This window comes from Lysobacterales bacterium (assembly GCA_019634735.1).
In the GTDB taxonomy this organism is placed as follows: domain Bacteria; phylum Pseudomonadota; class Gammaproteobacteria; order Xanthomonadales; family UBA2363; genus Pseudofulvimonas.
In genome coordinates, this window is record JAHCAT010000010.1 from 114732 (window position 1) to 163678 (window position 48947).

46 protein-coding genes, 1 tRNA gene, 1 other RNA gene and 1 pseudogene (1 of these 49 only partly in view) are annotated in these 48947 nt (G+C 71.0%); 37 read left to right on the top strand and 12 right to left on the bottom strand.

The features are described 5' to 3' along the window. The 5 genes from queA to KF823_10915 form a co-directional block, all read left to right on the top strand. Positions 1-334 carry the 3' portion of a tRNA preQ1(34) S-adenosylmethionine ribosyltransferase-isomerase QueA gene (gene queA, locus KF823_10895; protein MBX3726408.1) on the top strand. The gene continues 701 nt to the left of window position 1, outside the view, so 334 of the gene's 1035 nt are visible here — the last part of the coding sequence; its start codon lies off the left edge, out of view; its stop codon occupies positions 332-334. Between the two features lie 7 nt (positions 335-341). Continuing rightward, positions 342-932, top strand: coding sequence for a GNAT family N-acetyltransferase (locus KF823_10900; GenBank protein MBX3726409.1), 591 nt, complete (start codon positions 342-344; stop codon positions 930-932). Positions 933-1045: 113 nt separating this feature from the next. Then, positions 1046-3496: an FAD-dependent oxidoreductase gene (locus tag KF823_10905; GenBank protein MBX3726410.1), complete on the top strand. Its 2451-nt coding sequence runs from the start codon at positions 1046-1048 to the stop codon at positions 3494-3496. Positions 3497-3680: 184 nt separating this feature from the next. After that, positions 3681-4811, top strand: a complete 1131-nt coding sequence (locus KF823_10910) for a glycosyltransferase family 1 protein (protein MBX3726411.1) — start codon at positions 3681-3683, stop codon at positions 4809-4811. Then, a complete protein-coding gene (locus KF823_10915) occupies positions 4808-5368 on the top strand; it encodes a phosphatase PAP2 family protein (GenBank protein ID MBX3726412.1) in 561 nt (186 codons plus the stop codon). The genes KF823_10910 and KF823_10915 overlap by 4 nt, the downstream gene beginning before the upstream one ends. Positions 5369-5509: 141 nt before the next feature. Here the strand turns inward: KF823_10915 and KF823_10920 are convergent, their stop codons facing one another. Then, positions 5510-7030: a Ppx/GppA family phosphatase gene (locus tag KF823_10920; GenBank protein MBX3726413.1), complete on the bottom strand. Its 1521-nt coding sequence runs from the start codon at positions 7028-7030 to the stop codon at positions 5510-5512. 223 nt (positions 7031-7253) lie between these two features. Here KF823_10920 and ligA point away from each other — a divergent pair, with 223 nt between their 5' ends. The 3 genes from ligA to KF823_10935 all read left to right on the top strand — a co-directional run bounded on the left by ligA (position 7254) and on the right by KF823_10935 (position 13181). Further along, a complete protein-coding gene (gene ligA / locus KF823_10925) occupies positions 7254-9650 on the top strand; it encodes an NAD-dependent DNA ligase LigA (GenBank protein ID MBX3726414.1) in 2397 nt (798 codons plus the stop codon). Next, entirely contained in the window at positions 9643-10611 is a 969-nt protein-coding gene (gene genX / locus KF823_10930; protein MBX3726415.1) for an EF-P lysine aminoacylase GenX, read from the top strand. Before ligA ends, genX begins: the two co-directional genes overlap by 8 nt. A 329-nt stretch (positions 10612-10940) precedes the next feature. Continuing rightward, positions 10941-13181, top strand: coding sequence for a S8 family serine peptidase (locus KF823_10935; GenBank protein ID MBX3726416.1), 2241 nt, complete (start codon positions 10941-10943; stop codon positions 13179-13181). A 207-nt stretch (positions 13182-13388) separates the two neighbouring features. Here KF823_10935 and sbcB read toward each other — a convergent pair whose 3' ends face one another. The 10 genes from sbcB to KF823_10985 all read right to left on the bottom strand — a co-directional run bounded on the left by sbcB (position 13389) and on the right by KF823_10985 (position 22074). After that, positions 13389-14837, bottom strand: a complete 1449-nt coding sequence (sbcB, locus tag KF823_10940; GenBank protein ID MBX3726417.1) for an exodeoxyribonuclease I — start codon at positions 14835-14837, stop codon at positions 13389-13391. Between the two features lie 43 nt (positions 14838-14880). Beyond that, positions 14881-15393: a hypothetical protein gene (locus KF823_10945; protein ID MBX3726418.1), complete on the bottom strand. Its 513-nt coding sequence runs from the start codon at positions 15391-15393 to the stop codon at positions 14881-14883. A gap of 114 nt (positions 15394-15507) precedes the next feature. Continuing rightward, complete coding sequence (locus tag KF823_10950) at positions 15508-17181, bottom strand: M56 family metallopeptidase (protein ID MBX3726419.1); 1674 nt, start codon at positions 17179-17181, stop codon at positions 15508-15510. Between the two features lie 15 nt (positions 17182-17196). Beyond that, a complete protein-coding gene (locus tag KF823_10955) occupies positions 17197-17592 on the bottom strand; it encodes a BlaI/MecI/CopY family transcriptional regulator (protein ID MBX3726420.1) in 396 nt (131 codons plus the stop codon). A gap of 264 nt (positions 17593-17856) precedes the next feature. Next, positions 17857-18780, bottom strand: coding sequence for a hydroxymethylglutaryl-CoA lyase (locus KF823_10960; protein MBX3726421.1), 924 nt, complete (start codon positions 18778-18780; stop codon positions 17857-17859). 224 nt (positions 18781-19004) lie between these two features. Next, positions 19005-19358, bottom strand: a transfer-messenger RNA (tmRNA) gene (ssrA, locus tag KF823_10965). Positions 19359-19536: 178 nt separating this feature from the next. Further along, positions 19537-20004 carry a hypothetical protein gene (locus tag KF823_10970; GenBank protein MBX3726422.1) on the bottom strand — a complete coding sequence of 156 codons (468 nt, stop codon included), beginning with the start codon at positions 20002-20004 and terminating at the stop codon, positions 19537-19539. 44 nt (positions 20005-20048) lie between these two features. Then, complete coding sequence (locus KF823_10975) at positions 20049-20438, bottom strand: hypothetical protein (GenBank protein MBX3726423.1); 390 nt, start codon at positions 20436-20438, stop codon at positions 20049-20051. A 42-nt stretch (positions 20439-20480) separates the two neighbouring features. Next, on the bottom strand, positions 20481-20948 hold the full coding sequence (locus tag KF823_10980; protein ID MBX3726424.1) for a hypothetical protein: 468 nt from the start codon (positions 20946-20948) through the stop codon (positions 20481-20483). A gap of 244 nt (positions 20949-21192) precedes the next feature. After that, positions 21193-22074: a folate-binding protein YgfZ gene (locus tag KF823_10985; GenBank protein MBX3726425.1), complete on the bottom strand. Its 882-nt coding sequence runs from the start codon at positions 22072-22074 to the stop codon at positions 21193-21195. A gap of 193 nt (positions 22075-22267) precedes the next feature. On the opposite strand from KF823_10985, the pseudogene KF823_10990 reads away from it, so the two are divergent. The 10 genes and pseudogenes from KF823_10990 (at position 22268) to lolD (ending at position 28810) form a co-directional block, all read left to right on the top strand. Next, positions 22268-22351, top strand: a pseudogene (locus tag KF823_10990) (DUF1674 domain-containing protein). A 62-nt stretch (positions 22352-22413) separates the two neighbouring features. After that, positions 22414-22797 (top strand): succinate dehydrogenase, cytochrome b556 subunit, encoded by a 384-nt coding sequence (gene sdhC, locus KF823_10995; protein MBX3726426.1) that lies wholly within the window; start codon positions 22414-22416, stop codon positions 22795-22797. Continuing rightward, complete coding sequence (gene sdhD / locus KF823_11000; protein ID MBX3726427.1) at positions 22794-23192, top strand: succinate dehydrogenase, hydrophobic membrane anchor protein; 399 nt, start codon at positions 22794-22796, stop codon at positions 23190-23192. Before sdhC ends, sdhD begins: the two co-directional genes overlap by 4 nt. A 4-nt stretch (positions 23193-23196) precedes the next feature. Beyond that, positions 23197-24987, top strand: a complete 1791-nt coding sequence (locus KF823_11005) for a succinate dehydrogenase flavoprotein subunit (protein MBX3726428.1) — start codon at positions 23197-23199, stop codon at positions 24985-24987. A gap of 60 nt (positions 24988-25047) precedes the next feature. Then, on the top strand, positions 25048-25833 hold the full coding sequence (locus tag KF823_11010) for a succinate dehydrogenase iron-sulfur subunit (GenBank protein MBX3726429.1): 786 nt from the start codon (positions 25048-25050) through the stop codon (positions 25831-25833). Continuing rightward, positions 25833-26117 (top strand): hypothetical protein, encoded by a 285-nt coding sequence (locus KF823_11015; protein ID MBX3726430.1) that lies wholly within the window; start codon positions 25833-25835, stop codon positions 26115-26117. Before KF823_11010 ends, KF823_11015 begins: the two co-directional genes overlap by 1 nt. 63 nt (positions 26118-26180) lie before the next feature. Further along, on the top strand, positions 26181-26384 hold the full coding sequence (locus KF823_11020) for a succinate dehydrogenase assembly factor 2 (protein ID MBX3726431.1): 204 nt from the start codon (positions 26181-26183) through the stop codon (positions 26382-26384). Then, complete coding sequence (locus KF823_11025; GenBank protein ID MBX3726432.1) at positions 26356-26787, top strand: hypothetical protein; 432 nt, start codon at positions 26356-26358, stop codon at positions 26785-26787. Before KF823_11020 ends, KF823_11025 begins: the two co-directional genes overlap by 29 nt. Positions 26788-26880: 93 nt before the next feature. Beyond that, positions 26881-28131 (top strand): lipoprotein-releasing ABC transporter permease subunit, encoded by a 1251-nt coding sequence (locus tag KF823_11030; protein MBX3726433.1) that lies wholly within the window; start codon positions 26881-26883, stop codon positions 28129-28131. Beyond that, positions 28124-28810, top strand: a complete 687-nt coding sequence (gene lolD, locus KF823_11035; GenBank protein MBX3726434.1) for a lipoprotein-releasing ABC transporter ATP-binding protein LolD — start codon at positions 28124-28126, stop codon at positions 28808-28810. The genes KF823_11030 and lolD overlap by 8 nt, the downstream gene beginning before the upstream one ends. A gap of 642 nt (positions 28811-29452) precedes the next feature. On the opposite strand, the gene KF823_11040 is transcribed toward lolD, so the two are convergent. Continuing rightward, positions 29453-30259, bottom strand: coding sequence for an SDR family oxidoreductase (locus KF823_11040; GenBank protein ID MBX3726435.1), 807 nt, complete (start codon positions 30257-30259; stop codon positions 29453-29455). A gap of 100 nt (positions 30260-30359) precedes the next feature. Here KF823_11040 and KF823_11045 point away from each other — a divergent pair, with 100 nt between their 5' ends. The 19 genes from KF823_11045 to KF823_11135 all read left to right on the top strand — a co-directional run bounded on the left by KF823_11045 (position 30360) and on the right by KF823_11135 (position 48602). Further along, the gene (locus tag KF823_11045) at positions 30360-30827 is read left to right on the top strand and encodes an acyloxyacyl hydrolase (GenBank protein ID MBX3726436.1); all 468 of its coding nucleotides are present in this window, start codon (positions 30360-30362) and stop codon (positions 30825-30827) included. A 46-nt stretch (positions 30828-30873) separates the two neighbouring features. Then, positions 30874-31638, top strand: coding sequence for a triose-phosphate isomerase (gene tpiA, locus KF823_11050; GenBank protein MBX3726437.1), 765 nt, complete (start codon positions 30874-30876; stop codon positions 31636-31638). 90 nt (positions 31639-31728) lie between these two features. Further along, a complete protein-coding gene (gene secG / locus KF823_11055; protein ID MBX3726438.1) occupies positions 31729-32145 on the top strand; it encodes a preprotein translocase subunit SecG in 417 nt (138 codons plus the stop codon). Positions 32146-32153: 8 nt separating this feature from the next. Next, positions 32154-32238: transfer RNA gene (locus KF823_11060), tRNA-Leu, on the top strand. A gap of 255 nt (positions 32239-32493) precedes the next feature. Then, positions 32494-32850 carry an NADH-quinone oxidoreductase subunit A gene (locus KF823_11065; protein MBX3726439.1) on the top strand — a complete coding sequence of 119 codons (357 nt, stop codon included), beginning with the start codon at positions 32494-32496 and terminating at the stop codon, positions 32848-32850. Further along, entirely contained in the window at positions 32847-33410 is a 564-nt protein-coding gene (locus KF823_11070) for an NADH-quinone oxidoreductase subunit B (protein MBX3726440.1), read from the top strand. Before KF823_11065 ends, KF823_11070 begins: the two co-directional genes overlap by 4 nt. 11 nt (positions 33411-33421) lie before the next feature. Further along, on the top strand, positions 33422-34156 hold the full coding sequence (locus KF823_11075) for an NADH-quinone oxidoreductase subunit C (GenBank protein MBX3726441.1): 735 nt from the start codon (positions 33422-33424) through the stop codon (positions 34154-34156). Positions 34157-34158: 2 nt separating this feature from the next. Next, positions 34159-35409, top strand: a complete 1251-nt coding sequence (locus KF823_11080) for an NADH-quinone oxidoreductase subunit D (protein MBX3726442.1) — start codon at positions 34159-34161, stop codon at positions 35407-35409. A gap of 235 nt (positions 35410-35644) precedes the next feature. Next, positions 35645-36172, top strand: a complete 528-nt coding sequence (gene nuoE / locus KF823_11085) for an NADH-quinone oxidoreductase subunit NuoE (GenBank protein MBX3726443.1) — start codon at positions 35645-35647, stop codon at positions 36170-36172. Between the two features lie 8 nt (positions 36173-36180). Then, positions 36181-37515: an NADH-quinone oxidoreductase subunit NuoF gene (gene nuoF / locus KF823_11090; protein MBX3726444.1), complete on the top strand. Its 1335-nt coding sequence runs from the start codon at positions 36181-36183 to the stop codon at positions 37513-37515. A 220-nt stretch (positions 37516-37735) separates the two neighbouring features. Beyond that, the gene (gene nuoG, locus KF823_11095) at positions 37736-40087 is read left to right on the top strand and encodes an NADH-quinone oxidoreductase subunit NuoG (protein ID MBX3726445.1); all 2352 of its coding nucleotides are present in this window, start codon (positions 37736-37738) and stop codon (positions 40085-40087) included. Further along, a complete protein-coding gene (nuoH, locus tag KF823_11100) occupies positions 40084-41145 on the top strand; it encodes an NADH-quinone oxidoreductase subunit NuoH (GenBank protein ID MBX3726446.1) in 1062 nt (353 codons plus the stop codon). The genes nuoG and nuoH overlap by 4 nt, the downstream gene beginning before the upstream one ends. 6 nt (positions 41146-41151) lie before the next feature. Next, on the top strand, positions 41152-41640 hold the full coding sequence (gene nuoI, locus KF823_11105; protein MBX3726447.1) for an NADH-quinone oxidoreductase subunit NuoI: 489 nt from the start codon (positions 41152-41154) through the stop codon (positions 41638-41640). Between the two features lie 186 nt (positions 41641-41826). After that, positions 41827-42444, top strand: a complete 618-nt coding sequence (locus KF823_11110; protein ID MBX3726448.1) for an NADH-quinone oxidoreductase subunit J — start codon at positions 41827-41829, stop codon at positions 42442-42444. Beyond that, positions 42441-42746 (top strand): NADH-quinone oxidoreductase subunit NuoK, encoded by a 306-nt coding sequence (nuoK, locus tag KF823_11115; GenBank protein MBX3726449.1) that lies wholly within the window; start codon positions 42441-42443, stop codon positions 42744-42746. Before KF823_11110 ends, nuoK begins: the two co-directional genes overlap by 4 nt. Positions 42747-43140: 394 nt before the next feature. Then, a complete protein-coding gene (gene nuoL / locus KF823_11120) occupies positions 43141-45195 on the top strand; it encodes an NADH-quinone oxidoreductase subunit L (protein MBX3726450.1) in 2055 nt (684 codons plus the stop codon). Positions 45196-45207: 12 nt separating this feature from the next. Continuing rightward, positions 45208-46722 (top strand): NADH-quinone oxidoreductase subunit M, encoded by a 1515-nt coding sequence (locus KF823_11125; GenBank protein ID MBX3726451.1) that lies wholly within the window; start codon positions 45208-45210, stop codon positions 46720-46722. A 10-nt stretch (positions 46723-46732) separates the two neighbouring features. After that, positions 46733-48172 (top strand): NADH-quinone oxidoreductase subunit NuoN, encoded by a 1440-nt coding sequence (gene nuoN, locus KF823_11130; protein ID MBX3726452.1) that lies wholly within the window; start codon positions 46733-46735, stop codon positions 48170-48172. A gap of 19 nt (positions 48173-48191) precedes the next feature. Next, the gene (locus KF823_11135; protein MBX3726453.1) at positions 48192-48602 is read left to right on the top strand and encodes a hypothetical protein; all 411 of its coding nucleotides are present in this window, start codon (positions 48192-48194) and stop codon (positions 48600-48602) included. Positions 48603-48947: the final 345 nt, after the last annotated feature.

The following is a 48947-nucleotide window of genomic DNA, read 5'->3' on the forward strand; positions in this document are numbered from 1 at the left end:
CGAGCGGATCGCCGCCACCCGTGCCCGCGGCGGCCGCGTCGTCGCCGTGGGGACCACCGTGGTACGGGCGCTGGAGTCGGCCCGCCAGGGCGGTCCGGCACCGCGACCCTTCGCCGGCGAGACCACCATCTTCATCCACCCGGGCTACCGTTTCGCCAGCGTCGACCTGCTGCTCACCAACTTCCACCTGCCCGAGTCGACCCTGCTGATGCTGGTCAGCGCCTTCGCCGGCCGCGAGCGGGTCCTGGCGGCCTATGGTCACGCCGTCCGCCAGCGCTATCGCTTCTTCTCCTACGGCGATGCCATGCTGGTGGCGCACCTGCCGACCAGCTGAGCCCACCATGGCCGAGATCCGCATCCTCAGCGGCACCGAAGTGACGCCCCACCTGGACGACCTGGCGCGCCTTCGGATCGCCGTGTTCCGCGACTTCCCCTATCTTTACGACGGCGACCCGGCCTACGAGCGGACCTACCTGTCCACCTATGCCGGCAACCCGGGCAGCGTGTTCGTGCTCGCCCTCGACGAGGGTGCCGTGGTCGGGGCCGCCACCGGGGTGCCGATGGCCGGCGAGCCGGAGACGGTGCAGGGGCCGTGGCGCCAGGCCGGCATCGACCCGGCCACGGTGTTCTACTTCGGCGAGTCGGTGCTGCTGCCGCGCTGGCGCGGGCAGGGCATCGGCCATGCCTTCTTCGATGCCCGGCAGGCCCATGCCCGGGCGCTGGGCGGTTTCCGCCTGACCTGCTTCTGCGCGGTCGAGCGTCCGGCCGACCATCCTCTGCGGCCGCCCGGCTGGCGTCCCCTGGACGGCTTCTGGCAGTCGCGCGGCTACCGCCGCCACGACGACCTCGCCTGCACCCTGCACTGGCGCGAAGTCGGTTCGGATGCGGAGACGCCGCACCGTCTTGCGTTCTGGTCACGGCCCGAGGCCTGACCGGGGTCTCGCACAGGGCAATCGCCTGCGCCGCAGGCGCAGGGCTCGCCCCAGCTCGGTCCAGAATGCGGGGCAGGGAACCTTTCCCCGGCGTTCACCGGTCGTCTGCTGACATGGTCGCCATGTCATTCGACAGCGCCGCTGCCAGTCTGCCCCACGTGTTGCCTTCACACCTGGCCGAGCGGGTGAGGCAGATCAACCCCGGCCCGCTGCGGGGCGGGGGCGAGTTCGTGCTGCTGTGGCTGCACCATGCCTGTCGCGACCACGACAATCCGGCACTGGATGTCGCCCTGCACCTGGCCGCCGACCTCGACAGGCCGGTACTCGCCTACCAGGGCCTGGGCAGCGGTCACCGCCACGACAACGACCGCCACCATGCCTTCATCCTGCAGGGCGCGCGCGCCCTGGCGCCGGCGCTGGCCCGTCGCGGCGTCAGGTCGGTGTTCTGGCTGCCGATGACGGAGCCCGATGGCGGCGTCGAGGCGGGGCCGGCGCGGTCGCCCCTGGCCGCGCTGGTCCGCCGTGCCTGCGTGGTGGTCACCGACGACATGCCGGCGCCGCCCTGGCCGCGCTGGCTGTCCGGACTGGCGGCGCGGGTGCCGACGCCGCTGCTGGCGGTGGACAGCGCCTGCATCGTGCCGATGGCGCTCAGCCGGACGCCGCCGCAGCGCGCCTTCGCGTTTCGGGAGCGGCTCTGGCACGAGCTGCAGGCGCGCCTCGACGGCGACTGGCCCGCCGCGCCCGACGCCTCGCCGTTCACCGGCGACCCGGGGTTCGCGCCGTTCGACCTCGCAGGCGACCTGGCCCGGGCCATCGGTCGCTGCCGGATCGACCACCAGGTGGCGCCGGTGGCGCACACGCCGGGCGGCAGCGAAGCCGGCTACCGTCGCTGGCAGGCATTCCGCGCGTCCGGACTGGCCGACTACCACCGACTGCGCAACGACGCAGCCGTGGCGTTTCCCCAGGGCGTTTCCAGGTTGTCCGCCTACCTGCACCACGGCATGGTGTCCGCGCGCCGGATCGCCCGCGAGGCCCGTGAGGCCGGCGGTGCCGGGGCGGCGAAGTTCCTGGACGAGCTGTGGACCTGGCGCGAACTCGCCTGGCACTGGTGCGCCCGGGTGGATGATCCGGGCACGCTGGATGCGCTGCCGGACTGGGCCCGCGACACCCTGCGCGCCCACACCGACGACCCCCGGCCGGCGTGGCGCGACCTCGATGCCCTCAGCTCGGGACGCAGCGGTGTGGCGTTGTGGGACCTGGCGCAACGCAGCCTGGTGCGTCATGGCGAGCTGCACAACAACCTGCGGATGAGCTGGGGCAAGGTCCTGGCCGGCTGGTCGAGGAATCCGGCGCAGGCCCTGGCGCGCCTGCTGGAACTCAACCACCGGTTCGCACTGGATGGCAGCGACCCAGCCTCGTACGGCGGCCTGCTCTGGTGCCTGGGGCTGTTCGACCGCCCGTTTCCACCGGCACGGCCGGTCACCGGTACGGTGCGGCAGCGTTCGCTCGCGGCGCACGGCGCGCGCCTCGACCTGCCGGCCTGCGCCCGTCGTGTCGACCTGCCGTCGACCGGCAGGGCCCGCAACGTGGCCATCATCGGCGGCGGCATCGCCGGCGCCGCCGCCGCCCGCGTCCTTGCCGATGCCGGTCATAGGGTCTGCGTGCTGGAGAAGTCGCGCGGCGCGGGCGGACGCATGGCGACCCGTCGCGAGGCGGGTCTGGCCTTCGATCACGGCGCCCAGTTCATCACCGTGCGCGATCCGCGCTTCCGCGCCCAGGCAAGGCGCTGGCGCGAGGCGGGACTGCTGGTGCCGTGGCGGCCGCGATCGGCGGGACCCGACGAGGGCCGCGAGCGACTGCTGGCGGTGCCCGCCATGAACGCGCTCGCCGCCCACCTGCTGACCGGCATCGAGTTGCGCACCTCGACGACGGTAGGCAGCCTGTCGCGGCACCCGGACGGCTGGCGGGTCATGGGTGCGGAGGGCGGCGAGCTGGCGTGCGCGGACGCGGTTGTGGTCACCGCGCCCGCACCGCAGTCCGCCAGCCTGCTGCGCGAGCCGGCTCCGGCCCTTGCCGCCCTGCTCGACGAGGTGGGCTACGAACCCTGCTGGGCCGCCCTGCTTTGCCTGGAAGCGCCGGTGCCGGACGTCGAACTCCTGCGCGGCGGCCCGGATGCGCCGCTGGCGCTGGCCAGCGCCATGGCCAGTCGCGCCGGTCGCCCCCAGGCCCCGGCCTGGGTCGTGCATGCCGGTGCCGGCTGGTCGCGCCGCCACCTGGAGGCGACTCCAGAGCAGGTGCTTCCCGTGCTGGTCGATGCCTTCCTGGCCGCCGCCGGCCTTCCCGCCAGTGCGGTCCGCTCGGCCAGTGCCCATCGCTGGCGCTACGCGCTGTGCAGCTCACCGCTGCAGCGGCCGATGCTGCACGATGCCGGACTCGGGCTTGCGGTCGCCGGGGATGGCCTGCTGGGCGGCCGCGTGGAATCGGCGTGGCTCAGCGGCGTGGCGGCGGCAGCTGCGCTGCTGCGGCACTGGCACCTGGACGAGAGCGGTGCACCGGCGGCGTGAGCGGCTGTCGCGACGGCGACGCCGGCCGGCGACAGGTTGCCTGGCCAGGGGTGGCACCGGCGCCCTGGCGGGTGGCGAAAGCGACCGTGGGCGGGCGCATGGCAAAGCTGTCATCTTGCTGTAACTTTCCGGCCATCATGCGTACACCGCACGCGGCTAGCGTGCAGCAAACCGGCCGGTCCCCATGCACGTCTGCCTCGTCACCGAAACCTACCCGCCCGAGGTCAATGGCGTCGCCCTGACGTTGCAGACGCTCGCCCGCGGCCTGCAGGCGCAGGGTCACGCGGTCAGCCTGGTCAGGCCGCGACAGCCCGGCACCGACGGTCTGTCCGAGTTTCCCGAACTGCTGGTGACCGGTGCGCGCCTGCCGCGCTACCCGGACCTGCGTTTCGGGCTGCCGTCGCCGCGTCGGGTGCGGGCCTTCTGGCGGCAGCATCGCCCCGATGTCGTCTACGCGGCCACCGAAGGCCCGCTGGGCTGGACCTGCCTGCGCGCCGCGCGCGAGATCGGCGCGCCTGTTGCGACCGGCTTCCATACCCGCTTCGACGACTATTTCGGGCACTACGGCCTGCGCCTGCTGACACCGCTCGCGTTCGCCTGGCTGCGTCGCTTCCACAACCTGGCGCACGCAACCTACGTGCCGACCCGGGAGCTGGCCGACTCGCTGTCGGCACGGGGCATCCGCAACGTGCATCTGCTGCAGCGCTCGGTCGACGTGCAGCGTTTCGATCCGGCGCACCGGAATCCGGCGCTGCGCGAGCGCTGGGGCCTGGCGCCCGACGGGCTGGCGGTGCTCTACGTCGGTCGCATCGCGCCGGAAAAGAACCTGGCCCTGGCTGTGCGCGCCTTCCGTGCGCTGCAGGCACAGCGCCCCGATGCCCGTTTCGTGTGGGTCGGCGATGGTCCGGCACGCGCCAGGCTGGCGCAGGACAATCCGGATTTCGTGTTCGCGGGCGTGCAGCGCGGCGATGACCTGGCGCGGCACTACGCCAGCGGCGACCTGTTCGTGTTCCCCAGCCTGACCGAGACCTTCGGCAACGTGACCCTGGAGGCGATGGCCAGCGGTGTGGCGACGGTCGCCTACGACTATGGCGCCGCCCACGAGCACATCGACGCACCGGAACTGGGCTGCGCGGTGCCCTGTGGCGACGAGGCGGGGTTCATCGCCGCCGCGGTCGCTCTGGCCGGGGACGATCGTCACCGCAAGGCGATCGGGGCCGCCGCCCGTACCGCGCTGTCGGGCCGCGCTGGCGCCGGCGTCGCCGCGCGCTTCGCCGACTTGCTTCATGATCTGCACACACGGCACGCCGCATGAACCAGGCCACCTCGGTGAAACCCGCGCAGCTCCCTGAACCGCCCACCGGCGAATTGCGCCTGACCCTGGCGGTCAACCGCTGGGGCGCCTACCGGCCCGTGCTGATGCTGTTCCGCACGGTCAGCCGGCTGGGCGACGGCGTGTTCTGGTACTCGCTGATGGCCGTGATCGCCGTGCTGGGCGGCACCCAGGGCCTGCGTGCGGCGCTGCACATGGGCCTTACCGCGTTGTTCGTGGCCGCGCTGTACAGGGCGATGAAGGGCGTGGTGCGCCGGCCGCGGCCGTTTCGCCGGCATGGCGACATCGTCGCCCGCGTGCGTCCGCTGGACGAGTTCAGTTTCCCTTCCGGTCACACCCTGCATGCGGTGACCTTCACCCTGGTGGCGCTGGCCTATTACCCGTTCCTGGCCTGGCTGCTGGTGCCGTTCGCCCTGCTGGTCGCGGCATCGCGGGTGGTGCTTGGCGTTCACTATCCGTCCGACGTGCTCGCCGCGGTGGCGCTGGGCGCGGCGATCGCCGCCGGTTCGCTGTCGCTGGCGCCGGTGCTGGCGGGTTGAGCCCGGGTCGCGGATCGCCCGTTGCGCAGCGCCCCATCGGCAGGGCCCGGGTCCGTTCGCGTCGCACGGTCGTTCTCGGAAAGGCCACAGGTCCCGGCCGACCACCGGTCGCGCGGCGACGGCGGTCAGGCGCGCTCCGCGTCAGGCGATCTCCAGTCGGAAACCCAGCGCCTTGACGTGCTTGCGTTCCTGGTTGAGGTCGAGCGCCGTCAAGGGATGACCCTCCAGCCAGCGACGGGGCAGGTCCAGGCGCAGAAGGCGATCGTCGACCGACAGCTTCAGCTTCGGCATCGGCTCGGCGCTGCGTGGCCGGTGCAGCAGGGCCGCCAGGCGCAGCAGAAGGGTCAGGCGCACGGCCGGATAGAACAGGCGTTCGGGCAGGGCCTGCAGGTCGTCGACCGGAATCGCGCGGCGATGGCAACGGACCAGCAGGGCCAGGACCTCCTGTTCGCCCCGGGTGAAGCCGGGCAGGTCGGAGTGGGCAAGCAGGTAGGCGCCGTGGACGTGGTGCGAGCTGTGCGCGATCGCCAGCCCGACCTCGTGCACGCGGGCCGCCCAGGCCAGCCAATCGTGCTCGGCCTCACCCAGATGCCAGGCCGGGGCCACGTCGTCGAACAGGGTCAGCGCGGTGGCCTCGACGCGCTCGGCCTGGCCGGCATCGACGCTGAACCGCTGCGCCAGAGCGTCGATGGTGGCCTGGCGCGGATCGCGGTGCTGGGCGCGGCCGAGCAGGTCGTGCAGCACGCCTTCGCGCATCGCCGTCTCGCAGATCTGCATGCGGTCGATGCCGAGCACTTCGAACGCCGCTTCCAGCACCACCAGGCCGCCGGCGAACACCGGCCGGCGGTCGGCGCTCAGCCCCTCGAGCTGCACCGCGTCCACGGTCTCGAAGGCGAGCAGGGCGTCGCGGATCGATGCCAGCGTTTCGGGGGTCAGGCCGCGGTCGTACCAGCCGTTGGCGCGGGCGACCTTACCGGCCGCCTTGATGGTTCCGGACGAGCCGATCACATCGTTCCAGCCGCGCATCAGGTAGTCGGCGGCGAACTGCTGCAACTCGGCGGAGATCTCGGTGATCGCCGCACGCCAGCGCTTGCGGCCGAGCCGGCCGTCGCCGAAGAAGTGCCGGCTGGAGGCGACGCAGCCCATCTGCAGGCTCTCGGTTTCCAGGGCCCGGTCGCCCTCGCCGATGATGAACTCGGTGGAGCCGCCGCCGATGTCGATGACCAGGCGTCGCCGACCGGTCTCGCGGATACCCTGGATCACGCCCTGGTAGATCAGGCGCGCCTCCTCGCGGCCGGAGACGATCTCGATCGGATGGCCCAGGGCCTCCTCGGCGGCGGTCTGGAACGCCCGCGGCGAGCGCATCTGGCGAAAGGTGTTGGTGGCCACCGCGCGGACCCGCTCCGAAGGCAGGGCACGCAGGCGCTGGCCGAAGCGCGCCAGGCAGGCCAGCGCGCGTTCCCGCTTGACCGGGTCGAGGCTGCCGTCCGGGGTCAGGCCGGCGGCCAGCCGGACCGGCTCGCGCAGGCTGTCGATCACCTTGAGCTGGCCGAGGTTGTGGCGGGCGACGATCAGGTGGAAGCTGTTCGATCCCAGGTCCACCGCCGCCAGCAGCTCGCCGTCGAGGAGGGGGGCGCGGGCGGACGGGCTGCGGTTCGGCATGGTCGGCATCCACTCGGGGCGGCGCCAGTCTAACCAGCGCGCCCGGCGCGCGGGTGACAGGCCCGCGGATCCGCAAACGTGACCGGCGCCACCGGACACCGTGACGGCAGCCACGCAAGCAAGGTCACGAGTGTGACGATTGCGCACACAAGCCGCCCGACGCGCGCCAGCCGCGCGATACTTGCCCGATGCCTTCCGCCTTCCGCCCGCCGTCTTCCCGGCCATGACCGACGCCGATCATCCGGCGCGTCGCGCGGCCGAGCTGCGCGCGCTGATCCAGGACCACGACTACCGCTATCACGTGCTCGATGCGCCGACCGTTCCGGACAGCGAGTACGACCGCCTGCTGCGCGAGCTCGAAGCGCTGGAGCAGGCGCACCCGGCGCTGGCGAGCCCCGATTCCCCGACCCGCCGCGTCGGCGCCCGGCCGGACCGCGGTTTTGCCACCGTGCGCCACGCCATGCCCATGCTGTCGCTGGCGAATGCTTTCGAGGACCCTCTGGCGCCCGACGAGGCGGGACGTTTTCGCGAGGTCGCCGAATTCGTCCGGCGCATCGAGGACGCCCTCGGCGTGCGCGAACCGGCGTTCTCCGTGGAACCCAAGCTCGACGGCCTCGCGGTCAGCCTGCGCTACGAGGATGGCCTGCTGGTCCGTGGCGCCACCCGCGGCGACGGCGAAACCGGCGAGGAGGTGACCGCCAACCTGCGCACGATCCGGTCCGTGCCCCTGCGCCTGCGCGGCGAGGGCTGGCCGCCGGTGCTCGAGGTGCGCGGCGAGGTGTTCATGCGGCGCGCCGATTTCCTTGCGTTCAACGACGCCGCGATGAGCCGCGGCGAGAAGCCGCTGGCCAATCCCCGCAATGGCGCCGCCGGCTCGCTGCGCCAGCTCGATCCGGCGGTGACCGCCGGTCGGCCGCTCAGCTTCTACGCCTACGGCACCGGCGTGGTCGAAGGTGCCGCTCTGCCGCCGCTGCACTCGCGCACGCTCGCCTGTCTGCGCGACTGGGGCCTGCCGGTGGCGCCGGAAGTCGGCACCGCCACCGGCCTGCAGGGGCTGCTGGCCTATTACCGGCGCATCGGTGCGCTACGCGATGCGCTGCCGTACGACATCGACGGCGTGGTCTACAAGCTCGATGCCTACGATCAGCAGCGCGTGCTCGGCTTCGTGTCGCGGGCACCGCGCTGGGCGCTTGCGCACAAGTATCCGGCGCAGGAGGAGACCACCACGGTCGAGGCCATCGAGGTGCAGATCGGCCGCACCGGCGTGGCCACGCCGGTGGCGCGGCTGGCGCCAGTGCACGTTGCCGGCGTCACCGTCACCAACGCCACCCTGCACAATGCCGACCAGGTCGCCCGGCTGGATGTCCGGGTCGGCGATACCGTCATCGTCCGCCGCGCCGGCGACGTCATCCCGGAAGTGGTCCAGGTGGTCGCCGATCGCCGGGGGTCCGGCAGCGCGCCCTGGACCATGCCCGCGAGCTGCCCGGTCTGCGATTCGGTGCTGGTCCGCCAGGACGGCGAGGTCGCGTGGCGCTGCTCGGGTGGCCTGTACTGCCCGGCGCAGCGCAAGGAGGCGCTGCGCCACTTCGCCTCGCGCCGGGCCATGGATATCGAGGGCCTGGGCGAACGCTTCATCGATTCCCTGGTCGAGTTCGGCTATGTGCGCACCCCGGCCGACCTGTACCGGCTGCGCGTCGAGGACCTGCTGGAGATGAAGCAGCGGGCCGACGAACGCGACGGCACCGTGCCGGAGACCGTCAAGGCAGGCAAGGTCGCCAGCAAGTGGGCGGAGAACCTGGTGGCCGCCATCGCGGCGACGCGCATGGCGCGGCTGGACCGGTTCCTGTTCGCGCTGGGCATCCTGCAGACCGGTGAGGAGACCGCCCGGGCGCTGGCCCGCGCCTTCGGCGACCTCGGCGAGATCCGGGACGCGGACGCCCTGGTGCTGATCGCGGTGCCCGACGTCGGTCCGAAGGTCGCCGAGTCGATCGCCACCTTTTTCGCCCAGCCCCATAACGAAGAAGTGATCGACGCGCTGCTTGCCGCCGGCGTGGCCATAGGCGACGGCCATGCGCCGGACTCCGCGTTCGCGGCGGGCCTGTCGCCTGGTGCGCTGCTGGTCGCCGCCAAGCGCCTGGGCGCGCCGCTCGACGGCGTCGGCGAGGAGTCCCTGCAGCGCATCGGCGCTGCGCTGTCCTCGCTTACCGACCTTGAAGGGCTCGACGCCGGCCGTCTGGCGCTGGCCTGCGATGTGCCCGGATCCCGTGTCGAGGCGGTGCAGGACCTTCTGGCCCAGCGCCCCGACTGGCGCGCCCGCCTGTTCGCCTCGGCCGACCAGGCCGCACGTCTTCAGGCCCGGGCGCCGGAGGGCGCTGACCAGGCGCTGCCCCTGGCCGGTCAGACCGCGGTGCTGACCGGCACCCTCGCGACCCTGACCCGGGACGAGGCAAAGGCGCGGTTGCAGGCGCTGGGCGCCAAGGTGGCAGGCAGCGTGTCGGCCCGGACCACGTTCGTGGTCGCGGGTGAGGCGGCCGGCAGCAAGCTGGACAAGGCGCGCGCCCTGGGTGTGGAGATCATCGACGAGGCCGCTTTCCGGGTCCTGCTGAATCGCCATGGATGACGGCCTGACCCGGGCGCTGCGCCTGCGCGCCAAGCTGTACGCGCTGATCCGCGCGTTCTTCGCGGAGCGTGCCGTGCTCGAGGTCGATACCCCGGTGCTCGGCCAGGGCGCCAACACCGATGCCAACATCGACAGCTTCGACACCGGCTTCAGTGGTCCCGCCGGGGCGGGCACGCGACGACGCTTCCTGCGCACCTCGCCGGAGTTCTGGCACAAGCGGCTGCTGGCGCAGGGGCTGGGCGACTGCTATGAGCTGGGCAAGGTGTTCCGCAACGGCGAGTACGGGCGGCGCCACAACCCGGAATTCACCCTGCTGGAGTGGTACCGGGTGGGCTGGGACACGCAGCGGCTGATGGCCGAGGTCGAGGCCCTTGTGCGGGCTGCGTTCGCGTTCGCCGGACGCTCTGCCGGGCCCGCCGAGCGGTTGAGCTACCGTGAACTGTTCATGCGCCACCTGGCGACCGATCCGCTGACCGCCAGCGACGACGAGCTGCGGCGGCTCGCCGCGGGCGTCTGGGTGGACGTCGGGCGCCTCGACCGCGACAGCGTGCTCGACGTGCTGATGACGCACCGTATCGAGCCGGCCCTGCCGCCGCATGGCATGACCTTCGTCTACGAGTATCCGGCCAGCCAGGCGGCGCTGGCCCGGCTCAAGCGGGACCTCGACGGAGAGCAGGTCGCCGAGCGTTTCGAGCTGTACGTCGGCCAGCTCGAGCTGGCCAACGGCTTCCATGAGCTCGCCGACTCCCAGGAGCAACTCGGTCGCTTCGAGGCGGACAATCGCCTCCGGGTCGCGCGCGGTGGCGAGGCCTTGCCCATGGACCGCCACCTGCTGGCGGCGCTCGAGGACGGCCTGCCGCAGTGCAGCGGCGTGGCGTTGGGCGTCGACCGCCTGCTCATGGCCATGATCGAGGCGCAGGACCTGCGCGAAGTGCTGGCCTTCCCGTTCCCCGACGCCTGAGGCTCCGGGGTGCCGCCGAGCACCACTGGCGCGGCCGCGAGCCACTGCGGCACGACTCGGGTGCCGGGTGACGCCGAAACGGCAAGTTCCGCCGCGCAGCCCTGCCGATTGCGGCAGATTTCCCGCGGATATACCGTTTACCCTGATGAGCCGCCTGCCATCGGCGCCGGCAGCCGTCAGATGGGGAGACCGTCATGCACAACCATCCGCTTTCCGGCAGGCGCGGCCCGCGCGCCGCACTGTTCGGCATTTCGCTCGCCGCCCTTGGGACCCTGATCGCCGGGGCGGCGCCTCCGGGTGCCGCCCCGTCTGGGGCGCCGGAGGTTGGCATGGCCGCCGTGGTCGAGCCTGCCGGCAGCACCGGCCCTGCCATCTACATCGTCCAGCTCGCCGATGCGCCCGCCGCCACCTACGACGGCGGCAAGCCGGGCCTGGCCGCCACGGCGCCCCGGGCCACGGGCGCGCGCAAGCTGCGTTCCGACGATCCTGCCGTGCTGGCGTATGCGGCGCACCTGTCGGCTGTGCAGGACGCCCTGCTGTCCCGGATCGGCGAGCGCCTTGGCGCACAGCCGGTGGAGCGCTTCCGGTACCAGCATGCCTACAACGGCATCGCCCTCGACCTGACGCCGGAACAGGCGCGCCAGGTCGCTACCCTGGACGGTGTCACCCAGGTGTTTCGCGACATCGAGCACTGGCCGGACACCGACACCGGTCCGGCCTTCATCGGCGCGCCGGCGATCTGGAACCATCCGTCGCTGGCGACCCGTGGCGAAGGCATCATCGTCGGCATCCTCGATACCGGCATCAACCACGACCATCCGGCCTTCGCGGCGGTGAGCGGCGACGGCTACTCGCACACCAACCCGTTCGGGCCCGGCGTCTACCGGGGCTTCTGTGTCGCCAACCCGTCGTTCTGCAACAGCAAGCTGGTCGGCGCCTGGGCGCTGCATCCGTCCTCGAGCAATCCGGAGGACAACAACGGCCACGGCAGCCACACCGCCAGCACGGCGGCCGGCAACGTCCTGGCCAATCCGCAGTTCGTGGCGCCGACGGCGACCTTCTCCTTCGCGGGCGCCAGCGGTGTGGCGCCGCGCGCCAACCTGATCGCCTACCAGGTGTGTTTCCCGAGCTGTCCGACCTCGGCGACCACGGCGGCGGTCAACCAGGCGGTGATCGACGGCGTCGACGTCATCAACTACTCGATCAGCGGCGGTACCAGTCCGTGGGTCGAGACCACTGCGGTCGCCTTCCGCAACGCCGTCGCCGCGGGCGTGGTGGTGGCCACGTCGGCCGGCAATGCCGGTCCAGGCGCCGGAACGGTGGGCCACCAGGCCCCCTGGGTGATGACGGTCGCGGCGGGTACCCACGACCGCGCCGTGCAGGCCAGACTCACCGGCCTGAGCGGATCCGCCGGCAGCCATCCCGACATCGACGGCGAGGGTGCCAACATCGGCATCGGCGCCCGGCCGATGGTCTACGCCGGCAATCCGCCCTGGAACAATCCCCTGTGCAACCCCTTCCCGGCGGGCAGCTTCACCGGCCAGATGGTGGTCTGCGACCGCGGTGTGATCGGCCGCGTGCTCAAGGGGCAGCATGTCCTCGACGCTGGCGGCAGTGCCATGGTGCTGGCCAACGATGCGCCCAGTGCCGCCAGCCTGAATGCCGACGGCCATGTGCTGCCGGCGGTGCACATCAGCCATGCCGACGGCATCGCGCTGAAGGCCTGGATGCAGTCCGGCAGCGGGCACACCGGGGCGATCGCTGGCGGCGTGATCGACTATGGCGACCATGGCGACCGGATGGCCTCGTTCAGTTCGCGCGGTCCGGCCGGTGGCGCCGTCGCCGCCCTGCGCAACACCATCAAGCCCGACCTGACCGGGCCAGGTCTGAACATCCTGGCCGCCTACCACACGGCTGGCAGTCCGCCACCGCCTGAGTTCAACATCATCAGCGGGACCTCGATGTCGAGCCCGCATGCGGCCGGTGCCGCCGCCCTCATGGTCGCCCTGCGACCGACCTGGACGCCGACCGAGATCAAGTCGGCCCTGGTCACCACCAGCGCCCCGGTGCTGGTCCAGGAGGATGCCAGCACCCCGGCAACACCGTTCGACCAGGGTGCCGGCGGCCTCGATCTCGCCGCTGCCGCCAACGCGGGTCTGGTGATGGACATCGCGACCGCTGCCTATGTCGCCGCAAACCCGGCCACCGGCGGCCAGCCCGGCCTGCTCAACCTGCCCAACCTCGCCAGCGACCAGTGCAACGGCACGTGCAGCTGGACCCGGACGGTGCGCAGCACCTCGAGCCAGTCGCAGCAGTGGCAGGCGGACGTCATCGCCGCCGGCGGCGGCCTCACCGGCACCGTGACGCCGGCCAGCTTCACGCTTGCCGCCGGCGCCAGCCAGACCTTGCAGATCGAGGTGAATGCAGCGGGTCTGGCGGTCGGGCCCTGGCATTTCGGGCGGGTCGAACTGGTGGCGATGGGCGCCGGGGCGCCGGCGACCGCGCAGATGCCTGTGGCCATCGTGCTGACCGACCGGATCTTCGGCAACGGATTCCAGATCGGCAATTGATCCGGATTCGGCGCGCGCCCGTCCCCGACGGGCGAAGCGCCGGAGGCGGCCGGGCAGGGAAGCTGCCCGGCCGCAGACCGGTCGCACGTGGGTGCCCTGGCCGGTGCGTCGGCGTCCTTTCCAGCGCGGTTGACCCACGGCACAGGCGCTCGCCTTCGCTGATCCGGGGGTGCCGATCGCCACGCCGCCAGGGGCCGCCGCTGGCGGTCAGTCGTCCAGCCAGTCCGTTGCGAGCTGCCGTCCCCAGTCGTCGAGGCGGTCCAGCACCGCCTGGTCGGGCCCGGCCTCCCGGGTCGATCGCAAGTGGGCGATCCGCGCGTGGAAATCGTCCAGCCCGAAGCTCGACAGCGGGTGCAGCCCGCGCAGCCGGGCCGCCACGAAGCCGCGCCATTGCCCGCGTTCGGCGGCCCCCAGGGTCTGCGGAAAATGACGGCCGCGGTAGCGCCAGAGAAGCTCGCGATGGCGCTCCTGCTCGAAGCCCGGCGCCAGGGCGGCCAGTCCGGCGGGCGGCGTGCTGCGCACGGCATCCAGGCGCGCGCGTTCTGTGCGGCTAGGGAAGCCCCCCCTGTACAGCGACAATTCGGCATCGGCGGCGGGCGCCGCGTCGGCGGCGCGGGTCATCAGCGCTGCCAGCTTCTCGCGGATGCCGGGGGCCGCCAGCAGCTGGTGCCGATGGCGTTCGCAGCGATCTGGATCGAGGCCGATCCTGGCCAGGTCGACACCCGCCAGCACCGAGACCGGCGCCAGCATCGGACAGCGGTTGCCGTACACGGTCTTCACCGCCGGACGGTCGATGCCCTCGGGCAGGTCGGCGCGCGGCGTGTACAGACGGTCGCGCAGTTCGTCCAGCCCGACCTCGATCAACGGCGCGGGATCGGCCATCAGATCGACGACGTGCACGCCGTGCTCGCTGTCGGCACTCGGGGCGATCGGCAATACCAGGGCGGTGCAGCCGCGCTCCGCACCGTACTTTTCGGAGGCATGCAGCACCGGCGTCCCCTGGCGCCAGTCGAGCAGTTCCCGCACGCGCTGCTTGTCGCGCAGGCCCAGCGCGAACTGCCACAGGCGCGGCTGGCGGTCGCGCAGCAGGCGGGCCAGGCCGATGGTCGCCTCGACGTCGCTGAGCGCGTCGTGGGCGCGGGCCTGGTCCAGGCGATTGGCGCGGGCCAGATGCTCGAGACGGAAGCTGGGTCGGCCATCGTCGCGCAGCGGCCATTCGATGCCCTCCGGACGCAGTGCGTGGCACAGGCGGGCCAGGTCGATCAGGTCGAACCGCGAATTGCCGTCCCACCACTCCCGGGCATAGGGATCGTGGAAGTTGCGCCAGAGCAGGTGGCGGGTGAAGGCGTCGTCGAACCGGATGGTGTTGTAGCCAAGTGCGCAGGTGCCGGGCCGGGCCAGGGTCTCATGGACGCGCGCGGCGAATTTCGGTTCGGGCAGTCCGCCCGCCAGCAGGTCCTGGGGCGTGATGCCGGTGACCAGGCAGGCGTCGGGATGCGGCAGACGGTCCCGGACCGGCTGGCAGGTGAGGTTGATGGTTTCGCCGACCGGTTCGAGATTCGTGTCGGTGCGGATGGCGGCGAACTGGGCGATGCCGTCGCGCGCCGGATCGGCGCCGAAGGTCTCGTAGTCGTGGAACAGGAAGCTGGCGGTCATGGCGCCCGGACACGACGACTGCACCGGGAATCAGGGAGCCGGGTCACAGCCCCGCCACTTCGCCGGGATCGGGCACCAGATGCAGCCGGCGACGCGTCGCCTGGGCCGCCGTGCTGGCATCCGGATCGCTGGAGGACAGGTGCGCCAGCATCAGGGCAAGTTCCGCGGGCGAACGGCTGACGCCGCGTTCCCAGGCCGAGGCGAGCTCCGGTTCCAGGGTGCGCAGCTGGTCGAGGTGACCCTGCCCGGCAGCCACCGCGGGGAGCAGCGGTTGCATCTGGTCGCGTTCGCTGCGCGCCAGGTCGGCGGGCACGCGCAAAGCCAGCAGCTGCTGGTAGAGGGCTTCGGGCAGGCGCTCCAGCAAGGTGGACCAGGGTTCCGCGGCGAGCACCAGCGGCAGGCGGCCGTGCTCGCTGACCGCCAGCACCAGGCGGGCCGGACGCAGCAGGACCAGGGTGGCTGTCCATGCGCCCAGATGGTTCTCGCTGGCGACCGCAGGCTGGGGCACCGCGTCCAGGCTGTCGAGCAGGGCACGTGTGCAGTACAACGTGGTCATGGCGATCGCTCCGCAATGCGCCAGACTAGCAGCCCGTGCCCGCGGTCGGCGGCCCACCGACGGTCGCCGGCGGGGTCGGTCCCGGCCGGGGCGTCCAGTGCAGCGCGCTGGCGGCTACTGACAGATCCGGGTGCCGATCGGGGTCACGCAGCGGCGGCCGTCCGGTCCCAGGTTGAAATCGAAGATCTGCCGGTGACGGGCGCCCGACGCGGCGCCGTCTGGAACCTCGAAACGCCACCGCTGGAAAGCCTCCAGTGCGGCCTGCTCGAAGGCCGCGCTGGCCTGCGCGCCGCCGATGACCCGGACCGAGACCGGCTGGCCCCGATCGTCGATCGAATAGGCGAGCTCCACGCTGCCTTCCAGGCCCTGCAGACGGGCGGCCCGCGGATAGGTAGGCTGCACGCGGCGCAGCACCCGCGGCAATGGCGCAGCCGTGGCCGGCTCGGCGCGGGCGGGCGCCGTCGGTGCCGCGGCGAGGATTGCCGGCGCCGCTGCCAGCGGTTCCGGGTCAGGCCTGGACAGCGCCATTGCCTCGGGTGGCGCCGGAACGGCCAGCGCTGCGGGTGGCGCCTCGATGGCTGCCGCCGGGGGAGATTCCGGCCGCGTGCCGGTTGTCGCCTGGACCGCCTGGATCGAGGTCCCGGCGGGCGGCAGCGCGGCCAGCGACGGCGCCAGCGGCTGCGGTCGGGGCAGGGCCCCCGGCATGATCGTCAGCGGCGCCGGCGCCTCGGCGGGCGCCAGCACGCGATACAGGGCCACGAAATCAGGACGGGCCAGGTCGCGGGCGGGATCGGTGCCCAGCAGGTTGACGCCGGCCAGGGCGGTGGCGGCGAACGCCAGGGTGATCACCAGCGGTGCGCGATCGCGCCGTTGCCGCTTGCCATCGTCGATATGCAGGATGCGGTGCACGCGGTCGGTCAGTTCGCCGCCGGTGGCGGTCAGCAGCGGCAGCGGAACGGCCTGCCGGAACTGTTCGGCCATGCTCAGCGCCCGGGCGTACTTGAGGCGGTCGACCTTCAGGCCGACCACCAGGTCGTCGCACAGGGTTTCCCGGGTGCGTTCCAGTTCGCGGCAGACAAGGTGCACGACCGGATGGAAGTAGAGCAGGGTGCGCGCCACCAGGATCAGCACGTTGCTGACCAGGTCGGCGCGGCGGATGTGCGCCAGCTCATGCAGGATCAGGGTCTCCACCTGGTCGCGCGGCAGGCCCAGCGCCAGGGCAGTGGGCAGCAGGATGACCGGGCGCAGCAGTCCGTAGACGCCCGGCGCGCTGATCCTCGCGGTCAGGCGCAGGCGCACCTTGCGGGTGATGCCAAGGAGCTGCATCTGCTGGTGCATCAGCGCGAGCAGCGCGGGCGGTGGCTCGCGGCCTTCGCGCAGGGCGCGGCGCAGCAGGCGCCAGTCGGCCAGCAGCCGGAGCGAGGCCAGCAGGGCGCCCAGGAACCACAGCGACACCAGGGGAATCGCCCACGGGCTGCGCCCCGGCTCAGACGCCTCCATGACCGCGCGGGCGTCGGCGGCGGACAGCGCCGAAGCATGGGCCGCGACCGCCGGGACAGTGCCTGCCTGACCGGCCTCGGGCGCCGAGAGCGTGACAAAGGTGACGATCGGCAAGGCCAGGCAGGCCACCAGAGCCACCAGGGCACAGGCATGGCGCCAGCGGTGCGAGGGCGACAGGCGGCGCAGCAGCAGCCAGCCGGCGCCGATCAGCAGGCCCTGCCAGACGAAATGCAGCAGGGTCCACGCCAGGGTGTGGGCAAAGGCGATCACGGCGTCCGTCAACGGCATGGCCTGGGCTCTCCCTCAGTTTTTCTTGTCGTTGTCGAGCTGGTCGAGCAGGGCGCGGATCTGCGCCAGTTCCTCGGCACTGGCGGGCGGCGCCGAGCCCAGCGCCTGCAGCACCAGCTGGGAGCTGGAGCCGTTGAAGACCCGGTCGACCACGTCGCTGAGGAAGCGCTTCTGCGTGCTGGACTGGCTGACCGCGGCGCGGTAGCTGTGCGCGCGCTGCGATTCGTCGCGTTCGACCAGGCCCTTGCCGTGCATGATCTGCAACAGCTTGAGCGCAGTCGTGTAGCTGGTCTCGTCGGGCTGGTACAGCGCCTCGAAGATCTCGCGCACCGTGCACGGACCCTTCAGCCAGAGCACCTGCAGGATGGCCAGTTCGGCCTCGGTGGGTTTATTGCTGGGGGTTCGGCCCATGGTGTTCTGCCCGGCCCGGAATGGGGCCCAGGCCAGATCGTACGATACCCGTCGTAAATGTCAAATCTCGCGGCGCGCGGGCCAGCCCTGGCACCGATGCCCGGCCGGGACCGGACCAGACAGGTCCGCGCAGGACTTCAGGGCCGGCATGAAAACCGCCGCGCAAGGCCTTGATTCGAGCATGCCGCGCAGGTCTTCATGGTCCCGGCCCCAAGTTGCCGTGGCCGGGTCGTGCGCGTCGACCTCTGGCATCCCCGGCGTAGGTCAATCCGGCTCGGCTGTCGGTGGCTCGCGCCGTGCGGCCAGGGCCCGGCCGGCACGACTGGCGTTGTCGCGGCCGAGCGACCGGGAAATCCAGTCGCCCGTGTCGGCCAGCCGCGCCAGGTCGACGCCGGTGGCCAGTCCCAGGCCATGCAGCAGGTAGACGACGTCCTCGCTGGCGACGTTGCCGGTTGCGCCGCGCGCGTACGGGCAACCGCCCAGGCCGGCCACCGAGCTGTCGACGACAGTGATCCCCTCGTCCAGGCAGGCAAGCAGATTCGCCAGCGCCTGACCGTAGGTATCGTGGAAGTGCACGGCCAGCCTGGCCACGGGGACTTCGGTGGCAACCGCCCGCACCATGGCGGCCGCCCGGCGCGCAGTCCCCACGCCGATGGTGTCGCCCAGCGAGATCTCCCGGCAGCCCATGTCATGCAGGGCACTGGCGACCCGCACCACGTCGGCGACCGGGACCTCGCCCTGGTAGGGGCAGCCCAGCACGGTGGACACGTAGCCGCGCACCGGGACCCCGGCCTCCGCGGCGCGCACCATCACCGGCGCGAAGCGCTGCAGCGACTCCTGGATCGAGGCATTGGTGTTGCGTTGGCTGAACGCCTCGGAGGCGGCGGTGAACACCGCCACCTCGCGGGCACCGGCGGCCAGCGCCCGCTCCAGGCCCATGAGGTTGGGCACCAGGACCGGGTAGGACACCGCGGTCCGCGGCACCAGGTCGGCCATCACCTGCTCCGCGTCGGCGAGCTGCGGCACCCATTTCGGGCTGACGAAACTGGTCGCCTCGACGTGGCGCAGCCCGCAGTCGGACAGGCGGTGGATCAGTTCGACCTTGGTTGCGGTCGGGACGAGCGTCTTCTCGTTCTGCAGCCCGTCGCGCGGGCCGACCTCGACGATGCGGATGGCAGGTTCTGGCATGCCGTCAGACTACCAGCCGACCTCGCACGCCGGGTGCACGGGGCGCAACGCCGACCAAGAGGCTGCGGTCGGGACGGCCTCCGGTTACGGGGCGAAGGATCAAGGCAGCGCCAGGCGCATCGTCTGCCTCCGGCCCGCGAGCGCCAACGATGTCCGCCTGGATCCGCGGTGAGCCGCGACAACCAGAAAAAAGGGCCCGGAGGTCGTCCGGGCCCTTTCGGGAGTGGTGGAGGCGGCGGGAATCGAACCCGCGTCCGGAAGCACTCGACCCCAGGTCCTACATGCTTAGCGCGCCGTTTGATCTCGCCCTCCGGCAACACGGCGCGCAAAGCGCACCGGCGGGCCAGCCTGCTTGATTTAACCCGGCGCCGGCAGGCGGCAGCATCGGGCGGTCCTGTGACAGTGACCCGGACTCCGCAGGCACAGGCACGAGCGGGTCCGGGGCTTAGGCCTTAAGCGGCCAGTGCGTAGTTGTCGTCGTTGGCAACTATGGTTTTGCCACTGGATTAACGAGGAAAGTAGCCCCCTCGGCATGCACCCAGCGATGTTGCGACCCCCGTCGAAGCCAGGTCGCCCCCGTTGGACGACGCCAGTATGGGGGTGCCGTCGGGGGGGCGCAAGCACAGGACCGGGGCGCTGGACAGCCGCCGTTCGGTTCGAAGGCGGCCCGGACGGCCCGGACGGGGCTGCGTTGGTCGCATGCCCCGTGTCCGTTCCGCGGTCCGCGCCTGCGTCGACGCGTCGCCGGCCCGCCGATCAGTCGCGCAGCGACTGCAGCGGATTCTGCCGGCGGATCTGCTCGTGGGCCGCGTGACGGTCGAGATCGCGCTGTGCGCGGCTCCGGCAGTCGGTGGTCGGGATGTTGGAGCCGACCGGTCGCACGCGTTGGCACACGACATCGTTGGACTTGTCGCCGCTGCGGGCGACCTTGGGCGCGAGCAGGGCGTTGAACCGGATCTGCTCGGCGCGGATGCGGCTGGCGTTGGCAGGCCGGTCCTCGGCAAGCCACTGCTCCAGCCGCTCCAGGGAGCGCAACGCCTGGCGCTGTTCGGACCGGCTCAGGGAGCGCGGCTCCGCGGCACGGTGCAGGTTGGCCCGGATCGACTCGGCGACGGCCGGGAAGATGTCGGCATCCAGCTCGTCGTCGCTGATGAGGAAGGTGTTGGCGTGCGCGGCGGCCGAGATCAGCAGGGCTGCTGCGAGGGAAGCGAGGGTACGGATCATGGTCATTCTCCGATCTTGGAGTCATTGCGTAAGGGGAACGAAGTCTACATTGGCAACCTGGATGGCCGGCCCGATCGGTCCGGTCGGGCGTACATCCCACCCGCGGCCAGGTTGACGCTGACGGAGCAGGCGACAGAAGGGCCGGCGCCCTCCGTCCGGCCATCGGCGACCGGCCTGATCGCCGCAGCCGCCTGCGGGCGACGGGCGGCGCCGGGTCGTTGCGGCTGGCGCTCGAGGGCGCACAGCGCCTGGCGCCGCCGGGACGGGCCCGACGAATGCGGCCCGGCGGCGCGGTGCGGGTTCGACTGGCTCGACTCGGCGACCCCGGGGAACCCCGCCGGATCGGGTTCCCGGTCGGTGACCCGGAAGGTGCCGGCGTGGAGGGTCACCGAAACCTGTGGCGTGGCGAAGAGTCCGGCGCGGGTGCGGGCCATGGTGGTCTCCTCGGGTGTCGGGTCGTCCGGCGGCGTGGCGACCTACATCGACCGACGACGTTGCTCGTCGGACAGGGCATCACGCGCGGCCTCCTGCTCGGCTGCGAGCTGCTCGCGGGTCTTGCACTCGGTGACCGGGATGTTCGAGCCGATCGGGCGCACCCGCTTGCACACCAGGTTGCTGCGTTCATTGCCGCGGCTGGCCACCTGGGGTGCGATCAGCGCGTTGATGCGACGCTGCTCGGCATGGATGCGCGGCTGGTTGCCGGAGGCATCCTCGGCCAGCCAGCCCTCGATCCGCGCCAGCGACTGCAGGACCCGCTCGCGCTGGCCGCTGCTCAGGCCATGGCCGGTCGACCCGGCCAGGTTCGCCCGCAGCTCCTGGGCCGCCGCAGGAAAGCTGTCCGCGGAGAGATCATCCTCGGTCAGCACCTTGAGGTTGCTGGCGAACAGGGGCAGCGCCAGGAAGGTGGCGGTGAGTAGGGCGGACAGCGTGGTCAGGCGATTCATGGGGTCTCCATCGGTCTTCTTGCGAGGGAAATACGATTTGGCTCGTAGGAAGTCAACGGCAGTACCGGCAGACGAGTCCCCGACGCGTCAGGGCGAGTTCCGGGGAGCCATGGGCACCCGCAACGGCACGGTCTCCACCGGCTCCGCCTCCAGCGCCCTTCGGGTGCCGTCTGGACTTACGAACGTCATCGTACAGCGCAAGAATTACGAAGAACTTCGTGGTTGTCAAGCCCGTTCCCGCGGTTCAGATGGCTGGCGGCGCGCTGCTTCGGAGGCCGCCGCGCAGGACAGTGGCCGGCTGCATGGACTGACCGTCGGCCACCCTGGCCACGGCGGCCTGGTCCGCGCCGGAAAGCGCGGCCAGCGCCAGCCAGCCGCCCTCGCCGTCGTCGACGGCATCCACCAGTTCGCCGAGCGCCTGGTCATCGGCAGCCAGCGCCCGCCAGCCACTGGCGGGGACGCTGCCTGCGCCGCGCAGCAGGGCCGGGCCGCGCTTGCTCTGTCCCAGATAGTGCATGCGGGCGACGATTTCCTGGCCCGGATAGCAACCCTTGCGCAGACTGAGGGCAGGCAGCGTGTCCAGTCCCAGCCACTGGGGGACGAAGCGGCCGGTACCCGGCCCGTCCGGACGCAGCCACGGCAGGCCCAGGCGCAGGTCGGCGGCATGCCAGGCATCGACGACACGCGCCCCGGCCAGTGGCGCCGCGCCGCTTGCCAGCAGGCGCAGGTGGCGCGGTCCGATCAGCGGGTCGTCGGGCAGGGGAAACTCGCCGGCCGTCCCGGTTGCGGCGCCGGCGACGCCGGCGAGCGTGCGCTCCCGGTCCGGCAGCAGCTGCAGCTTGCTGCGGAAGCGAAAGCGCGCGAGCGCGGTCGCCAGCGCCTCGGCCCCGCCAGCGGGCAGCCAGGCGAGCAGGCGCTGGTCGTCTTCGCGCAGCAGGCCGAACAACGCCTGCAGCCGGCCCTTGGCATCCAGCCAGCCGTTCCACTGCCAGCCGCCCAACGCCAGTGCCTCGACGTCGTTCATGAGCTGCGCCTGCGCGAAGGCCAGGGCGTCGGGTCCGGTGATCGATAGCAACTCGCCCTGCGGCAGGGCGAACGGGTGACTGGGTATTTCGGGGTGCGTCATTGGCGGCTTCCGGGCGTTTCGCGCGACCTGCACGGCGGCGGCCCGACCATCGCGGCCGGCGCTTCCGCATTTGCCGGGGGTGCCCCCCCGGCATTAACATCCGCAGGCGTTCTGCAAGGCCATCATGCACGAGCCCGATCCCCGCGACGACACCGCCCCCGAGCCGGACACCGGCCGGGAGGGCGACGTGCGCCCGGTGGAGATCGGCGGGCGCAAGGGGCCGGAGCCGACGCGCTATGGCGACTGGGAGAAGAACGGTCGCTGCATCGATTTCTGACGGGCCCCGGCCCGGCCGGCCCGGCCGCGCCGCAGCCCGACCACGGACGGAGTGAACAGCCCATGCGCGAACGACCCTTGTCGCCGCATCTGCAGGTGTACCGCTGGCCCTTGTCGATGGCACTGTCGATCCTGCATCGCGCGTCGGGTGGTTTCCTGGCGGTCGGCAGCGCCATGCTGGTCTGGTGGCTGATGACGGTCGCTTCCGGCGGCGAGGCGCATGCGCGCTTCCTGGCATGTGCGGATTCGCTGGTCGGCCGGACCCTGCTGCTGCTGTGGACCGCCGCCCTGGTCTACCACCTGCTCAACGGCGTGCGCCACCTGGCCTGGGACGCCGGCTGGGGCTACGAGAAGTCGCGCACCCGTGCGACCGGCATCGCGGTGGTGATCGGCACCGTCGTGCTGACCGCGGCAATCTGGCTGCTGGCGCGCGGAGGTGCGGCATGAGCGCGCGGGCCCGGCAGTTGCGAACGCCGCTCAAGCGCGTCAAGGGCCTGGGCGCGGCCGGCAGCGGTGGCACCCGGCACTTCTGGCTGCAGCGGCTGACCGCGATCGCACTGGTGCCGCTGTCGTTGTGGTTCGTGTTCACCGTCGTCGCCCTGGTCGGCCAGGATCCCTTCGTGGTCCGCGCCCGGCTCGCCGAGCCGGTCACCGGCATGCTGATGATCGCCTTCATCGGCGCCCTTTTCTGGCACGCCCAGCTCGGCCTGCAGGTGATCGTCGAGGACTACGTGCACACCCGCTGGCTGGAGGTGGCGCTACAGGTCGCCATCAAGTTCGCGGCGCTGGCAGGCGCCCTCCTGGCGGCCCTGTCCGTCATTCGCATCGCATTGGGCAACTGAGCGCATGGACGCCTACAAGATCCACGAGCACTTCTTCGACATGGTGGTGGTCGGCGCCGGCGGCGCCGGCCTGCGCGCCACCTTCGGCCTGGCCCAGAAGGGCCTCAACACCGCCTGCATGACCAAGGTCTTTCCGACCCGCTCGCACACCGTGGCGGCGCAGGGCGGTGTCGCCGCGGCGCTCGCCAACATGGGCGAGGACGACTGGCGCTACCACTTCTTCGACACCGTCAAGGGCTCGGACTGGCTGGGCGACCAGGACGCCATCGAGTACATGTGCAAGGAGGCGATCCCGGCGATCATCGAGCTCGAGCACTACGGCGTGCCGTTCTCGCGCACCGAGGACGGCCGCATCTACCAGCGCCCGTTCGGCGGCATGACCACCCGCTTCGGCGAGGGTCCGCCGGCGCAGCGCACCTGCGCGGCCGCCGACCGCACCGGCCACGCCATCCTGCACACGCTCTACCAGCAGTCGCTGGCCCACGACGCCCGCTTCTTCGTGGAGTTCTTCGCGCTCGACCTGATCATGGACGACGAGGGCGCCTGCCGCGGCGTGCTGGCCCTGGAGATGGCGACCGGCGAACTGCACCTGTTCCGCGCCCACGGCGTGGTGCTGGCCACCGGCGGCTACGGCCGCGCCTACTTCTCGGCGACCTCGGCGCACACCTGCACCGGCGACGGCGGCGGCATGGCGTTGCGCGCCGGTCTGGCCCTGCAGGACATGGAGTTCGTGCAGTTCCACCCGACCGGCATCTACGGTGCCGGCTGCCTGATCACCGAGGGCGTGCGCGGCGAGGGCGGCATCCTGCGCAACGCCGCCGGCGAGCGCTTCATGGAACGCTACGCGCCCAGCGTAAAGGACCTGGCGCCGCGCGACATGGTCAGCCGCTCGATGACCATCGAGATCCGCGAGGGCCGCGGCTGCGGCGCCGACAAGGACCACATCCTCCTCGACCTCACCCACCTGGGGCCGGAGGTCATCCACGAGCGCCTGCCCGGCATCGCCGAGACCGCCAAGATCTTCGCCGGCGTCGACGTCACCCGGCAGCCGATCCCGGTGCTGCCCACCGTCCACTACAACATGGGCGGCATCCCGACCAACTACCACGGCGAGGTCGTGCAGCTGCGCGGCGGCGACCCCGATGCGGTGGTCCCCGGCCTGTACTCGATCGGCGAGGCGGCCTGCGTCTCGGTGCACGGCGCCAACCGGCTGGGCAGCAACTCGCTGCTGGACCTGGTCGTGTTCGGCCGCGCCGTGGCCAACCGTTGCGCCGCGACGCTGTCGCCGGGCGCCGCCCACCCGCAGTTGCCGCGCTCCGCCTGCGACGCCGCGCTCGACAACCTCGACCGCCTGCGCAGCGCCCGCGGCTCGACGCCGACCGCGCAGATCCGCCTGGACATGCAGCGGGTGATGCAGGCCGACGCCGCGGTGTTCCGCACCGCCCAGACCCTGGCCCAGGGCGTCGAGCGCATCGGCAAGGTGCACGACAGCTTCTCCGACGTCCGGGTCAGCGACCGTTCGCTGGTGTGGAACTCCGACCTGATCGAGACCCTGGAACTGCAGAACCTGCTCGGCCAGGCGGTGGCGACCATGGTCTCGGCCGAGAACCGCACCGAGTCGCGCGGCGCCCACGCCCGCGAGGATTTCAAGGACCGCGACGACGGCAACTGGCTCAAGCACACGCTGTGCTGGGTCGACGCCCGCGGCAAGCCGACCATCGACTACCGCCCGGTGCACATGAACACCCTGACCGCCGACGTCGATCCGGTGCCGCCCAAGGCCCGCGTCTACTGATCCGCGCACCCGACCCAACGCCCCGGCCGTCGCGGCCGGGGGCCACAGGCAGAGGACACCATGGCTGAGTTCACCCTACCCAAGAACTCGAAGATCGGCCCCGGCAAGACCTGGCAGGCGCCCGCCGGCGCCGGCAACGTGCGCCGCTTCAAGGTCTACCGCTGGGACCCGGACGGCAACGGCAACCCGCGCACCGACACCTACGAGATCGACATGGACAGCTGCGGTCCGATGGTCCTGGACGCGCTGATCAAGATCAAGAACGAGATCGACCCGACCCTGACCTTCCGGCGCTCGTGCCGGGAGGGCATCTGCGGCTCGTGCTCGATGAACATCGACGGCCGCAACACCCTGGCCTGCACCAAGGCCATCGAGGACATCAAGGGCGAGGTCCGCATCTATCCGCTGCCGCACATGCCGGTGGTCAAGGACCTGGTCCCGGACATGACCCACTTCTACGCCCAGTACGCCTCGATCCAGCCCTGGCTGAAGACCGACACGCCGGCGCCCTCGGGGCGCGAGCGCCTGCAGTCGCCGGAGGACCGCAAGAAGCTGGATGGCCTGTACGAGTGCATCCTGTGCGCGAGCTGCTCGACCGCCTGCCCCAGCTACTGGTGGAACGGCGACCGCTACCTGGGCCCGGCGGTGCTGCTGCAGGCCTACCGCTGGATCGTCGACAGCCGCGACGAGGCCACCGGCGAGCGACTCGACCAGCTCGAGGATCCGTTCCGCCTGTACCGCTGCCACACCATCATGAACTGCACCGACACCTGTCCCAAGGGCCTCAATCCCGCGCAGGCGATCGGTGAGATCAAGAAGCTGATGGTCGAGCGGCAGGGCGCCTGATGGACGCCTCCCCGCAACCGACGATGCACATCGTGGTGCGCCTTGCCGCCGGCTTCCTGCTGGTGGCGGGCGTCGCCGCCCTGTTGCTGGCGGTGAACGCGGTGATCAAGGCCGACGCCGTGGTCGCCGTGCTGACCGGCATCGCGCTGGCGATCAACGGCCTGGCGCTCTCCCTGCTGGGCTTTTCGCCGGCCATTTTCGGCCGGCCACCGAGGCACTGGTCGGTGCTGATCCTGGCGTTCGCGGTGTCGGCAGCGCTGGAGATCGCCAAGCGGCTGATCTGAGCCGTGCCGGACACCGACCACGCCGCCCGGGTGGCCCGGTTGCGCTGGCGCAGCCGCCGCGGCATGCGCGAGCTCGACCAGCTCCTCGGCCGGTGCCTGGACCGCCTGCTTCGCGAACCCGATCGCGACCAGGCCCTGGACCGCTTCGAACGCCTGCTCGATTGCGAGGACGACCAGCTCTGGCGCTGGTGCCTGGGCCAGGGTCGTCCGGACGACGCCGGTCTCGCCGAGCTGCTCGATGCGCTGCGCGCCGACCCTGCGGCTTGAGCCGCGTCCCTCGCGCCTGAAGCGGCTCGCGCTCGCCGTGCTGGCGCTCGTGCTGATCGCCGCCCCCGTGCTGTCGCCCTGGCCGGCCGGCCTGCGGCTGGCGGTTGCCGGCCTGGCCGTGGCGACGCTCGCCGGAATCGGATGGCGCCAGCAGCGCGCGCCGCGCTGGCGCTGGCTGAGCTGGGACGGGCAGGGCGCCTGGCAGGTCGACTTCGGCGAGGGCGGCCGGCCGGCCCGGCTGCGCGCGGCCCACCAGGCCGGACCGTTGCTGGCGCTGGACATCGAGGTCGCCGGGCGCGGTCATCGGCTGCTGTTGTGGCCGGACAGCCTCCCCGCCGACGATCTGCGCCGCCTGCGCATCCGGCTGCGCCGCGAGGGCGCGGGCGAACCGGATGCCGGCTGAGCCGGGGCAGGGCGGCAGGACGCCGCCGCCCGCCTGCGATGCCTGCGGGCTTTCGGGTTAAGCTCCGCACCCGCCCCTGGCCCGCCCGACCGGATGTTCCGACCGCTCGCCCTGTGCATCGGCCTGCGCTATACGCGCGCCAAGCGCCGCAACGGCTTCATCTCCTTCATCTCGGCCGCCTCGGTGCTGGGCATCGCGCTGGGTGTGACCGCCCTGATCACCGTGGTCTCGGTGATGAACGGCTTCGAGAAGGAGTTGCGCGCACGCATCCTGGGCATGATCTCGCATGCCACCATCGCCGGCGTCGGCACCGGCCTGGCGCGCGAGGAATGGCAAGCGGCGCTGGCCGAGGCGATGGCCGACGCCCGGGTCACCGGCGCGGCGCCCTATGTCGAACGCGAGGCCATGCTGCAGGGTCAGCAGGTCGCCGGCGCCATCGTGCGCGGCATCGACCCGACGCTGGAAGTGACCGTCTCCGAGGTCGCCGGGGACGTCAAGCAGGGCAGCCTGGATGCGTTGCGCCCCGGCGAGTTCGGCATCGTGCTGGGCCAGGAGCTGGCCTGGGTGCTGGGTGCGCGTCTGGGCGACCGGGTCACGGTCTACGCGCCGGAGGTGCGCGCCACCCCGGTCGGCGCCATGCCGACCCTGCGCAGCTTCACCGTGGTCGGCATCTTCGAGGCCGGCATGCAGGAGTACGACCGCGGCCTGGCCCTGGTGCACCTGGCCGACGCCCAGCGCCTGTACCGGATGGCCGACCAGGTCAGCGGCGTGCGCCTCAAGCTGGTCGACCTGTTCCAGGCCTGGCACGTGGCCCGCGATCTCGCCGACCGCCTGGGCGGCCTGTACCGGGTGCGCGACTGGAGCCAGGAGAACGCCAACTTCTTCGAGGCGGTGCGCATGGAGAAGCTGGTGATGTTCATCATCCTGTCGCTGATCGTCGCGGTCGCGGCGTTCAACCTGGTGTCCAGCCTGGTGATGCTGGTCACCGACAAGCAGAGCGACATCGCCATCCTGCGCACGCTGGGCCTGACGCCGCGCCAGGTGATGGCGGTGTTCATGGTGCAGGGCTCGATCATCGGCGTGTTCGGCACCTTGCTGGGACTGGCCGGGGGGCTGGCGCTGTCCTACAACGTCGAACGCCTGGTGCAGTGGCTGGAGCGCGCGCTGGACCGGCAGTTCCTGTCGCCGGATATCTACTACATAAGCTCGTTGCCCTCGGATCCGCAGGCCGGCGACATCGTCACCACGACGATGGTGGCCCTGGTGCTGGCGGCGCTGGCCACCCTCTATCCCGCCTGGCGCGCCTCGCGCGTCGATCCGGCCACGGCGCTGCGCTATGAGTGAGTCCATCGTGCTGGCCGGCCGCGGCCTGGCCAAGACCTATGCCGAGGGCAGCATCCGCACCGAGGTGCTCAAGGGCATCGATCTCGCGGTTCGCCAGGGCCAGACCCTGGCCATCGTCGGCGCCTCCGGCTCCGGCAAGAGCACCCTGCTGCACCTGCTGGGCGGCCTGGACTCTCCGAGCGCCGGCGAGGTCGAGGTGCTCGGCCAGCCGATGTCGCGCCTGGGCGACGCCGCGCGCGGCCGCCTGCGCAACCGCGCGCTGGGTTTCATCTACCAGTTCCACCACCTGCTGCCCGAGTTCACCGCGTTGGAGAACGTCGCGATGCCGCTGGTGATCGGCGGCATGGCGGTGGCGCCCGCGCAGGACCGCGCCCGCGAGGTGCTGGAGCGGGTCGGCCTGGCGGCGCGCAGCCACCACAAGCCAGGCGAGCTGTCCGGGGGCGAGCGGCAGCGCGCCGCCGTGGCGCGGGCGCTGGTGACCCGCCCGGCCTGCGTGCTGGGCGACGAGCCGACCGGCAACCTCGACGCCCGCAATGCCGCCGCGGTCTATGAGCTCATGCTCGAGCTCAACCAGGAGTTCGGAACCGCCCTGGTGCTGGTCACCCACGATCGCGAGCTCGCCGCGCGCACCGGGCACGTGCTGGAAATCATCGACGGTCGCCTCGTGCCGGGCGGCTGACGAGCCGGGTGACGCAGGGAGCAGGGGCCGGGGACCAGGGACCGGGGACCAGGGACCGGGGACCGGGGACCGGGGACCAGGGACCAGGGACCAGGGACCAGGGACCAGGGACCGGGGACCGGGGAGCAGGGACCGGGGAGCAGGGACCGGGGAGCAGGGAGCAGGGAGCAGGGAGCAGGGAGCAGGGAGCAGGGAGCAGGGAGCAGGGAGCAGGGAGCAGGGCGCGGAGATCAGGGCGCGAAGATCAGGGCGCGAAGATCAGGGCGCGAAGATCAGGGCGCGAAGATCAGGGCGCGAAGATCAGGGCGCGAAGATCAGGGCGCGAAGATCAGGGTGCAAAGATCAGGGCGCGGAGATCAGGGCGCAAGGATCAGGGCATGGAGAACAGGCTCCGGAGGAGGAGCGAGATCCACGTTCATCCACCCTCCGGGCTGACTGATGTCGGATCCCGGCCCCCTCCGACAACCAGGCCATCCCCGTGACAACCGCGTGCCGCCCGTGCGACGGCACCGCACTTCTCCCCTCCCCCGCGTGCGGGGGAGGGGCGGGGGAGAGGGCCGGCGCTGGCCGTGACCTGCACCCTGGCCCGACGACCGACCGGCCGCCTGCCGACGCCTTGCAGCGTGCAGCCTGCACCCGGCCTCAGCGGCCCTGCACCCGGAACTGCGCGGAGCGGCGCGCGGTCATGCGCAGCAGCAGGCGCTCGGGCAGCAGCTTGGTCATCAGGTGGATGGCCTTGTACTGCAGGCCGCTGATCTGGACCACCTTGCCGCGCAGCACCGCGTCGATGCCCTCGCGGGCGACGCGATCGGCCTGCAGCCACATCCAGGACGGCAGCCGGTCCATGATCGGCCGGCTGCCGTTGACGTCGTGGAACTCCGACCAGGTGAACCCTGGGCAGACCGCGCTGGTGTGCACGCCGCGCCCGCGATACTCCAGGGCCAGCGATTGCGAGAACCTGATCAGGAAGGCCTTGGCCGCGGCGTACAGCGTGTGGCCTGCCGAGCCCGGGATCAGGCCGGCCACCGAAGCGACATTGACGACGTGGCCGCGACCCCGCGCCAGCATGCCCGGCAGCAGCAGCCAGGCCAGTTCCACCGGGGCCCCGACCATGATGCGCAGGAACCGCGCATGGGTTGGCCAGTCGGCATCGAGCAGGTAGCCCGGCACGCCATAGCCGGCGTTGTTGACCAGCATCTCCACGGCGACGCCGCGGCGCTCCAGTTCGGCGGCCAGCAGGGCCGGCGCCTCCGGCTGCTCGAGGTCGGCAGGCAACACCGTACAGCGGGTGCCATGGCGCTCCACGAGCTCGGCGGCGAGGGTCTCCAGGCGCTCGACCCGTCGTGCCGTCAGCACCAGGTCGTAGCCGCGCGCCGCCAGGTCGCGGGCGAACGCAGCGCCGATGCCGGCCGAGGCGCCGGTGACCAGGGCGGTGGGTCGATTGTCCATGTCGTGTGCTCCACTGCCGCCCGGATGGCGCAGCCAGGGGATGGTACTCGACGCACGCAGGCAAGCTTGGCACACTCGCGCCCCGGCTCCGGATGACGACATGTATACGCTGCCCCTCAGGCGTACCGCCCTTGTTGCCGTTTTCGTCGTTCTGCTCGGCGGACATGCCGGGCCGATCCGTTCCGAGTGGCAACTGGCTGGCGGTCTGGCCGACGAGATCGACGACGACCGGGCGCCGGTGGTGACGCTGGGCTGGCTCAGCGGGCATCGCTTTCCGGTCGAACTGGTAGGCGGTTACATCGGCCCGCGCCAGACCCGCAACCAGCGGATCGAGGAGACCCTGTTCCTGGGCGCCGACCTGCGCTGGATTGGGCGAGGGTGGTTCCTGGGTGGCGGCATCGCCGCGGTCGGCGAGACCAGCGAGGTGCTGAGCAGCGACTGGCAGTTCATGACCCTGGCCGGGCTGCGCCGGCAGCGTCTGGTGCTGACCCTGCGCCACCTGTCGAATGCCGGGACCGGTGGCCGCAACCGCGGCGAGACGTTCCTGACCGCCGGCTGGGCTTGGTAACCTGCGCGACCGCGCCGCTGCCGGCGCCGACCGGAGGAGGTTGACGATGCGCACGCCCGTGGTGGCAGGCAACTGGAAGATGCATGGCGACCTGGCCCTGACCGGTGCGCTGGTCGCGGCTGCGGCATCCGCGGCCCGGGGCGCTGCAGGCGTCGAGGTGCTGGTGCTGCCGCCGGCCGTGCTGATCCCGGCCGCCGCCGCCGCTGCGCAAGGACGCCTGGCCGTCGGCGGCCAGGACCTCAGCCGGCACCGGCAGGGTGCCTACACCGGCGAGCTGTCCGGGGCGATGCTGGTCGAGGCCGGCTGCAGCCACGTGCTGGTCGGTCATTCCGAGCGGCGTCAGTACCACGGCGAGGACGATGCCCTGGTGGCGGCCAAGTTCCAGGCCGCCCAGGCGGCCGGCCTGGTGCCGGTGCTGTGCGTGGGCGAAACCCTGGACGAGCGTGATGCCGGCCGCACAGGCGAGGTGGTCACGCGCCAGCTCGGGGCCGTGCTGGCGGCCGCCGGCGTCGGCGCCCTGGCAGGCGCCCTGCTGGCCTATGAGCCGGTCTGGGCGATCGGCACCGGCCGGACCGCCAGCCCGGAGCAGGCCCAGCAGGTGCATGCCCTTCTGCGTAGCGAAGTCGAGCGGCAGGATGCTAGAATCGCGGCCGCGCTTCGCATCCTGTACGGCGGCAGCGTCAAGCCCGACAACGCCGCCGGCCTGTTCGGGCAGGACGATATCGACGGCGGGCTGGTCGGCGGCGCTTCGCTGGTCGCGGAGGATTTCTCGGCGATCATCGCGGCCGCTGCGGGCAGGACGAAGCCCTGACCGGCGCCCCGGCGCCGGAGCGGGCGCGCGGTCGCGCCTCCACCTTTTTCCGCCCTCCGCAGACGACGCGGCGGGCAAGGATCGAAAAAAATGCTGTTCACGCTTCTGATGGTGCTCTACGTGGTGCTGGCGATCTTCATGATCGGCTTCATCCTGATCCAGCGCGGCGCCGGCGCCTCCGCCGGCTCCGGCTTCGGCGCGGGCGCGTCGGCGACGGTGTTCGGCGCCCGTGGCGCCGCCTCCTTCCTGACCAAGGCCACCAAGTGGCTGGCGATCTCCTTCTTCGTGCTGACCCTGGGCATGGCGATGTACGTGCAGCGCACCGGCTTGGTCAGCACGCGCGCGGCGGCCGGCGATGCCGGCGTGATGTCCGGCCTCGAGGTGCCGGCGGCGCCGGCGCCGCAGCAGGCGCCGGCTGGCGATGTCCCGGTCGTCCCGGTCCAGGCGCAGCCGGAAACGGCCGCCGATCCGGTGCCGGAGCCGGCCCAGGAAGACGACGGCAACTGATTGATTTCGCGGATGTGGTGGAATTGGTAGACACGCTATCTTGAGGGGGTAGTGGCGCAAGCTGTGTGGGTTCGAGTCCCACCATCCGCACCAATGAACGCCAGGCCGGCGCTTCATCCGGCCCTGGCAAGCGACACCGGAATCGCCGCCGACCTCGGCGGCGATTTCGCACTGGCGGCGGCCCGGCATACGGTCCGCATGCCGCAGGACCGGCGGGGCAGGGATCGTGCCGCCGGCCGCCCCGGCCTCGACGGGGGCAGGACATGGGATGCCCGGGCCAGGGATGGTGCGGGTCGTGGTCAGGGATGATCGACGCTGATGTGCCGGCAGGCCGGCGCGGAGGTTGCAGTGCTAGCTGAGTACTTTCCCATCGCGGTGTTCCTGGGCGTCGCCACCGGCCTGGGCCTGGTCCTGCTGGCGATCGGCCAGCTGATCTCGCCGAAGCGTCCGGAAGCCGAGAAGGGTTCGCCCTACGAGTGCGGCTTCGAGGCCTTCGAGGATGCCCGCGCCCGTTTCGACGTGCGCTACTACCTGATCGCGATCCTGTTCATCGTGTTCGATCTGGAAATCGCCTTCCTGTTCCCCTGGGCGCTGGTGTTCGACGCCATCGGCATGGAGGCGATCATCGCCATGGCCGTGTTCCTGGGCATCCTGGTGATCGGCTTCGTCTACGAATGGAAGAAGGGGGCGCTGGAATGGGAATGAGCGACCACCGGACCCCGGACGCCGCCGTCTCCACCTCGTTCTGGCGCAATCCCGAACCGACCGGCATCGTCGACGACATCCTGCGGCCCGACGGGCTGCTCGCCGAGCAGGGCTACACCACCACCACGCTGGAGGCGCTGGTCGCCTGGGCCCGTACCGGCTCGATGTGGCCGATGACCTTCGGCCTGGCCTGCTGCGCGGTCGAGATGATGCACGCCGGCGCGGCGCGCCTCGACCTCGACCGCTACGGCGTCGTGTTCCGGCCCAGCCCGCGCCAGTCCGACGTGATGATCGTCGCCGGCACCCTGGTCAACAAGATGGCCCCGGCGCTGCGCAAGGTCTACGACCAGATGCCCGACCCCAAGTGGGTGATCTCGATGGGCAGCTGCGCCAATGGTGGCGGCTACTACCACTATTCCTACGCCGTGGTCCGCGGCTGCGACCGCATCGTGCCGGTGGACGTCTACGTGCCCGGCTGCCCGCCCACGGCCGAAGCGCTGATCTACGGCATCCTGCAGTTGCAGAAGAAGATCCGGCGCGGCAACACGATCAGGCGCTGAGGAGTGCAGGCGTGACAGACGCGAACAGCGACGGCCTCGGCGGCCGTCTCCAGGCACACTTCGGCGCCCGCCTTCTGGGCCTGGCCGAGGCGGGCGGCGAGACCACCATCGAACTGGCGCCCGGCGACTGGGACTCGGCCTGCCGGGAACTGCGCGACGCCTTCGGCTTCGAGCAGCTGGTCGACCTGTGCGGTGTCGACTACCTGGGCTACGGCGAGGGCGAGTGGGACGTCTCCGACGTCAGCGCCGAGGGCTTCTCGCGCGGCGTCGAGGGCATCGCCGGCCCCGGCCGCTTCCGCTGGGAGGACCGCCCGGCCGCGGCCACCGCGCCGCGCCGCTACGCGGTGGTCGCCCACCTGCTGTCGGTGTCGCGCAACCTGCGCCTGCGCATCCGCTGCTTCGCGCCCGACGACGCGTTGCCGGTGGTTCCCTCGCTGTGCGAGGTGTGGCCGGGCGTCAACTGGTTCGAGCGCGAGGCCTTCGACCTGTACGGCGTGGTCTTCGAGGGCCATCCGGACCTGCGCCGCATCCTCACCGACTACGGCTTCATCGGCCACCCGTTCCGCAAGGATTTCCCGCTGATCGGCAACGTCGAGGTCCGCTACGACCCGGAGAAGGGCAGGGTGGTCTACGAGCCGGTGACCTCGGTGGAGCCGCGCGTCGGCGTGCCGCGCGTGGTCCGCGACGACGCCCGTTTCGAAACCGCCCGCGCCGAGTCGGTCGCGCGCCGCGCTGCCGGGGACTGAACATGGAGATCCAGAGCTACACCATGAACTTCGGGCCGCAGCATCCGGCGGCCCACGGCGTGCTGCGCCTGGTCCTGGAGATGGAGGGCGAGACCGTGCTGCGCGCCGACCCGCACGTCGGCCTGCTGCACCGCGCCACCGAGAAGCTGGCGGAATCCAAGCCGTTCAACCAGTCGATCGGCTACATGGATCGGCTCGACTACGTGTCGATGATGTGCAACGAGCACGCCTACGTGCGCGCCATCGAGGCCCTGATGGGCATCGAGGCGCCGGTGCGCGCCCAGTACATCCGCACGATGTTCGACGAGATCACCCGCATCCTGAATCACCTGATGTGGGTCGGAACCAACGGCCTCGACCTCGGCGCCATGGCGATGTTCCTGTACGCGTTCCGCGAACGCGAGGAACTGATGGACTGCTACGAGGCGGTCAGCGGCGCGCGCATGCACGCCACCTACTACCGGCCCGGCGGCGTCTACCGCGACCTGCCCGACGCCATGCCGCGCTACCGCGAGTCGCCCTGGCACAAGGGCAAGGACGTCAAGCGCCTGAACGCCTGGCGCGAGGGCAGCCTGCTCGACTACCTGACCGCGTTCACCGACGACTTCCCGAAGCGCGTCGACGAGTACGAGACCCTGCTCACCGACAACCGCATCTGGAAGCAGCGCACGGTCGGCATCGGCGTGGTCTCCCCGGAGCTGGCGCTGGCCTGGGGCATGACCGGCCCGATGCTGCGCGGCTCGGGCATCGCCTGGGACCTGCGCAAGAAGCAGCCCTACGCCATGTACGACCGGGTCGACTTCGACATCCCGGTCGGCGTCAACGGCGACTGCTACGACCGCTACCTGGTGCGCATCGAGGAGATGCGCCAGTCCAACCGCATCATCCGGCAGTGCCTGGACTGGCTGCGCGCCAATCCCGGCCCGGTGATGCTGGACAACTACAAGGTCGCGCCGCCGTCCCGCGCCGAGATGAAGGACGACATGGAAGCGCTGATCCACCACTTCAAGCTGTTCACCGAGGGCTATTCGGTGCCGGCCGGCGAGGTGTACAGCGCGGTCGAGGCGCCCAAGGGCGAGTTCGCCGCCTACCTGGTCAGCGACGGCGCCAACAAGCCGTTCCGCCTGAAGCTGCGTGCCCCCGGCTTCGCACACCTTTCCTCGATGGACGCCGTGGTCCGCGGCCACATGCTGTCCGACGTGGTCGCGATGATCGGCACCTACGACGTGGTGTTCGGGGAGATCGACCGATGATTCGGATGGCGTCCGTCACGGTACCGGGATCTTCGGGTCCGGGACCGGGGACCGGGGACCGGGGACCGGACAGGAACTGCCGCTCCTGGGTGCTCAGCGCCCGCGCCCCGGTTGGGGCAGCGCGGAATGCGCGCCGGTCTGCCAACGTCGTCGCGATGCCCGCCTTTCCCCGGTCCCCGGTCCCCGGTCCCCGGTCCCCGATCTCCACCAAGCCTCAGCGCTCCGAGGGTCGCGCATGAAAGCCACCGGCAACTTCGAAGCCGTCAAGGACGTCGACCCGGCGCAGGTGCTGTCGGCCGGTACCCGTGCCCACATCGATCACTGGCTGGCCAAGTTCCCGCCCGACCGCAAGCGCTCGGCGGTGATCCAGGGCCTGTTCGCCGCGCAGCAGGAGAACGGCGGGCACCTGACCGACGAGCTGATCGCCGCGGTCGCCCGTTACCTCGAGATTCCGCCGGTCTGGGCCTTTGAGGTCGCCAGCTTCTACTCGATGTTCGAGCTGGCGCCGGTCGGCCGCCACAACGTCGCGATCTGCACCAACATCTCGTGCTGGCTGAACGGCGCCGAGGACATCGTCCGCCATTGCGAGGGCAAACTGGGCGTGCGCCTGGGCGAGAGCACCGCCGACGGCCGCATCTACCTCAAGCGCGAGGAGGAGTGCCTGGCGGCCTGCTGCGGCGCGCCGATGATGGTGGTCGACGGCCACTACCACGAGAACCTGACACCGGCGAAGGTCGACGAGATCCTCGACGGTCTGGAGTGATGGCAAGCATGGCGCAGCACGAATCCCGCGGGCCGGTCGGCCCGGCCCCCCAGGCCCACAACGTCGTCTACACGACGCTGCACTTCGACACGCCCTGGAGCTACGACAGCTACCTGAAGGCCGGCGGCTGGCAGGCCTGGCGCAAGATCCTCGCCGAGAAGCCGGACCCGGCCTGGGTGATCGACCAGGTCAAGGCCAGCGGCCTGCGCGGCCGTGGCGGCGCGGGCTTCCCTACCGGCCTGAAGTGGAGCTTCATGCCGCGCAGCGCGCCCGGCCAGAAGTACATCCTGTGCAACTCCGACGAGTCCGAGCCGGGCACCTGCAAGGACCGCGACATCCTGCGCTACAACCCGCACGCGGTGCTCGAGGGCATGGCGATCGCCTGCTACGCCACCGGCTCCACGGTGGCCTACAACTACATGCGCGGCGAGTTCCACCACGAGCCCTTCGAGCACATCGAGCAGGCCCTGAAGGACGCCTACGCGCACGGCTGGCTGGGCCGCGACATCCAGGGCTCGGGCATCGACGTCGACATCCACAACGCGCTCGGCGCCGGCGCCTACATCTGCGGCGAGGAAACCGCCCTGATGGAATCGCTGGAGGGCAAGAAGGGCCAGCCGCGCTTCAAGCCGCCGTTCCCGGCCAACTTCGGCCTGTACGGCAAGCCGACCACCATCAACAACACCGAGACCTACGCCTCGGTGCCGGCGATCCTGCGCAACGGCGCGCAGTGGTTCCTGGAACTGGGCAAGCCCAACAACGGCGGCGCCAAGGTGTTCTCGGTGTCCGGGCACGTCGCCCGACCGGGCAACTACGAGGTGCGCCTGGGCACGCCGTTCGCCGACCTGCTGGAGCTGGCCGGCGGCATGCGCGGCGGGCGCGCCCTGAAGGCGGTGATCCCCGGCGGCTCGTCGATGCCGGTGCTGCCCGGCGAGGTGATGATGGGCTGCACCATGGACTACGACTCGATCCAGAAGGCCGGCTCCGGCCTGGGTTCGGGCGCGGTCATCGTCATGGACGAGACCACCTGCATGGTGCGCGCCTGCCAGCGCATCGCCCGCTTCTACTACGCGGAGTCCTGCGGCCAGTGCACGCCCTGCCGCGAGGGCACCGGCTGGATGTACCGGATGCTGACCCGGATCGTCGAGGGCAAGGCGACCCTCGCCGACGTCGAGATGCTGCGCGAGGCCGCCGGGCAGATCGAGGGCCACACCATCTGCGCCTTCGGCGAGGCCGCCGCCTGGCCGGTGCAGGGTTTCCTGCGCCACTACTGGCACGAGTTCGAACACTACGTGCGCCACGGCCGCTCGATGGTCGCGGGCGCGGTGGGGGTGGCGGCATGAGCTGCGCGATCGCCTGTAGGGGTCTTGCAGTCGGGACCGGGGACCGGGGACCGGGGACCGGTTTCCGCCGGCACGACATGCTTCGCCCTGATCTGCAGCGCTCGACGAGCGTCGGCTCGCCCGATCCGATCCGGCTGACGGCAGCGACGCACCTGCGGCTGCCTGTTTCCCGGTCCCCGGTCCCCGGTCCCCTGTCCCCCATCACCCACGAGGTGCGCCGATGAGCGCGCAAACCGGCCTGCCGCAGCAGGACCTGGTCACCATCGAAGTCGACGGCCGCCCGGTCGCGGTGCCCAAGGGCAGCATGATCATCCAGGCGACCGACAGCATCGGCGTGCCGGTGCCGCGCTTCTGCTACCACAAGAAGCTGCCGATCGCCGCCAACTGCCGGATGTGCCTGGTCGAGGTCGAGAAGTCGCCGAAGCCGATGCCAGCCTGCGCGACGCCGGTCATGGACGGCATGAAGGTGTTCACCCGCTCCGAGCGGGCGCTGAAGTCGCAGCGCAACGTCATGGAGTTCCTGCTGATCAACCACCCGCTGGACTGCCCGATCTGCGACCAGGGCGGCGAGTGCGAGCTGCAGGACGTGGCGATGGGCTACGGCCGCTCGGTCAGCCGCTTCGCCGAACGCAAGCGCGTGGTCGCCGACGAGGACCTGGGACCGCTGATCGCCACCGACATGACCCGGTGCATCCACTGCACCCGCTGCGTGCGCTTCATGACCGAGATCGCCGGCACCACCGAGCTGGGTGGCATGGGACGCGGCGAGCACCTGGAGATCGGCACCTACGTCGGCAAGTCCATCGAGTCCGAGCTGGGCGGCAACATCATCGACGTCTGCCCGGTCGGCGCCCTGACCAACAAGGTGTTCCGCTACCGGGCCCGGCCCTGGGAGCTGGTCGCCCGCGAGTCGGTGGGCTACCACGACGCCCTGCATTCCAACCTGTTCCTGCACGTGCGCCGCGGCGAGGTGCTGCGCACGGTGCCGCGCGACAATGAGGCGGTCAACGAGACCTGGCTGTCCGACCGCGACCGCTGGTCGCACCAGGGCCTGTACGCGGCCGACCGCGTGACCGCGCCGCTGCTGCGCCGCGACGGCGTGCTGCGCGAGGTCGACTGGCCGACCGCACTGGCGCACGCCGCCGATCTGCTGCGCGACGCGCCGCTCGGCCAGACCGGCTTCCTGGTCGGACCGGCGACCTCCTGCGAGGAGGGCACGCTGCTGGCGCGTCTGGCCCGCCACCTGGGCTGCCGGGGCATCGACCACCGCCTGGGCCAGGTGGACTTTTCCGACGACGGCACCACGCAGGCCCAGGCAGGCTCGGCGCTGCCGCTGGCCGACATCGAAGGCGCCGGTGCCGTGGTGCTGGTCGGTTGCGACCCGCATCGCGAGGCGCCGCTGCTCGGTCATCGTGTGCGCAAGGCCGCGCGCAACGGCGCGGCGGTGGTGTCCGTCAACCCGGTCGACTTCGCCGCCACCTATCCCCTGGCCGGACGGCGGATCGCGGCGCCGTCGGCCCTGGTCGGCCGGCTCGCCCGCCTGGCCGGCGCGGTCCTGTCGGCTGCCGGCAAGCCGGCGCCGTCCTGGCTGGCGGCCCTGGCCGGCGGCACACCCGATGCCGACGACCAGGCGCTGGCCGGCGTGCTCGCCGGCCGCCCCGGGGCCGTGGTGATCGTCGGCGACCAGGCCAACCGCAGCGGCCAGGCCGCGGCGCTGCGGGCGCTGGCGCGACTGCTTGCCGATGCCCTGGGCGGCGCCTGCAACGTCATGCCGGCCGGCAGCAACGGCGTCGGACTGGCGCGCAGCGGCGTGCTGCCGGCGGCGGCCGATGGCACCGCAGGCGCCCAGCTCGAGAAGCCGCGCCCGGCCTACGTGCTCTACAACGCCGAACTGCTCGATTTCGCCGAGCCGGCCCGCGCCCGTGCGGCGCTGCGCCAGGCGCGCACCATCGCCTTCTGCGCGCATGCCGGCGAGGCCCTGCGCGAGGTCGCCGAGCTGGTCCTGCCGATCGGCCTGCTGCCCGAGATCGACGCCACCCTCGTCAATGTCGATGGCCTGCACCAGCAAGTGGTGGCCGGCGGCCGGCTGCCGGGCAGCGCGCAGCCCGGCTGGCGCCTGCTGCGCGCCCTGGCCGAGCTGGTCCAGGCCCCGGGCTTCGAGTTCGAGGACCTGGCCGGTCTGCGCGCCACCCTGACGCTGGAGGCCGCAATGCCCGCGGGCGGCGCGGCGGTGACCGCGCCGGCGGCGCCCGCCCCGGGTGGCGAGGGCCTGGAGCGCATCGCGGTGCTGCCCCTGTATCGCGTCGATGCCGTGGTCCGGCGTGCGCCGGCCTTGCAGGCGACGCCGCTGTCCCGTCCGCCGGCGATCGCGCTGGCGCCCGCCGAGGCCGAGCGCCTGGGGCTGGCCGACGGCCAGCCGGCGCTGGCCAGCGCCGGCGGCGCAAGCGTGCAGCTGCCGGTGCGGATCGATCCGGCCCTGCCCGAGGGCGCGGTGGCCGTCGACGCCGGATTCGAGCAGACCGCCGCGCTGCCCGCCGCCGGCCGGCTGCGCATCGAGGGAGTACGGCCGTGATCGAGGCGATCCGAGAGTTCTTCCTGGGCTTCGGGGCGTTCGGCCTGCTGCTGTGGACCCTGGTCAAGATCCTGGCCATCGTCCTGCCGGTGGTGCTCGGCGTCGCCATGTACGTGCTGTTCGAGCGCAAGGTGCTGGGCTGGATGCACGTCCGCCATGGCCCGGTGTACGTGGGCCGGATCTTCGGCATCGGCTGGATCCAGCCGTTCGCCGACGTCGTCAAGCTGCTGCTCAAGGAAGTGGTGCGGCCGACCAACGCGCACGGCTTCCTGTTCTACCTGGCGCCGATCCTGGCGCTGGCGCCGGCGCTCGCCGCCTGGGCGGTGGTGCCGTTCGACGACGGCGTGGTGCTGGCCGACATCAACGCCGGCCTGCTGTACCTGCTGGCGATGACCTCGATGGGCGTGTACGGCATCATCCTGGCCGGCTGGGCGTCGAACTCCAAGTACGCCTTCCTCGGCGCGATGCGTTCGGCCGCCCAGGTGGTCAGCTACGAGATCGCCATGGGCTTCGCCCTGGTCGGCGTGCTGGTCGCCGCCGGTTCGCTCAACCTCAGCACCATCGTCCAGGCCCAGGACGGCCCGGGCGGCGCGCTCAACTGGTTCTGGCTGCCGCTGTTGCCGCTGTTCCTGGTCTATTTCATCTCAGGCGTCGCCGAGACCAACCGCGCGCCGTTCGACGTCGCCGAGGGCGAGTCGGAGATCGTCGCCGGCTTCCATGTCGAATACGCGGGTTCCGCGTTCGCGCTGTTCTTCCTGGCCGAATACGCGAACATGATCCTGATCGCCTTCCTGACCGCCGTGCTGTTTATGGGCGGCTGGTTGTCGCCGTTCCCGGAGAGCGTGCCGGTGCTGGGCGTCGACGGCTGGTGGTGGCTGGCGGTGAAGGCGGTGTTCTTCATGTTCACCTTCCTCTGGCTGCGCGCGACCTTCCCGCGCTACCGCTACGACCAGATCATGCGCCTGGGCTGGAAGGTGTTCATCCCCATCACCATCGTCTGGATCCTGGTCGCCGCGCTGCTGGTGCACTACGGCGTCCTGGTCCAGCAGCAGGCGTAATCGACCATGTCCCGGCTGATCCACTACTTCAAGAGCCTGATGCTGCTGGAGCTGTTCCAGGGCATGGGCCTGACGCTGCGGTACTTCGGCAAGGCCAAGTACACCATGCACTACCCGGAGGAGAAGATCCCCAAGTCGCCGCGCTTCCGCGGCCTGCACGCGCTGCGCCGCTACCCGAACGGCGAGGAGCGCTGCATCGCCTGCAAGCTGTGCGAGGCGGTCTGCCCGGCGCTGGCGATCACCATCGACTCCGAGCAGCGCGCCGACGGCAGCCGCCGCACCACGCGCTACGACATCGACCTGTTCAAGTGCATCTACTGCGGCTTCTGCGAGGAGAGCTGCCCGGTCGACTCGATCGTCGAGACCGACATCCACGAGTACCACTTCGAGAACCGCGGCGAGAACATCGTGACCAAGCCGCAACTGCTGGCGATCGGCGACCGCTTCGAGGCGCAGATCGCCGCCGCGCGCGCGTTCGACGCGCCGTATCGGTGAGGGGGGCGGGATGGCCGTGACCGGGATGCTTGAGGTGTGGGGACCGGGGACCGGGGACCGGGGACCGGGCAGAAGCCTTCAAGGCCATTGTCCGCGTACTTCCCGCCGGCATTCATTCCGGTCCCTGGTCCCCGGTCCCCGGTCCCCGGGCACCGCTCCCACTGCAAAGGACTGACCGTGGACGTGATCGTCAACAACATCGAACTGATCGCCTTCTACCTGTTCGGCGGCGTCTGCGTCGCGGCGGCGCTGGCGGTGATCACCGTGCGCAACGCGGTGCACGCCGCGCTGTTCCTGGTGCTGACCTTCTTCAGCGCCGCCTGCGTCTGGCTGCTGGCGCGCGCCGAGTTCCTGGCGATCGCCCTGGTCCTGGTCTACGTCGGCGCGGTGATGGTGCTGTTCCTGTTCGTGGTGATGATGCTCGACGTGCGCACCGAGCGCACCCGCGAGGGCTTCATCCGCTACCTGCCGGTCGGCATCCTGGTGGCGGTGGCCATGCTGATGCAGATGATCGCCCTGATCGGCGTGCGCCGCCTGGCCGCGCTGCCGCAGCCGGCGCCGGTCCCGGCCGGCCACTCCAACACCGAGGCGGTCGGCATGGCGCTGTTCACCGACTACGTGCTGCCCTTCGAGATCGCCGCGGTGATCCTCACCGTCGCGATCATCGCCGCCATCGCCCTGACCCTGCGCCGTCGGCCGGGCACACGCCACCAGGACCCGTCCGCCCAGGTGCGGGTGCGCCGCGAGGACCGCGTGCGGATCGTCTCCATGCCCGCCGAGCCGCGCCGGGAGGTGTCGCCGTGATCACCCTCAGCCACTTCCTGGTGCTCGGCGCGGTGCTGTTCTGCATCAGCGTCGCCGGCATCTTCATCAACCGCAAGAACGTCATCATCCTGCTGATGGCGATCGAGCTGATGCTGCTGTCGGTGAACTTCAACTTCATCGGCTTCTCGCGGTTCCTGGGCGACATCGACGGCCAGGTCTTCGTGTTCTTCATCCTCACCGTCGCCGCCGCCGAGTCGGTGATCGGCCTGGCCATCCTGGTCGTGCTGTTCCGCAACCGCGCCACCATCAACGTGGCCGAGCTCGACCGGATGAAGGGCTGACCATGGTTCGGAACTTGACGATCGGCGGACTGGCGCAGCGCTGCCCTGTCTGGGCGGGGGACCGGGGACCGGGGACCGGGGACCGGGATGTCCCCGGCATCCGCGTGCTCACGCGCTCCGGGCGCACAGGTATCCCGCTGCGCCGCCTGCACCTGTCCACATCCGCGCCGCACCGCGAGCTTGCCGCGCTTTCCGGTCCCCGGTCCCCGGTCCCCGGTCCCCGCTCCGGCATCCGCGTGCCCACGCGTTCCGGGCGCACGGGATTCCCGCTGCGCCGCCTGTACCCGTCCGCATCCGCGCCGCACCGCGATCTTGCCGCGTTTTCCGGTCCCCGGTCCCCGGTCCCCGGTCCCCGCTCCGGCACCCTTGCCCCGCTCCAGCCTGGAGATTCGGCGTGATCAGCCAGTCCATCCTCCTGACCATCGTCCTGGCGCCCCTGCTCGGCGCCATCGTCGCCGGGCTGTTCGGCCGCCAGGTCGGCCGCGTCGGCGCGCATACCGTGACCATCGCCGGCGTCGCGCTGTCGTGCGCGCTTTCGGGCTGGGTTCTCTACCTGCTGTCCTGGGGCGGCGCCGAGACCTTCAACGAGAACGTCTACACCTGGTTCGAGGTCGGCGGGCTGAGCGCCCACGTCGGCTTCCTGGTCGACCGCCTGACCGCGATGATGATGGTGGTGGTGACCTTCGTGTCCCTGCTGGTGCACGTCTACACGATCGGCTACATGGCCGGCGACCCCGGCTACCAGCGCTTCTTCAGCTACATCTCGCTGTTCACCTTCTCGATGCTCATGCTGGTCATGAGCAACAACTTCCTGCAGCTGTTCTTCGGCTGGGAGGCGGTCGGCCTGGTCTCCTACCTGCTGATCGGCTTCTGGTTCAAGCGGCCGAGCGCGGTGTTCGCGAACCTCAAGGCGTTCCTGGTCAACCGCGTCGGCGACTTCGGCTTCCTGCTCGGCATCGCCTGCGTCGTCTACTTCTTCGGCACCCTCGACTACGCCCAGGTGTTCGCCAACACCGGGCTGATCGAGAACCGCACCATGTCGCCCTGGGGCGAGACGCAGTGGCAGGTGGCGACAGTGATCGGCATCCTGCTGTTCATCGGCGCCATGGGCAAGAGCGCCCAGGTGCCGCTGCACGTGTGGCTGCCCGACTCGATGGAGGGCCCGACCCCGATCTCGGCGCTGATCCACGCCGCGACCATGGTCACCGCCGGCATCTTCATGGTCGCCCGGATGTCGCCGCTGTACGAGCTCAGCGAGGTCGCGCTCAGCACGGTGCTGGTGATCGGCGCCACCACGGCCCTGTTCACCGGCCTGATCGGCATCGTCCAGAACGACATCAAGCGGGTGGTCGCCTACTCGACGCTGTCCCAGCTCGGCTACATGACCGTGGCGCTGGGCGCCTCGGCCTACTCGGCGGCGGTGTTCCACCTGATGACCCACGCCTTCTTCAAGGCCCTGCTGTTCCTGGCCGCCGGCTCGGTGATCATCGCCATGCACCACGAGCAGGACATGCGCCACATGGGCGGCTTGCGCCGGAAGATGCCGGTGACCTGGATCACCATGCTGATCGGCACCCTGGCCCTGGTCGGCACGCCGTTCCTGTCCGGCTTCTACTCCAAGGACGCGATCATCGAGGCGGTCAAGTACGCGGACCGGCCGGGCGCGACCTACGCCTACTGGTGCGTGCTGATCGGCGTGTTCGTGACCGCCTTCTACAGCTTCCGGCTGCTGTACCTGACCTTCCATGGCAAGCCGCGCTACACGGTGCAGGCGGCGACGCACGGCCACGGCCACCACGATGACGGCCATGCGCACGACGACGGCCACGACGACCACGGCCACCACACACCGGGCGTGCTGGCCCACGCGCCGCACGAGACCCCCTGGGTGGTCACCCTGCCGCTGGTGCTGCTGGCCATCCCCTCGATCGCCATCGGCTTCCTGACCGTCGGCTCGATGCTGTTCGGCAACTGGTTCGGCCCGGCCATCCAGGTCGCGCCGGGCAACGACGTGCTGGCCCAGTTCGGCGAGCATTTCCACGGCGCCACCGCGTTCGCCCTGCACGGCTTCGTGACCCCGGCGTTCTGGCTGGCCTTCGCGGGCTTCGCCCTGGCCACCTTCCTGTACCTGTTCCGCCCGGACCTGGCCGCTTCGGCGCGGCGCGGCTTCGGGCCGGTGGTCCGGCTGCTGGAGAACAAGTACTACGTCGACCACCTGTACCAGGCGGTGTTCGCGCGCGGCAGCCTGCTGCTGGGCCGCGCGTTCTGGCGCGGCGGCGACGTGGCGGTGATCGACAACGGCCTGGTCAACGGATCCGCCCGCCTGGTCGGCGCGGTCGCCGCGCAGGTCCGCAGGTTCCAGACCGGCTACCTGTACCACTACGCCTTCGCCATGATCGTCGGGCTGATCGTGCTGCTCGGCGCCTTCGTCCTGTACGGCAACCGATAACGACGACACGACATGAGCTCCTGGCCTCTTCTCAGTCTGCTGATCTGGTTGCCGATCCTGGGCGGCTTCGCCGTCCTTGCGGCCGGCCCGCGCCTGGCGCGCCCGCTGACCCTGCTGATCGCCGCGCTGGTGATGGCGCTGTCGGTGCCGCTGTACCTGGGCTACGACGCCGCCGCCACCGGCATCGACACCATGCAGTTCATCGAGCGCCACGTGTGGATCGCCGCGATCGGCGCCCAGTACGCGCTGGGCGTCGACGGCATCTCGGTGACGCTGATCCTGCTCACCGCCTTCGTCACCGTGCTGGTGGTGCTGGGCGCCTGGCAGTCGATCAAGGATCGCCCGCACCAGTACCTGGCCGCCTTCCTGATCCTGGAAGGTTTCATGATCGGCGTGTTCTGCGCGCTCGACGCCCTGCTGTTCTACGTGTTCTTCGAGGGCATGCTGATCCCGATGTTCATCATCATCGGCATCTGGGGCGGCCCGAACCGCGTCTACGCGACCTTGAAGTTCTTCCTGTACACCTTCCTCGGCTCGGTGTTCATGCTGCTGGCGCTGATCTGGCTGTACCTGCAGGCGGGCACCTTCGACCTGTACGTGCTGTCGCGGCTCTCCGGCATGGACCTGGCCACCCAGAGCTGGCTGTTCTTCGCCTTCCTGGTCGCATTCGCGGTCAAGGTGCCGATGTTCCCGGTGCACACCTGGCTGCCGGACGCCCACGTCGAGGCGCCGACCGGCGGCTCGGTGGTGCTGGCGGCGATCATGCTGAAGATCGGCGGCTACGGCTTCCTGCGCTTCACCCTGCCGATCGTCCCCGACGCCGGGCAGGAGTGGGCGTGGCTGGTGATCGCGCTGAGCCTGGTGGCGGTGGTCTACATCGGCTTCGTCGCCCTGGTCCAGCAGGACATGAAGAAGCTGATCGCCTACTCGTCGATCTCGCACATGGGCTTCGTGACCCTGGGCATCTTCATCGCCTTCACGCTGCTGCGCATCGACGGCAACGAGATGGGCGCCCAGCTCGCGCTGTCCGGCGCCATGGTGCAGATGATCTCGCACGGCTTCATCTCCGGCGCCATGTTCACCTGCGTCGGCGTGCTCTACGACCGCATGCACAGCCGCATGATCGGCGACTACGGCGGCGTCGCCAACGTGATGCCCTGGTTCGCCGCGCTGTTCGTGCTGTTCGCCATGGCCAACAGCGGCCTGCCCGGCACCTCCGGGTTCGTCGGCGAGTTCATGGTGATCCTGGCGGCGTTCCAGGCCAACGTCTGGGTCGCGGCGCTGGCCGCGCTGACCCTGGTGATCGGCGCCGCCTACACGCTGTGGCTGGTGCGCCGGGTGCTGTACGGCGTGGTCGCCAACGACAACGTCCGCGCCCTGACCGACATCAACGGCCGCGAGGCCCTGGTGCTGGGTGCCTTCGCCGCCGCCGTGCTGCTGTTCGGCATCTGGCCGCAGCCGCTGACCGCGCTGATGGAGAACTCCATCGGCCACGTCGCCCAGCTCCTGCTGGCGACCAAGCTCTGAGTCCGACGCGATGATCTTCGCCCACGCCGACCTCGACCTGATCCTGCCCGAGCTGGTGCTGCTCGGCGGCACCCTGCTGCTGCTGATGGTCGACCTGTTCGTCCGCCAGCAGGGCCGCTGGCTCACCCACACGCTGTCGGTGCTGCTGCTGCTGGCCACCGGCGCGGTGGTGATCGCCCAGGGCATGACCCTGGACGCGGTCGCCTGGTCCGGCACCTACCAGCGCGACGTCCTGGCCGCGGTGCTGAAGGTCGCCATCTTCGGCATCAGCGCGCTGTGCCTGGTCTACGCTCGGCCCTACCTGGCCGACCGCGGCCTGTGGGCCGGCGAGTTCTACAGCCTGGTGCTGTTCGCCGCCCTGGGCATGTCGATCCTGGTCTCGGCCGCCAGCCTGATCACCATCTACCTGGGCCTGGAGCTGATGGCCCTGTCGACCTACGCCCTGGTGGCGCTGGACCGCGACAACGGCCGCGCCTCCGAGGCGGCCATGAAGTACTTCGTGCTGGGCGCGCTGGCCTCGGGCATGCTGCTGTACGGCATGTCGATGCTGTACGGCGCCAGCGGCACCCTTGAGCTGCGCGCGATCGCCGCGGCGCTGGGCAGCAACGACGCCAGCAACGCGCTGCTCGCCTTCGGCCTGGCCTTCGTGGTGGTCGGCCTGGCCTTCAAGCTGGGCGCCGCGCCCTTCCATATGTGGCTGCCCGACGTCTATCAGGGCGCGCCCACCGCGGTCACCACCTTCATCGGCTCGGCGCCCAAGCTGGCGGCGTTCGCGATGGCCTACCGGCTGCTGGAGACGGCGCTCGGCGGCCTGTCCGACCAGTGGGGCGACATGCTCAGCCTGCTCGCGGTCGCCTCGCTGGCGGTCGGAAACCTGGCGGCGATCATGCAGAGCAACCTCAAGCGCATGCTCGCGTACTCGACCATCTCGCACGTCGGCTTCCTGCTGCTCGGCCTGGTCCAGGGCACCCCGGCCGGCTACGCCGCGGCGCTGTTCTACGCGATCGTCTACGCGCTGATGTCGGCCGGCGCGTTCGGCATGATCCAGTGGCTGGCCCGGCGCGGCTTCGAGGCCGAGGAGATCTCCGACCTGCGCGGCCTGCACCAGCGGGCGCCCTGGGCGGCCTTCATGATGCTGCTGTTCATGGCCTCGCTGGCCGGCGTGCCGCCGCTGGTCGGCTTCTTCGGCAAGCTGATGGTGCTGAAGGCGGTGATCGACGCCGGTCGCATGTGGCTGGCGGTCAGCGCGGTGGTGTTCGCGGTGATCGGCGCCTGGTACTACCTGCGCGTCATCAAGGTCATGTACTTCGATCCCCCCGAGGGCGCCGACGCCATGCCCTCGCGCGATGCCGGGATCAGCTTCGGGTTGTCGGCCAATGCCCTGGCGCAGCTCGGCCTGGGCCTGTACTGGGGCCCGCTGATCGCCTGGTGCCTGCGCGCCTTCGCCTGAGCCCGACCGGAGAGCGACGATGAACGAGATCCATGTGCCGGTGTCGTTCGGCGAGCTGATCGACAAGATCACCATCCTCGAGATCAAGTCCGAGCGCATCGGGGATCCTGCCAAGCTGGCCAACGTGCGGCGCGAGCTGGACGCGCTGAACGCCACCTGGCAGGCCTGCCCGGCCGCCGCCATCGACATCGCCGCCGCTCGCGCCGAACTGAAGGCGGTGAACGAGCGGTTGTGGGTGATCGAGGACGATATCCGCCTCAAGGAGGCCGACCAGGCCTTCGATGCCGAGTTCGTCCGCCTGGCCCGTTCGGTGTATTTCGAGAACGACGAGCGCGCGCGCATCAAGCGCGAGATCAACACCGCCCTGGGTTCGACCCTGGTCGAGGAGAAGTCGTACAAGGACTACCGCGGCGGGCGTCCGGCGCCCTGAGCGCGATCTGCTCCCCTCTCCGCATGGGAGAGGGGCTGGGGGCGAGGCCCGTGCTGGCCATGACCTGCATCGCTGCCCGACCCGCTTTGCTCCCCTCTCCCTCTGGGAGAGGGGCCGGGGGAGAGGGCCCGCGCTGGCCATGATCTGCATCGCTGCCGGACGCGCTCTGCTCCCCTCTCCCTCTGGGAGAGGGGCCGGGGGAGAGGGCCGGGGCTGGCCATGACCTGCATCGCTGCCGGTCCGGGCTGTCCGGGTTTCCCGGCAACGTGTTGCTGCGTCGCCCGCGTGCGGGAGCCGTCCCTGGCGTTTTCGTCGCACATCCCTGTGCGCCGAGCTACTTTCTCC

Bases quoted from the DNA above. Each gene is read 5' to 3' on its own strand.
- KF823_10960 (MBX3726421.1), bottom strand. From the start codon at position 18,780: ATGCCAGAACCTGCCATCCGCATCGTCGAGGTCGGCCCGCGCGACGGG.
- nuoG (MBX3726445.1), top strand. From the start codon at position 37,736: ATGAGCGCGCAAACCGGCCTGCCGCAGCAGGACCTGGTCACCATCGAA.
- KF823_10950 (MBX3726419.1), bottom strand. From the start codon at position 17,181: ATGCCGTTGACGGACGCCGTGATCGCCTTTGCCCACACCCTGGCGTGG.
- KF823_10985 (MBX3726425.1), bottom strand. From the start codon at position 22,074: ATGACGCACCCCGAAATACCCAGTCACCCGTTCGCCCTGCCGCAGGGC.
- KF823_10920 (MBX3726413.1), bottom strand. From the start codon at position 7,030: ATGCCGAACCGCAGCCCGTCCGCCCGCGCCCCCCTCCTCGACGGCGAG.
- KF823_11010 (MBX3726429.1), top strand. From the start codon at position 25,048: ATGGCTGAGTTCACCCTACCCAAGAACTCGAAGATCGGCCCCGGCAAG.
- KF823_10910 (MBX3726411.1), top strand. From the start codon at position 3,681: ATGCACGTCTGCCTCGTCACCGAAACCTACCCGCCCGAGGTCAATGGC.
- nuoE (MBX3726443.1), top strand. From the start codon at position 35,645: ATGAAAGCCACCGGCAACTTCGAAGCCGTCAAGGACGTCGACCCGGCG.
- nuoF (MBX3726444.1), top strand. From the start codon at position 36,181: ATGGCGCAGCACGAATCCCGCGGGCCGGTCGGCCCGGCCCCCCAGGCC.
- KF823_11020 (MBX3726431.1), top strand. From the start codon at position 26,181: ATGCGCGAGCTCGACCAGCTCCTCGGCCGGTGCCTGGACCGCCTGCTT.
- KF823_11125 (MBX3726451.1), top strand. From the start codon at position 45,208: ATGAGCTCCTGGCCTCTTCTCAGTCTGCTGATCTGGTTGCCGATCCTG.
- nuoN (MBX3726452.1), top strand. From the start codon at position 46,733: ATGATCTTCGCCCACGCCGACCTCGACCTGATCCTGCCCGAGCTGGTG.
- nuoI (MBX3726447.1), top strand. From the start codon at position 41,152: ATGTCCCGGCTGATCCACTACTTCAAGAGCCTGATGCTGCTGGAGCTG.
- ligA (MBX3726414.1), top strand. From the start codon at position 7,254: ATGACCGACGCCGATCATCCGGCGCGTCGCGCGGCCGAGCTGCGCGCG.
- KF823_10955 (MBX3726420.1), bottom strand. From the start codon at position 17,592: ATGGGCCGAACCCCCAGCAATAAACCCACCGAGGCCGAACTGGCCATC.
- KF823_10970 (MBX3726422.1), bottom strand. From the start codon at position 20,004: ATGATCCGTACCCTCGCTTCCCTCGCAGCAGCCCTGCTGATCTCGGCC.
- KF823_11015 (MBX3726430.1), top strand. From the start codon at position 25,833: ATGGACGCCTCCCCGCAACCGACGATGCACATCGTGGTGCGCCTTGCC.
- KF823_10980 (MBX3726424.1), bottom strand. From the start codon at position 20,948: ATGAATCGCCTGACCACGCTGTCCGCCCTACTCACCGCCACCTTCCTG.
- KF823_10915 (MBX3726412.1), top strand. From the start codon at position 4,808: ATGAACCAGGCCACCTCGGTGAAACCCGCGCAGCTCCCTGAACCGCCC.
- KF823_11135 (MBX3726453.1), top strand. From the start codon at position 48,192: ATGAACGAGATCCATGTGCCGGTGTCGTTCGGCGAGCTGATCGACAAG.
- KF823_10945 (MBX3726418.1), bottom strand. From the start codon at position 15,393: ATGACCACGTTGTACTGCACACGTGCCCTGCTCGACAGCCTGGACGCG.
- KF823_11005 (MBX3726428.1), top strand. From the start codon at position 23,197: ATGGACGCCTACAAGATCCACGAGCACTTCTTCGACATGGTGGTGGTC.
- tpiA (MBX3726437.1), top strand. From the start codon at position 30,874: ATGCGCACGCCCGTGGTGGCAGGCAACTGGAAGATGCATGGCGACCTG.
- KF823_11070 (MBX3726440.1), top strand. From the start codon at position 32,847: ATGAGCGACCACCGGACCCCGGACGCCGCCGTCTCCACCTCGTTCTGG.
- sdhC (MBX3726426.1), top strand. From the start codon at position 22,414: ATGCGCGAACGACCCTTGTCGCCGCATCTGCAGGTGTACCGCTGGCCC.
- KF823_11030 (MBX3726433.1), top strand. From the start codon at position 26,881: ATGTTCCGACCGCTCGCCCTGTGCATCGGCCTGCGCTATACGCGCGCC.
- KF823_11040 (MBX3726435.1), bottom strand. From the start codon at position 30,259: ATGGACAATCGACCCACCGCCCTGGTCACCGGCGCCTCGGCCGGCATC.
- genX (MBX3726415.1), top strand. From the start codon at position 9,643: ATGGATGACGGCCTGACCCGGGCGCTGCGCCTGCGCGCCAAGCTGTAC.
- KF823_10975 (MBX3726423.1), bottom strand. From the start codon at position 20,438: ATGGCCCGCACCCGCGCCGGACTCTTCGCCACGCCACAGGTTTCGGTG.
- KF823_11045 (MBX3726436.1), top strand. From the start codon at position 30,360: ATGTATACGCTGCCCCTCAGGCGTACCGCCCTTGTTGCCGTTTTCGTC.
- KF823_10905 (MBX3726410.1), top strand. From the start codon at position 1,046: ATGGTCGCCATGTCATTCGACAGCGCCGCTGCCAGTCTGCCCCACGTG.
- KF823_11025 (MBX3726432.1), top strand. From the start codon at position 26,356: ATGCGCTGCGCGCCGACCCTGCGGCTTGAGCCGCGTCCCTCGCGCCTG.
- KF823_10900 (MBX3726409.1), top strand. From the start codon at position 342: ATGGCCGAGATCCGCATCCTCAGCGGCACCGAAGTGACGCCCCACCTG.
- sdhD (MBX3726427.1), top strand. From the start codon at position 22,794: ATGAGCGCGCGGGCCCGGCAGTTGCGAACGCCGCTCAAGCGCGTCAAG.
- KF823_11080 (MBX3726442.1), top strand. From the start codon at position 34,159: ATGGAGATCCAGAGCTACACCATGAACTTCGGGCCGCAGCATCCGGCG.
- lolD (MBX3726434.1), top strand. From the start codon at position 28,124: ATGAGTGAGTCCATCGTGCTGGCCGGCCGCGGCCTGGCCAAGACCTAT.
- KF823_10935 (MBX3726416.1), top strand. From the start codon at position 10,941: ATGGCCGCCGTGGTCGAGCCTGCCGGCAGCACCGGCCCTGCCATCTAC.
- sbcB (MBX3726417.1), bottom strand. From the start codon at position 14,837: ATGACCGCCAGCTTCCTGTTCCACGACTACGAGACCTTCGGCGCCGAT.
- secG (MBX3726438.1), top strand. From the start codon at position 31,729: ATGCTGTTCACGCTTCTGATGGTGCTCTACGTGGTGCTGGCGATCTTC.